Annotated in this window: 40 protein-coding genes (2 of these 40 only partly in view); 30 read left to right on the forward strand and 10 right to left on the reverse strand. The window is 58.8% G+C overall.

Annotated elements, in window-relative coordinates; translation table 11 throughout:
- The 7 genes from MUN82_RS11750 to MUN82_RS11780 all read left to right on the forward strand — a co-directional run.
- Positions 1-1,689 carry the 3' portion of a T9SS type A sorting domain-containing protein gene (locus tag MUN82_RS11750; protein WP_245090469.1) on the forward strand. 522 nt of this gene lie to the left of the window's left edge, so the window shows 1,689 of its 2,211 coding nt (coding positions 523-2,211); the start codon falls outside the window, past its left edge; the stop codon is at positions 1,687-1,689.
- Positions 1,690-1,967: 278 nt separating this feature from the next.
- Positions 1,968-3,200 (forward strand): hypothetical protein, encoded by a 1,233-nt coding sequence (locus MUN82_RS11755; RefSeq protein ID WP_245090475.1) that lies wholly within the window; start codon positions 1,968-1,970, stop codon positions 3,198-3,200.
- 135 nt (positions 3,201-3,335) lie between these two features.
- The gene (locus tag MUN82_RS11760; protein WP_245090478.1) at positions 3,336-4,388 is read left to right on the forward strand and encodes a vWA domain-containing protein; all 1,053 of its coding nucleotides are present in this window, start codon (positions 3,336-3,338) and stop codon (positions 4,386-4,388) included.
- Positions 4,389-4,460: 72 nt separating this feature from the next.
- Positions 4,461-5,606: a TlpA disulfide reductase family protein gene (locus tag MUN82_RS11765; protein WP_245090481.1), complete on the forward strand. Its 1,146-nt coding sequence runs from the start codon at positions 4,461-4,463 to the stop codon at positions 5,604-5,606.
- 71 nt (positions 5,607-5,677) lie between these two features.
- Complete coding sequence (locus tag MUN82_RS11770) at positions 5,678-6,346, forward strand: YggS family pyridoxal phosphate-dependent enzyme (protein WP_245090483.1); 669 nt, start codon at positions 5,678-5,680, stop codon at positions 6,344-6,346.
- Between the two features lie 144 nt (positions 6,347-6,490).
- Complete coding sequence (locus tag MUN82_RS11775) at positions 6,491-6,868, forward strand: DUF423 domain-containing protein (RefSeq protein ID WP_245090485.1); 378 nt, start codon at positions 6,491-6,493, stop codon at positions 6,866-6,868.
- Positions 6,869-7,631: 763 nt separating this feature from the next.
- On the forward strand, positions 7,632-9,332 hold the full coding sequence (locus tag MUN82_RS11780; RefSeq protein WP_245090498.1) for a T9SS type A sorting domain-containing protein: 1,701 nt from the start codon (positions 7,632-7,634) through the stop codon (positions 9,330-9,332).
- A 48-nt stretch (positions 9,333-9,380) separates the two neighbouring features.
- On the opposite strand, the gene MUN82_RS11785 is transcribed toward MUN82_RS11780, so the two are convergent.
- From MUN82_RS11785 to MUN82_RS11795, 3 genes are all read right to left on the reverse strand, one after another.
- Positions 9,381-9,863: a DinB family protein gene (locus MUN82_RS11785; RefSeq protein ID WP_245090501.1), complete on the reverse strand. Its 483-nt coding sequence runs from the start codon at positions 9,861-9,863 to the stop codon at positions 9,381-9,383.
- Positions 9,864-9,975: 112 nt separating this feature from the next.
- Positions 9,976-10,476: a DUF1573 domain-containing protein gene (locus MUN82_RS11790; RefSeq protein WP_245090503.1), complete on the reverse strand. Its 501-nt coding sequence runs from the start codon at positions 10,474-10,476 to the stop codon at positions 9,976-9,978.
- A gap of 138 nt (positions 10,477-10,614) precedes the next feature.
- Positions 10,615-12,039: an ATP-dependent DNA helicase gene (locus MUN82_RS11795; protein WP_245090506.1), complete on the reverse strand. Its 1,425-nt coding sequence runs from the start codon at positions 12,037-12,039 to the stop codon at positions 10,615-10,617.
- A 173-nt stretch (positions 12,040-12,212) separates the two neighbouring features.
- On the opposite strand from MUN82_RS11795, the gene MUN82_RS11800 reads away from it, so the two are divergent.
- From MUN82_RS11800 to MUN82_RS11870, 15 genes are all read left to right on the forward strand, one after another.
- Positions 12,213-13,718, forward strand: coding sequence for an alpha-L-arabinofuranosidase family protein (locus MUN82_RS11800; protein ID WP_245090510.1), 1,506 nt, complete (start codon positions 12,213-12,215; stop codon positions 13,716-13,718).
- 57 nt (positions 13,719-13,775) lie between these two features.
- On the forward strand, positions 13,776-14,753 hold the full coding sequence (locus tag MUN82_RS11805) for a hypothetical protein (RefSeq protein ID WP_245090513.1): 978 nt from the start codon (positions 13,776-13,778) through the stop codon (positions 14,751-14,753).
- Positions 14,754-14,924: 171 nt separating this feature from the next.
- On the forward strand, positions 14,925-15,602 hold the full coding sequence (locus MUN82_RS11810) for a response regulator (protein WP_245090516.1): 678 nt from the start codon (positions 14,925-14,927) through the stop codon (positions 15,600-15,602).
- Positions 15,603-15,664: 62 nt separating this feature from the next.
- The gene (locus MUN82_RS11815) at positions 15,665-17,020 is read left to right on the forward strand and encodes a HAMP domain-containing sensor histidine kinase (RefSeq protein ID WP_245090519.1); all 1,356 of its coding nucleotides are present in this window, start codon (positions 15,665-15,667) and stop codon (positions 17,018-17,020) included.
- A 275-nt stretch (positions 17,021-17,295) separates the two neighbouring features.
- Positions 17,296-18,561, forward strand: a complete 1,266-nt coding sequence (locus MUN82_RS11820) for a TolC family protein (protein WP_245090521.1) — start codon at positions 17,296-17,298, stop codon at positions 18,559-18,561.
- A 111-nt stretch (positions 18,562-18,672) separates the two neighbouring features.
- Positions 18,673-19,770, forward strand: coding sequence for an efflux RND transporter periplasmic adaptor subunit (locus MUN82_RS11825; protein WP_245090523.1), 1,098 nt, complete (start codon positions 18,673-18,675; stop codon positions 19,768-19,770).
- A gap of 201 nt (positions 19,771-19,971) precedes the next feature.
- Complete coding sequence (locus MUN82_RS11830) at positions 19,972-23,094, forward strand: efflux RND transporter permease subunit (protein ID WP_245090525.1); 3,123 nt, start codon at positions 19,972-19,974, stop codon at positions 23,092-23,094.
- 92 nt (positions 23,095-23,186) lie between these two features.
- Entirely contained in the window at positions 23,187-23,444 is a 258-nt protein-coding gene (locus MUN82_RS11835) for a hypothetical protein (RefSeq protein ID WP_245090527.1), read from the forward strand.
- A 448-nt stretch (positions 23,445-23,892) separates the two neighbouring features.
- Positions 23,893-24,999, forward strand: coding sequence for a sulfatase-like hydrolase/transferase (locus MUN82_RS11840; protein WP_245090529.1), 1,107 nt, complete (start codon positions 23,893-23,895; stop codon positions 24,997-24,999).
- Between the two features lie 217 nt (positions 25,000-25,216).
- Positions 25,217-26,482 carry an alkaline phosphatase family protein gene (locus MUN82_RS11845; protein ID WP_245090531.1) on the forward strand — a complete coding sequence of 422 codons (1,266 nt, stop codon included), beginning with the start codon at positions 25,217-25,219 and terminating at the stop codon, positions 26,480-26,482.
- A 486-nt stretch (positions 26,483-26,968) separates the two neighbouring features.
- The gene (locus MUN82_RS11850) at positions 26,969-28,699 is read left to right on the forward strand and encodes a bifunctional lysophospholipid acyltransferase family protein/GNAT family N-acetyltransferase (protein ID WP_245090533.1); all 1,731 of its coding nucleotides are present in this window, start codon (positions 26,969-26,971) and stop codon (positions 28,697-28,699) included.
- Between the two features lie 224 nt (positions 28,700-28,923).
- Positions 28,924-29,115, forward strand: a complete 192-nt coding sequence (locus MUN82_RS11855) for a hypothetical protein (RefSeq protein WP_245090536.1) — start codon at positions 28,924-28,926, stop codon at positions 29,113-29,115.
- Positions 29,112-29,969: a UDP-2,3-diacylglucosamine diphosphatase gene (locus MUN82_RS11860; RefSeq protein ID WP_245090538.1), complete on the forward strand. Its 858-nt coding sequence runs from the start codon at positions 29,112-29,114 to the stop codon at positions 29,967-29,969. Before MUN82_RS11855 ends, MUN82_RS11860 begins: the two co-directional genes overlap by 4 nt.
- A 47-nt stretch (positions 29,970-30,016) precedes the next feature.
- Positions 30,017-31,039 (forward strand): glycosyltransferase family protein, encoded by a 1,023-nt coding sequence (locus tag MUN82_RS11865; RefSeq protein ID WP_245090540.1) that lies wholly within the window; start codon positions 30,017-30,019, stop codon positions 31,037-31,039.
- A gap of 165 nt (positions 31,040-31,204) precedes the next feature.
- Positions 31,205-32,650: a GH1 family beta-glucosidase gene (locus tag MUN82_RS11870; RefSeq protein ID WP_245090542.1), complete on the forward strand. Its 1,446-nt coding sequence runs from the start codon at positions 31,205-31,207 to the stop codon at positions 32,648-32,650.
- A gap of 133 nt (positions 32,651-32,783) precedes the next feature.
- Here MUN82_RS11870 and MUN82_RS11875 read toward each other — a convergent pair whose 3' ends face one another.
- From MUN82_RS11875 to MUN82_RS11895, 5 genes are all read right to left on the reverse strand, one after another.
- The gene (locus MUN82_RS11875; protein ID WP_245090544.1) at positions 32,784-34,397 is read right to left on the reverse strand and encodes a RagB/SusD family nutrient uptake outer membrane protein; all 1,614 of its coding nucleotides are present in this window, start codon (positions 34,395-34,397) and stop codon (positions 32,784-32,786) included.
- 12 nt (positions 34,398-34,409) lie between these two features.
- Positions 34,410-37,703 carry a SusC/RagA family TonB-linked outer membrane protein gene (locus MUN82_RS11880; protein ID WP_245090546.1) on the reverse strand — a complete coding sequence of 1,098 codons (3,294 nt, stop codon included), beginning with the start codon at positions 37,701-37,703 and terminating at the stop codon, positions 34,410-34,412.
- 83 nt (positions 37,704-37,786) lie between these two features.
- Positions 37,787-38,746: a FecR family protein gene (locus tag MUN82_RS11885; RefSeq protein ID WP_245090548.1), complete on the reverse strand. Its 960-nt coding sequence runs from the start codon at positions 38,744-38,746 to the stop codon at positions 37,787-37,789.
- 108 nt (positions 38,747-38,854) lie between these two features.
- Entirely contained in the window at positions 38,855-40,510 is a 1,656-nt protein-coding gene (gene pafA, locus MUN82_RS11890) for an alkaline phosphatase PafA (RefSeq protein ID WP_245090551.1), read from the reverse strand.
- 257 nt (positions 40,511-40,767) lie between these two features.
- Positions 40,768-41,316 (reverse strand): RNA polymerase sigma factor, encoded by a 549-nt coding sequence (locus MUN82_RS11895; RefSeq protein ID WP_245090554.1) that lies wholly within the window; start codon positions 41,314-41,316, stop codon positions 40,768-40,770.
- Positions 41,317-41,722: 406 nt separating this feature from the next.
- Between MUN82_RS11895 and MUN82_RS11900 the strand changes: the two genes are divergently transcribed.
- The 6 genes from MUN82_RS11900 to MUN82_RS11925 all read left to right on the forward strand — a co-directional run bounded on the left by MUN82_RS11900 (position 41,723) and on the right by MUN82_RS11925 (position 50,368).
- Entirely contained in the window at positions 41,723-44,884 is a 3,162-nt protein-coding gene (locus tag MUN82_RS11900; protein ID WP_245090557.1) for a SusC/RagA family TonB-linked outer membrane protein, read from the forward strand.
- A 182-nt stretch (positions 44,885-45,066) separates the two neighbouring features.
- A complete protein-coding gene (locus MUN82_RS11905; protein ID WP_245090569.1) occupies positions 45,067-46,629 on the forward strand; it encodes a RagB/SusD family nutrient uptake outer membrane protein in 1,563 nt (520 codons plus the stop codon).
- Positions 46,630-46,759: 130 nt separating this feature from the next.
- A complete protein-coding gene (locus MUN82_RS11910) occupies positions 46,760-47,566 on the forward strand; it encodes a PI-PLC domain-containing protein (protein WP_245090571.1) in 807 nt (268 codons plus the stop codon).
- Between the two features lie 41 nt (positions 47,567-47,607).
- Positions 47,608-48,837: an alkaline phosphatase gene (locus tag MUN82_RS11915; RefSeq protein WP_245090573.1), complete on the forward strand. Its 1,230-nt coding sequence runs from the start codon at positions 47,608-47,610 to the stop codon at positions 48,835-48,837.
- Between the two features lie 196 nt (positions 48,838-49,033).
- A complete protein-coding gene (locus MUN82_RS11920; protein ID WP_245090577.1) occupies positions 49,034-49,999 on the forward strand; it encodes a phosphatidylinositol-specific phospholipase C in 966 nt (321 codons plus the stop codon).
- A 108-nt stretch (positions 50,000-50,107) separates the two neighbouring features.
- Positions 50,108-50,368 carry a hypothetical protein gene (locus MUN82_RS11925; protein WP_245090580.1) on the forward strand — a complete coding sequence of 87 codons (261 nt, stop codon included), beginning with the start codon at positions 50,108-50,110 and terminating at the stop codon, positions 50,366-50,368.
- On the opposite strand, the gene MUN82_RS11930 is transcribed toward MUN82_RS11925, so the two are convergent.
- Positions 50,365-51,882, reverse strand: a complete 1,518-nt coding sequence (locus MUN82_RS11930) for a trypsin-like peptidase domain-containing protein (protein ID WP_245090584.1) — start codon at positions 51,880-51,882, stop codon at positions 50,365-50,367. The genes MUN82_RS11925 and MUN82_RS11930 overlap by 4 nt on opposite strands.
- Before the next feature lie 686 nt (positions 51,883-52,568).
- Here MUN82_RS11930 and MUN82_RS11935 point away from each other — a divergent pair.
- Together MUN82_RS11935 and MUN82_RS11940 are read left to right on the forward strand one after the other, a co-directional pair.
- Positions 52,569-53,963, forward strand: a complete 1,395-nt coding sequence (locus MUN82_RS11935) for an undecaprenyl-phosphate glucose phosphotransferase (RefSeq protein ID WP_245090586.1) — start codon at positions 52,569-52,571, stop codon at positions 53,961-53,963.
- A gap of 24 nt (positions 53,964-53,987) precedes the next feature.
- Positions 53,988-54,734, forward strand: coding sequence for a WecB/TagA/CpsF family glycosyltransferase (locus tag MUN82_RS11940; protein WP_245090588.1), 747 nt, complete (start codon positions 53,988-53,990; stop codon positions 54,732-54,734).
- 80 nt (positions 54,735-54,814) lie between these two features.
- Here the strand turns inward: MUN82_RS11940 and MUN82_RS11945 are convergent, their stop codons facing one another.
- Positions 54,815-57,671 carry the 3' portion of an Ig-like domain-containing protein gene (locus tag MUN82_RS11945; RefSeq protein WP_245090591.1) on the reverse strand. It continues 446 nt past the right edge of the window, so the window shows 2,857 of its 3,303 coding nt (coding positions 447-3,303); its start codon lies beyond the right edge, outside the window; it ends in the stop codon at positions 54,815-54,817.

Consider the following 57,671-nt stretch of genomic DNA (forward strand, 5'->3'; position numbering starts at 1 on the left):
TTTGCTTCGCTGAAAGGCATCATCAACAAAAAACAGCCGCGCATCTTTTCCTACGAAGGCGACGCTTTTGCGGAAGGCCCTTATACCTGGCTGGAGTCGTTGGGGCTGAACTGGTTGGAACCCGCAGATAAGTGGGACCTGATTACGAAGTATCGGCGCGAGGTATCGGGCCTGATCGTGTACGACCCCGCGCAGATTCACACCGTGAACCTGGCAACCTTGTTGGCCAAAGACAAAAAGGCTCTTATCGCCTCACCAGAATTAGTGTCTCGGCTCACGGCTGCCCCCTACAACTTGCCCATCTTGCTTGATTTGCGCGGCCAGTTTAGCAGCAAACTACAAGTATATCAGACCATTTACAGTAAGTATTGGCCTAAACTTGACCATCGGTTGCTGATTGGGCTGAATCCGGATGCTCACAAATCTTCTCTACGGGAGTACGCAACGGCGCTTGGAGCCGCAGTTATCTGGCTAGACCCAAAAGTTACCGGTGAGAGTGAACTCCTGAATAACTTCCTGGCTTCCATGCCAGCAGGCGCGAACGTGATGGGATGGTGGCCGGAGGAACAACCCGGCGTAGAGCGCGCCTCCCGCTACGGCATTGCCACCATCGCCAGCGACTACGCCACCAATCTGACGATGCATAGCGGCATGCCCAGGAAAGTAACCCCAAAGCCTATACCACCAAAACCTGCTCTGCAAAATAAGATTTACGTTGCCTTTATCCTGAGCGATGGCGACAACCTGCAATACGTGGAGCACCTGATGCGCAAGCTCTGGAATAACCCCGACCGAGGATCGGTGCCGATGGGCTGGACGCTCTCCCCGGCCATGCTAGATGCCATGCCGGGCGCCCTAAACTACTACTGGAAAACTGCTACGGCTAACGACAACCTGATTTCGGGCCCTTCGGGCTATGGGTACGCCTACCCCAACAGCTTTCCAAATCAGAAGGCATTAGACCAGTTCGTGGCAAAAACCGAAGACTACAATCGGCGGGCGGGTTTCCGGGTTGTCACGGTTTGGAACACCATCAGTGGTGGCATCAACGAGAATGTCGGCCAGAGCTTCGCCGAGAAAGCCCCCTCGTTGCTGGGGCTGACCGGCCAAAACACGGGCGGCGGCCTGACCATCTACCAGCAGAAGCTACCTGGTATGGCCCTTTCCTGCAACTACTGTACGAACGAGCAAGCCATGAAAGACCATATTGCTACTGCCTCAGCCGATTGGGATGGCAACTCGCCTCGCTTTGTGATTATTCAGGCGCAGCCCTGGACGGATGTGAAACCCACCAATTTCAAAAACGTGGCAGCCTCTCTCAACACCGATTATGTGGTGGTGCGGCCAGACCATATTTTCCAACTTATTCGGGAGGCAAACGGCCTCGCAATTAACCCGGGTAAGAAACCCACTGTAACCGGTAAAAGTAGCAATGACGAGTCGAAGGTCTTGGTAGGCCAAGCAGGAATTGCGCTCTACCCGAATCCCACTACCGATGAGCTAACGATTACCGGACTAGCCGAAGCTACTGACGTGACCGTGTATGATCTTACTGGAAAAGTGATGGTAAGCAAGATGCGCGTAGCACCAAGCCAGCCTGTTTTAAGTGTGAAAAACCTGAAGTCTGGCGTCTATTTGCTTCGAGCGGAGGGTAAGGAGAGCAGTGTATTTAAGTTTGTAAAAGAGTAGTGCTCCTTGCGTAATCACTGCAAATACTCCTCTGAAACTATGCCGTACATCTCCGCACCTTCTGGCTCGGAGATGTACGTACGCGGTATAGATGACCAGTTTAGCTTATTGAGATAGTACGACCACGGCCTGGAATCTCAACTGACAACTACATACAAGCACAGCGCTTTACAAAAAATAAATGAAGATTACATGAAACACAGTTGCATATTACTTTCCAACTGAAGTAATATTGCATCAATGTTTCATGTATTCTTCATTTAGCGCAGCTTGCTTCTATGAAATTCAACCTTTCCACCTCTACCTTTCTATTAGGTGTACTCGCCACGGCAGCGCTGTCTTCGTGCGACAACGATTCGGAAACGACACCCGATGTGGCGGCCACCGAGCAGGAGCACCGTTATGTGCGCGTATTGGTAAGCGATGAGCAAGCCACTAAGCTCACGCAGATTACCCCCTTCGATGCTTCGGTAGCGTCTTTCGACACAAAGTTTCCGCTAGCCAATCTGTACACCACAGCTTCGGGACGTTTTGCAGCAGTGTTGTATCAAAGCCAAAACCTGGTAGAGATGTTTGACACTGGGCTGGAGTCGCACGTAGATCACGTGGATGTGAAAGGCACGCCAAAATGGGCTGCCATTACGGCAACAGGGCCTAAGCCTACCCACTTCAAGAGCAAAAACACTGAGTCGCTGATTTTCAACGACGGTGATGGTACTCTCAGCGCCGGCAACGACGCCGATTTTCATACGCCAGGCGCCAAGTTTAAGACTATCAACGCCGGGCTGCTACCCCACCACGGCGCTATGGCCCAGTTCGATAACGGTAACTACGCCGTTACGGCCGCCGCTACCTCCGGTGCCAGCCCTACCAGTGTGCGCGTTGTCAGCAGTACGGGCAGCCTCGTGCACGCCTCCACACTCACCACTGGCAGCATCCACGGCAACGCCACTGATGGGCAGAATGCTGTATTCGGCTGCTTCACCACGTCGGCCAATACCTCGGGCAGCGTGCTGGTAGTGAAGCAGTCGGGTGAGCAGCGCCTGATTGCTAACCCGGCTGATTTTGGCGCTTTCCGCCTCGGCAGCATCTACTATGCTGAGGCTGCCAACAAGTTTATCGGCTACGTGGCCACCAAAGGCGCCTACCTCATCGACCTGAGCAGCGACAAAATCACGCCCATCTACACCGGCACCGACGCCATTCAGTGCAAGGTAGATCAGGCGGGCAGCAACCTGCTGATTCTAACTCTCGACGGCAAGCTGCGCGTGTACGATCTGGCCACCGGCACTCTGAAAAAAGAAGGCCAGGCCATTGCCGCTACCCCTGCTGCCGACACCTACAAGCCGGTGCTGGAAGCCACGGAGCGCTTTGCCTACATTGCGGTGCCTTCGCTGGGCGAGGTGCACCAAGTGAAGCTTACGGATTTTGGCAGCGTGACCAAGCACAAGGTATCGGCCCGGCCGGTGCGCCTCACGGTAGCTGGCTTCGAGAGCAGCGCCTCGCACTAACGGCCCACGGTCTGCCCAGGCAGCCACCGATAGAGTAGTATCTTTGGAAGACTTCCGTGGCGGAAGGAATACAGCCGTATTCTGCACGCCCGGAAGTCTTTTGCCGTTTACTACCCAGACTTCCCTTCTTATTTTATGCTCGAACAGCTTTGGCACCGCTTGCTGGCACCCTTCCTGGACGCCCTGCGCTACTCCACGCTGACGGGTTATACCTGGCAGGAGCCGCGCCTGCTGCTGTTGCTACCGCTGGTGCCGCTGCTGTTTGTGGTGCGTTGGGCGCTAGCCTACCGCCGCCGGGCCCGGCTGGGGGTAGCCTTTGTGGGGGGTAGGGTGCGGCAAGACTGGTCGGCGCTGCTACGCTTTGTGCCGGATATAGTCTTGGCGCTCAGCCTAATGTTTGGCCTAGTGGCCTTGGCTCGCCCCCAGCGCACCGACGAGCGCGTGGTGCAAACCGGCGAGGGCATCGACTTGCTGCTGGTGCTAGACGTGTCGGGCTCGATGGAGCTGGGCGACCTGCGCCCCAACCGCCTGGAAGCCGCCAAGCGCGTGGCCCGCGAGTTTGTGGATAGCCGCGCCGGCGACCGGGTAGGGCTGGTAGTGTTTGCCGGCGATGCCTACTCCCTGGCCCCCCTCACCACCGATTACGACCTACTGCGCGACGAGCTGCGCAACCTGCGCCTGGGCATGATTGCCAACGACGGCACGGCCATCGGCTCGGCGTTGGGCGTGGCCACCAACCGCCTGCGGGCTTCGCGCAGCCGCACCAAAGTGTGCATTCTGCTTTCCGACGGTGAGAATACCGCCGGTAGCCTCGACCCACTCACGGCCGCCCAGCTGGCCCACGCTTATGGCCTGAAAATATACACCATCGGCCTGGGCCGCGACGGCACCGTACCCTTCGGCACCGACCCGGCGGGCCGCACCCGCTACGTGGAAACCCGCCTCGACGAAACCACCATGCGCCAGATTGCCCAGGCTGGTGAAGGCCAGTTCTTCCGCGCCACCGACAACGCCGGTCTGCGCCAGGTATTTCGCCGCATCAACCAGTACGAGAAGTCCGAAATCAAGCAAACACGCTTCCGCAACACGAAAGACTACTATCGTATTTACTTGGGTTGGTCCGTGTTGCTGTGGCTGGTATGGCTGGGGCTGAAGAATACCTTCCTGACCAACGCGCTGGAAGATTAGGTAAGCATGCATTAGACGTCATTTATTATAACTATCTATCTTACAGAATTGTACATTTATTCTTATTATCCGATGAAAAAGTATCTACTACCCCTTCTCCTGTTAGCACCAGGCATAGTAGCCGCACAGAAACCCGAGAAGCCTCTTTCATTCATGTTGAAAGGCCAGTTGGACCAGCGCCTGAACGCTCCGGCAAAGGTCTATTTGCGCTATGGTGGAAAAACAGACTCGGCAGCGGTACGGAAAGGGAGTTTTCAATTGAAAGGCCAGACAGATGAGCCCAAAAGAGCTTGGCTGTACCTGAGTCGAAACAGCGAAAAGCCAACGGATTACAAAGGTGGTTTTTACCTCGAAAATGGTACGCTCACCTTCACCAGCCCCGATTCTCTTAAGAACGCTACCATCACTGGTGGTAAGCTCACTGCGCAGTGGCAGGCATTGTTTGCGGACAAGCAGAGACTTGTGTATAAGACACTTGACACACTGGAGAAAACCTTTTGGGCCGGCACGCCCGAGCAACGACAGTCGCTGGAGTTTAAGCAAGGGTTGCGGGCGCGTCGGGCAGTTGCCTTGAAAGAGGAAGCACGGCTGGATTCTACGTTTATCATAGCCCATCCCAGTTCGTTGGTTAGCCTTGATCAACTAGGTGTGGTGAGCGATGACAAGGGCCGCCATGCATTTGTCGAGGCCATGCTTGCTACCCTTTCCCCGGCATTACGCGACAGCCCGCAGGCTGCGGATATACGGAATAGGATGCGCAAGGCAGCCTTGGGACTAGATGCCGAACCAGCGTTGAAGGTAGGAATGCAGGCCCCCGACCTGCTGCTACCCACTCCTGATGGTAAGCAAGTGTCGCTGAACGATTATCGTGGTAAATACGTGCTAGTTGATTTCTGGGCTAGCTGGTGCGGCCCCTGCCGCGCCGAAAATCCGAGTGTGATACAGGCTTACAATGCCTACAAAAACAAGAATTTTGACATTCTGGGTGTATCTATTGACGATGCCAAAGACCGAGCAAAATGGCTGAAAGCCATTCAGGACGATCAACTTGTCTGGACGCAGGTTTCGGACCTGAAAGGTTGGCAGAGCCCAGTTGCTACATCTTACTTCGTGCGGGCCATTCCGCAGAATTTTCTGGTAGACCCTACTGGCAAAATCGTGGCTATGAATCTGCGGGGCGAAGCGCTGCAACAGAGACTTGCACAGTTGGTAAAGTAGGTAGGGGAGTACGCTTGGTCCCTTCCCTACCCCGCCACGCACCACACGGCGGCAGTGCCTACCTTTGCGGCATGAGCATTGCCGAAAACATTCAGCAGATTGAACATGAGCTGCACGGCACCACCGCCCGGCTGGTGGTCGTCACGAAAACCCACCCCGTAGCGAAGCTGCAAGAAGCCTACGACGCCGGTGCCCGGCTGTTTGGCGAAAACAAGGTGCAGGAAATGGTAGCCAAACAGCCCGACCTACCCACCGACGTAGAGTGGCACCTCATCGGGCACCTGCAAACCAACAAAGTGAAGTACCTGGCGCCCTTCGTGCATACCATCCAGAGCGTGGATAGCCTGAAGCTGCTGCTGGAAATAGAGAAACAAGCCGCCAAGCACGACCGGGTAGTGAATGGCTTATTACAATTCCACATTGCCGACGAGGAGAGCAAAACTGGACTCAGCTTCGCGGAAGCGGAAGAAATGCTGCAATCCGAGGTCTACCAGCAGCTCCGCCACGTGCGCCTGACGGGTGTAATGGGCGTAGCCACCTTCACCCACGACCAAGCCCAGCTACGCCGCGAGTTTCAGACGCTGCGCGGCTACTTCGAGCAGCTTCGGAGCCGTTTCTTCGCTGAGGCTGAGTATTTCCGGGAAATCTCTATGGGCATGAGTGCCGACTACCCGTTGGCCATTGAAGAGGGTAGCACACTGGTACGCGTAGGCAGCGCTATTTTCGGGGCGCGGGGCTGATTGGTTTTCTTGGTTCTTAGTTGTTTGTTTTTGGCTTAGTGATACCAATAGCCAGCTTCTGCAAGCAACAACCGCAACCCAATCAAAAACCAATAGCCAACGCAGCCGAGCCAACAACCAGAAACCAATAACCAAAAAACCAACATGACTGCCCGACTCATTTTACAACTTGCTGCCCTGCTCGGTGCCCTGGGCGTGGGCATTGGAGCCTTTGGCGCGCACGGCCTGCGCGCCATGCTGGAGGCCACCGGCCGCTTCGATACGTTTGAAACCGCTGTGCGCTACCAGTTCTACCACACGCTGGCCCTGCTAGCCGTGGGCGTACTGCTGCACGTGCGGCCCGACCTGCGCTTGCTGGGCACCACAGCCGGCTTGTGGGTAGGCGGCATCCTGATTTTCAGCGGGTCGTTGTACGTGCTGTGCTTCACGGGCATCAAATGGCTGGGCGCCGTGACGCCGCTAGGGGGCCTGCTGTTTATTGCCGGCTGGATTGCGCTTTTGCTTGCCGCCCGGCAATTGTAAGCATTTGCGCCTGCGGCACTTAGCTGTTCGAGGCCACAGATGTCCGACTGGCATCAGTTTATACCTAGGACTTGTTTTTAAATTATAATCCGCGCAAAAAAGCTTGGTTTGTCATTCTTCATCTGGCGTCCGCTTGTCGAAGCATGACAGGCTAGGCTTTTTTGATTCTTACTTATTCAGGAGCAAGTCTCTACACTACTCGCGAGGTAACCTGCATCTCTTAGAAGATGGTGCCAGTGGATAACGGCATCGAGTGCTTCCGGACAGACGGACAGCGCATATAAGTGGGATAAACGCAAAAGCGACGTCGGGGTGGCCGACGTCGCTTTCTTGGATGGGAGCGGATGGGATTTTTGTAGAAAAGGGCGTCTTGGGTGAGTTACCCGCGTGCTTGGGTGGAAAGCAGCGCTGGGTAATCCATTTTTGATAGGACAAACTAACGAAGAGAAGCATCACTTATGCAAACGATTTCTATAATAATATTTCAAATATTTAGGAAAAATCCATAAACAGTGAAGTGTAGCGCCTTTTCATCCTTACAATGCACTGCATATTATTATGTGCATGTTGACAACGTTCCCGGCAACGTTTGCGCAAAATAAACGTGGATAGTATGAATCATTGGCCGTTCCAAGTGGGTAATATTCATCGCGACACGGCAGATTTCCTGCGCGCGTGCACGTTGCCATGTCATTAGACCAACGTTTTTTTACCATTTCCTGGTCTGCTCCCTATGTTTCTATCTACACTTTTTCCTTTCCCTATGTTGTGGCAGAGACGGAGCGCGGCGTTTGCGTTGGGCCTACTGTTTGCCACCCAGGCCGCCCATGCACAGCAAGTGGCTTTTCCGGGGGCTGAGGGTGCCGGTCGGTTCACTACGGGTGGCCGGGGCACGGCCAGCGCGCCTACCACTGTCTTCGAAGTAACCAACCTAAACGACGACAATAACCCCGGTAGCTTGCGCTACGCTCTCTCGCAGCCTGCTGCGGCTCGCACCATTGTGTTTCGCGTGTCGGGCACCGTTCACCTTGCCTCACCTCTCAAAATCAATAAGGCCAATACTACGCTGGCAGGTCAGACAGCTCCTGGCAATGGCATTTGCATAGCTGATTTCCCGATGAGTCTTTCGGCTAATAACTTGATCGTTCGTTACATGCGTTTTCGGTTGGGCGACCGAAACCAGAACAAAGGCATGGTGGATGGCAGCGGCAACGACGATGCCTTTGGCGGCCTCAACGTCAGCAACATTATCGTGGACCATTGTAGCATCAGCTGGTCCAGCGACGAGGCCTTCACCATTTACGGCGGCGACAACATCACGGCGCAGTGGAATATCATCAGCGAGCCGCTGAACTATTCCTACCACTACGAAACCGGCGACACCGATTTTGAGCGGCACGGCTACGGCGGTATCTGGGGCGGGCAGCATGCCACCTTTCATCACAACCTGATTGCGCACTGCCTCAGCCGAACGCCCCGCTTCAACGGCAGCCGCTACGGTGTGGCCATGGGCTACGAGAACGTGGATTTCCGCAACAACGTGATTTATAACTGGGGCAACAACAACGTGTATGGCGGTGAAGCGGGCAACTATAACGTGGTGAACAACTACTACAAATACGGCCCATCAACCAGCAACAGCGTGCGCTACCGCGTGCTGAACCCGTATAAGCAAACGTCGCCAGCCCTACCCTACGGCCAGTTTTACATGACTGGCAACTACGTGGATGGCAGCCCCTTGCATACGGCCGATAACTGGAAAGGCGTGGTGATGCAGGGCGGCAGCTTGGCCGATACTACGAAGGCCAAAGCAGCAACGCCCTTTGACTTGGGACCGGTGACTACCCAAACCGCAACGGTGGCCTATGAAGCGGTGTTAGCAGGTGCGGGCGCCATGCTGCCCCGCCGCGACACGCTCGATCAGCGAATTGTGAACAACGTACGCACCCGTACCGGCCGCATCATCGACGTGCAAGGGGGGTATCCGCACGGTACGCCCTACAGCATTTCGCAGCATGCCTGGCCAGCGCTTAACTCCCTACCCGCCTCTATCGACTCCGACCACGATGGCATGCCCGATGCCTGGGAGCGGAGCCAGGGCTCGAACCCGAATGATGCCAGCGACCGGAACGAAGTGGCCAGCAACGGCTACACTCGCCTGGAAAACTACCTCAATAGCCTGGCTCTCACCGTCACGGGCACAAAATCGGCCAAAAGCAGTAGTATGCTGTTGCAAGCATATCCCAACCCGACGGAAGACCAACTGACTATTGAACATCCGGCTGCCGGACGCGGGGCATCTATCGCCATTTTCTCGGTGCTGGGCGGCAAGCTCAAAGGTTCTGTCAGCACGCTAGGCACCCGGCAAACCCAGCTTGATCTGCATAGTCTGACCAGTGGCAGCTACTTGGTGCAATACACAGACGAACATACCCACCTTACGACGCGGTTTGTGAAGCAATGATTCTGTTGGTTTTCAGAAACTCCGCATACCTGCCACCAAGCGGCGCAGCTACTTCCAATTCTTCAGGAGCCGCCGCATAAGCACAACTTCACCGGTGTGGTAGGCGGTATGGTCGGCTATAAGCAGGGCCTCGCGCAGCAGCGTTTGGCCGGTACCGTGCGGAATGGGGGCCAGCAAATCCTGCGCGGGGTCGCGCAGCAAGGCAATAAACCGGTCCCGGTCATGCCGAATTTGCTCCAGCGTTTGCTGCCATTTTTCCTCGGTAGCGTTGGCGTCGCGGGCGGGCCAATACTCCTCCGGCCACTTGGGCGACTGGTGCGCCGCCTGCGTAGAAAACTCCACAATATCCCACTGCGCAATGCGCATGTGCTCTACCAGTTGCCAAATAGTGTAGGGCACATCGGGCACGTGGTGATTGAAAATCAGCAGCGGCACATCGGCGCAGGCTTCTTCCAGGGTAGTGTGGGCGTTGGCTTCCGTCAGGAGGCTAACCAGATGGTCTACCAGGGCGTCGCGGGTATTTTGTTCCATAGCGTGAGGCAGTGAATAGAGTATGCCACAGTATACGCAAAACCGGCCGCGACAGAAACAAAAATGGCCCGACTCTTTGCAGAGCCGGGCCATCAAGAGCAGCCAGCGTGCCTTACGACTTCTTCTTGGCTTTGATTTTTGCGTCGCCAATTTTGGCTTTCTCCTTGCCATCGGTAGACATTGCGGAGGTAGTCATGGCGGCGGCATCTTTTACCTCGCCTACCAATGCTACCATGGCGTTGCCAGCAGCTGAGTTCGACTCGATGGTCAGCACTTTGTTCTGCATGCCCATTTTGCCGGTGCTGTTGAATTTGGCCGTTACGGAGCCGGTTTTGCCGGGCATCACTGGGTCGCGGGTCCAGTCGGGAGTAGTGCAGCCGCAGCTCACGCCGATGTTGGAAATCACCAGCGGCGCGGTGCCAGTGTTCTTAAACCTGAAGGTGTGCTCTACCACATCGCCCTGCTTCACCGAGCCAAAGTCGTACTTCGACTCTTCAAACTGAATGTTGGGGCCGGCAACTTTGGTTTGCGCAGTGGCAGGCGCAGCCGTTTGGGCTTGGGCCGCAAAACCAGCCATCGAGAGCGACAGGGCAAGTAGGAGTATCTTTTTCATGATGCTAGAACGTTTGGTAGTTAGCGTAGAACAAAGTTAAGATTTCCGGGCAGGGAGCCAATAACTTTGCCAGTTTGGCCTTTAAACTGGCGTAAGGCTAGTGAAGTTCAGAAGAACAGATTAGAATTTCATTAGTATTTACTCTGCCGGCGCATCCGCAATTAGCTTTTGGTTGAAATTCAGCAGAAACAGCCGCTCCGAGGCCCGCGTGATGGCCGTGTAGAGCCAGCGCGCGAATTCAGAGTTCACCATATCCTCTTTCAGGAAACCATGATCGACAAACACGGCTTGCCACTGGCCACCCTGGGCCTTGTGGCAGGTGAGCGCATAAGCAAACTTTACCTGCAAAGCATTTAAGAACGGGTCTTTGCGCAGGGCAGCCGACTTGTCGCGCTTGGTGGTGAGGTGGGCATAATCCAGGCTCACGGCGTCGTAGAGGGCTTTGTTACGGTCGTTGGGTAGGGCGGGACTTTCGGTGTGCAGGGTGTCAAGTAACAGCTTCACCTCCTGCTCGGGCTCGTCGGGGTAGTCCACGAAGCGCACGCGGGCATCGGCAAAGTGAAAGCCGAACTCTTCGGTGCGGCGCACGATTTTGGTGACCTGCACAAAGTCGCCATTGGCCAGAAAGCCCATTTCGGAGTCGTTGGGCAGCCAGAAGTAGTTGTTGCGCACCACCATCAGGTAGTCGCCCGATTCAATCTCATCTTCGGCCTCAAACAGAATGCGCCGGATGTACTGGTTATACTGGTTGGCGTTTTTGTTGGAGCGGCAAATAATGGTGGTGTTTTCGTGGCCGAAGTTCTTGTATGCCCAACGCAGACCGTCTTCCAGCTTGTCGCCACCCATCTTGAAAATGTCGCGGTAGCCGCTGGTAAAGAACTGAATATGCGGCTGTTCCTCGCGCAGCTCTTCGCGCAGGATGGTGGCATTCACCAGAATACCCGACTCCTCGGCCTGCCGCATCACCTGGCGCAGTTCCACCGAGTCGACGGCGGCGCGGAAGCGGTGGCGCAGCAACTCGGGGTCAAGGGCAGGGCTCAGGAGCTGGCCCACCGGCGGCAGCTGGGCCGTATCGCCGATGAGCAGCAGGCGGTTGGTAGGCTTCTCGAACACGTAGCCCAGCAAATCATCGAGCAGGCCGTTTTCGCCGAACGCCTTTTCGTCGGAAATCATGGAGGCCTCGTCCACGATGTAGAGCATGTCGGCGGTGCGGTTGGGCTGGCGCTGGAAGTTGAGGCGCTCGGAAGAAGCACCACCAGTCTGGCGGTAGATTTTTTTGTGGATGGTGCTGGCCCCTACCCCCGAGTACACGCTCATCACCTTCGCCGCCCGGCCAGTAGGCGCCATCAGAGTGTATTTGCGGCCGCGCTGATGCAGCCACTGCACCAGGGCACTTACCACGGTGGTTTTGCCCGTACCGGCGTAGCCGCGCAACACAAACGCTTTGCGGCCAGGCAGCTCGTCGCGCAGAAACGCATCGAGCTTTTGAAAAAGCAGGGCTTGATCCTGGGTAGGCTCGTAGGGAAAATAGTCGCGGACGGAAGGAATTCTGACGGATAGCATAGAGTACAAAGATACAACGCTGTTGCTGGCGAAAGGAAGACAACGCCATTGAACCAAACCTTCTGTACTGCCCCATACCCTTGCCTAGCGGCTTGTCCTCCATACTAGTCGGCGTAACTTGGCAAGCTCAACCACCACCCTACTCACCTGGGCCACGCTACCCTCCGAACCGCATGCAGCAGCCATCGAGAAGAAAGTTTTTGAAGAACAGCACGGGTATTTTGCTCAGCGCCATGGTGCCGGGGCCTCTCAGGCACTGGAGGCAGGCGCCGGCTGCTACCCTCACGGTACACCTGAATCAGCCGCTGGGCGAAATATCGCCTCTTATTTATGGTCAGTTTATCGAGCACCTGGGTAGGGCCATCTACGGCGGCATCTACGACGACCGGAAGCACCGTTTCCGACCTGATGTGCTGGAAAAAGTACGGGAGCTGAAGCCCCCGCTGCTGCGCTACCCCGGCGGCACCGTCACCAAAATCTACCACTGGAAAGACGGCGTGGGCAAGCACCGACCAGTGCGCAAAAACCTGATCTGGGGCGGCCTCGACAACAACCACGTGGGCACGGACGAGTTTATGCAGTACTGCCAGAAGCTGGGAGCAGCCCCGTTTCTGACTGTGAACATGTCGACGGGCACGGCGGAGGAAGCTGCCGAGTGGGTGGAATACTGCAACGGCACGGGCACCTACTACGCTACCCAGCGCCAGAAAAATGGTCACGCCGTGCCCTACCGGGTGCAGTATTGGGGCTTGGGCAACGAGGAAGCCGCCCGCGAAGACGCCGGCACCCTGCAGAACCCGCAGGACTACATCAAAAAGGCGTGGTACTACGCCAAGCTGATGAAGCTGCAAGACTCTTCCATCAAGCTAATTCTGGTGGGCGACAAGCCCGACTGGAACCAGCAGATCCTGCAAGAGTTGCACCCGATTTGCGACTACCTGTCCTTGCACCTCTACGCCAGTTCCAAGCCCGGCGACCCAGCCTCGCTGTTCGTCTCCATTGCAGCCATGGAAGCCAGCATCAAAGCCACGGCTGCTCAGATTAAGGCCTACGCGCCGCCTGCTGTGGAGGCGTTTAACAAGTGGTACCGCTTTCCGCCACGGCAGCAGCCGGTGAAGATTGCCATTGATGAATGGGGTATCTGGGAGTCGGGGGGCCGTGGAGCGTACAACTTGGAAATGGACTACACCTGGAATCACGCGCTGGGTGTAGCCGCGTTTCTGAACGTGTTTCAGCGCAATGCAGCCGCTATCGGCCTAGCCACCTGGGCGCAGACCGTGAACGTGCTGGCCCCCATCATGACCAACGAAACCACCAGCATTTGCCAGACCATCTACTACCCCCTGGCTTTGTACCGCAAGCTGTGCGGCCCTACCAGCGTGGCTGCCACCGTGGCGGGTGCCGAGCACCTGGACGTGGCTGCCTCGACCGATGGCAACACACTGACGCTGGCTATTGTGCAGCCCAACGGCCAAGCCACCGACATTCGGCTTGACGCACCTACCACCGGCACCTGGACAGCCCACGAGCTAACGGCTCCTTCCCTGGACTCGATGAATACGCTGCAAGCGCCCGCCACCAACGTGGTGCGCTACCAGCAACGGACGCTTCCCGCTGGCACCACTACGTACACCATAGCCGGACACAGTATTGTTCTGCTACAAGCGTCGCTTCGGTAGCTAATACCGTATGCTGTGTATCAGGCATCATGTACTACTCCCATTCCTGGTAAGCGTATGTCTTTTTCTACTTTTGCCTACCCCTGGTCACGCTGCATAGTGCTGGCAATGATGCTGCTCTCTTCCTGCGCCGGTGTGCGGCAGCAGAGCCAGTCGCTACGCGTGGAAGCGGGGTATTGCGACCCACCAAATCTCGTTGCCGACGACCCGGCTTTCCTCCCCCTACCCGACATACGGCCCCAACTGCGCGACAGCCTGCTCCCAAAACGGTTTTCGCGGCGCAGCCTGCTGCTGGCCAACGCGGCCGGCGTGTTGCCGCAGCTGCACGAGTTGGTGCGCCTGGAGCGCGCCACCCCCACCGGCAATGCCCGTAGCGAGCAGTACCAGGCGCAGCAGCAACGCATTCTAACCCGCTTGCTGCTGCTCTCTACCACCATTGCCAGCGTGGCCGCCGAGCTGGACTGTGAAGGCGAGCGGGCCGACCAAGTGGCCAGCTACCTCACCGAGCACGCCGATAAGCGCGAGCAGCGCCTCACAGTGCTTTCCATTGCTATTGGAGCAGCGTCGGGTATTGCTACTACCGTACTGGAGGGGCGCACCGGGCAGTATACTTTCGGGATTGGAGGCGGCATCGCTACGGCCGCGTTGGGTGTACTCACGCTCACCTCCAACCCCAGTGTGGTATTCACGCATCCGCGCAACATGCTCACCGATATCTGGCAGGAAACCAAACAATCCGACACCTACCCGCCGGCCGTGTGGTACGTACTCATGGAGCCCGCTTTCAGCAACCAGGGGCAGTCGTCGCTGGCGCACAACGCCCGCCGCCGCTGGCAACACTACGGCCAGTTGGAGCGCCCCGACTCCCGCAAAGGCCGCGCGCAGCAGCAGCTGCTCTTTGGCGGCGGCGGGCGCTACGATGCCGATGCCCTGCGCCTGCGCGCCGATATGCTCAACGAGCTGCAGGCCTCCGTGCGCCTGATCAATCAGGAGTTGCGCGTTCTGTTGCAGGAGCTGACCCCGCCCGGGCAGTGAGTGGCCACTCGGGAGATGGTAGCAGCGTGCCTACCCCCGGCGCAACTCTAATAGCCTTCTAATGTACGCCTACCCCGTGCTGCGTACCTTTGCCTAAACTTCATGTGGCGGTGATAGTCAGCGCGTTGCTGACTATCACCGTTCCTTTGTTTGTATCGTTGTAGTTAGCTTATGAAGATTTTATTGGTAGAAGATGAGTTGAAGGTAGTCACGGTTCTGAAAAAGGGCTTTGAAGAGGAAGAGTACGAGGTTGATGTGGCTTTCGACGGCAAAACGGGCCACCTAATGTCGATGAGCAAGCAGTACGACATCATTGTGCTCGATATCAGCCTACCCATCTTCAATGGCTACGAGCTGTGCGAGCTGATTCGCCGGCGCGATGTGCACGTGCCCATCCTCATGCTCACGGCCCTGGGCACTACCGACAACAAAGTGGAAGCCCTGAACCTGGGCGCCGACGACTACGTGGTGAAGCCCTTCGAGTTCAAAGAACTGCTGGCCCGCGTGCGGGCCCTCACCCGCCGGGCCAACCCCAACTACGGCCCTACCGTGCTGCAAGCCGGCGACCTGGAGCTGAACACCCTCACCAAGGTAGTGCGGAGCGGCAACACCCAAATCAGCCTCACGGCCCGGGAGTTTTCGTTGCTGGAATTGCTGCTACAGCACAAAAACGAAGTGCTTTCCCGCACCTACATTGCCGAGCAGGTATGGGCCCTGAATTTTGACACGGGCACCAACGTGGTGGATGTCTACATCAACTACCTGCGCAATAAAATCGATAAGCCCTTCAACCGCCGCCTCATTCACACAGTGGTAGGCATGGGCTACAGCCTGCGCGATACTGAATAGTGAAATGGTGAAGTGGTGAGTTTATTCACAAACTCACCGCTTCACAACCTCCCTACCTTCCCATGACCATCCGAAATCGACTGGCGCTGCAATTTACCCTACTGGTAGGGCTGCTGTTGGGGGGTGGCCTGGGCATGGTTTACTACCTTTCTTGGCAAAACACGCGCAAGCTCTACGAGCAGCGCCTGCAAGAGCGCGCCTACACCGCAGCTACCCTCTACCTGGAGGCCGACGAGCAAAGCCCGGCCAGTATAGAGCGGGTGCGTAAGCGTTTTCAGCGCAACCTGAACGAGGAAGTTGTTAGCATCTACGACGATGAGAACCGCGTGCGCTTTGGCACCCAACCCAATGAGGCGTTTACGCCGGCCTTGCTGGCCCAGGTGCGGCGCACCCGCTACGTGCGCCAGCACCACGGCCAGGAGCAATTGGTTGGGGTGTACTACCACGACAACCAGGGCAATTTCTGCATTATGGTGACGGCCGTAGACCGCTCCGGACAGCAACGGCTGGCGCACCTGCGCCTGGTATCGGTGGGGGTGCTGCTACTGGGGATGCTGCTGAGCTTTGTGCTGGGGCGGTGGTTTGCGCGCACGGCCCTGGCGCCCATCAGTCAGCTGGTACACCGGGCGCAGCGCGTGGGTGCGTCTGACTTGCAGCTGAACCTGCCCACGCCGCCGCCCGACGAGCTGGGCGAGCTGTCGGCTACCCTCGACCTGATGCTGCAACGCCTGAAGCACTCTTTCGAGCAGCAGCAGAGCTTCATCAACAACGCTTCGCACGAGTTGCGCACGCCGCTCACGGCCATGATTGGCGAGCTGGAAATCACTCTGGCCCGCCCACGCTCGGCCGACGCGTACGCCGACGCGCTTCGCTCGGCCCTCGCCGATGCGCATAAGCTCAAGGAGATTATCAGCCGTCTGCTTCAGTTGGCACAGCTTGGGTCAGGCGAGGCCCAGCTACCGGAGGGCGGCACCATCCGCCTCGATGAGGTGCTGTTTGAAGCCTGCGAGGAAGCAACGCTGTTGCAGGAAGATGACCGGGTGCGCATCACCCTGGGCGACTTGCCCGAAGACGCGGCCCTGCTGACTGTGCCCGGCGACCGGCACCTGTTCCGACTGGCGCTCAGCAACTTAATCGACAACGCGTGTAAGTTCTCAGAAGGCCCCGTGCTGTGCTCCCTGGCCTACACGCCGGGGCAGGTGACCTTCGCCATTGCGGACAACGGCATTGGCATTGCGCCGGCCGATTTGCAGCACGTGCGGCAAACGTTTTTCCGGGCGGCCAATGCCCACGGGTTTCGTGGATATGGGGTAGGGCTGGCCCTGGCCGCCAACATTTTCAGTCTGCACGGCGCCTCGCTGGAAATAGAATCGGAGCTGCACAAAGGCACTACCATGCGCGTGGTGCTGGCGGTGTAGAAGGTGGATGGGTAGGACGTAGAGACGCCTATTTGCATCTCAGTGTTGAACCATCGCTGGTTGAACGCCGCAGGCGTCGGACCGGTGCCCGGCAGCGTAACCGATTTTACTTGCTGGCAGCTCCCACTCTAATCTTATTCTAATACGCTTCTAATAAGCCTGTAATCTTTGCCCTATATATAACAAGTAATTTTGCATTGTCCTTTGGATACCCTCCCAAGATTATGCGAATACACCTGTTTATAAGCTTTTTAGCAGTTAGCCTACTTGGTATTTTGCCGAGCCACGCACAGGCACCGGCGCTGCCTGGCGCAGTAGTGGCCCCAGGTGCTACCGACACCCTCGCGCTTACCCTACCCCAGGCCGAAGCGGCTTTTCTGAATACCAACTTTGCGTTGCTGGCAGAGCGGTTCAATATTCCGGCGGCCCAGGCCGAAGTGGTGCAGGCTCGCCTGTTCGACAACCCGGAAATCTCGCTGGAGCGCAACGTGTTCAACCCCTACAATGGCCGCTTCTTTGAAGGCAACGAAGATCGGTTTCAGCTGGTAGGCGGCATTGAGCAGTTGATTCAGCTGGGCGGCAAGCGCCGCAAGGCCGTTGACCACGCCCGCACGGGGGTAGCCATTGCCGAACTGGAGTTTACCGACCTGGTGCGCACCCTGCGTTACGAGCTGCGCGAAAACTTCGTGACGCTGTACTACCGCCAGCAGACGCAAGCCATGTATGCCCGGCAGATTGCGGCCCTGCAACAGACGCTCAACATCACCCAGCGCCAGTACCAGCGCGGCAACGTGGCTCTGAAGGAAGTGGTGCGCCTGAAAACGCAGCTCTTCGAGCTGGAAAGCGAGCTGAAAGACCTGCGCAACGACATCTCCGAAGACCAGGCCGAGCTGAACCTGCTGCTAGGCAGCCGCCAGCCGCGCTACCTGCGACCCGAGCTGCCCGCCGCAGCCCCCAACAGCCTGCGCTTGAGCACCCTTCCGCTCGACCAGGCCCTGGAAACGGCCCGCGCCAACCGTCCCGACCTGCAGGCTGCGGCCGCCACTGTGCGCCAGCAGGAGCAGAACGTGCGCCTGCAAAAAAGCCTGGCTGTGCCCGACCTGACCGTAGGCACGTTCTACGACCACAACGGCGCCGTGGGCAAGCACTACACCGGCCTTACGGTGGGCATGCCCCTACCCCTATTCAATCGCAACCAGGGCGGCATCAAGCTGGCCGAGGCTCAGCGTCAGGGAAGCGAGCAGCTGCTTAGTCAGCAGGAGGCCACAGTGGTAAACGAGGTGACGCAGGCCTACCGCAAAGCTCAGGAAGCTGAGCGCATTTCCGACGCCTTCCCGCCCGAGTACTTCGCCGATGCCGACGAGCTGCTCGACGGTGTGCTGCGCAGCTACCAGCGCAAGGCCATCGGCCTGCTGGAATTCCTCGATTTTCTGGATTCCTATAAGGACAGCGTCATTCAGCTCAACCAGAGCCGCGCCGAGCGCCTCAACGCCTTCGACAAGCTCAATGAGCAGCTGGGTCAGCAAGTGTTCAGCTACTAGCCCCAACGTGCGCCACCCACGCATAACGGGCTGACTAGCAAAGCCATTTTCTACCCTACCTGCCTTTTTATTGCTAACTCCCTTCCCATGCCACGTCTCACTACTTTTTCTATGCGCTATCTATTTCCGGGCCTGCTGCTGGCAGCCAGCCTCGCGGCCTGCTCGGAGCATACACCCGACGCGCCCACGGCTACCACCGAGCCAGCTACTTCCGTCGTTTCCGACTCGCTGCTGGCGCGCATCACGCTGGATACCGTGCAGCAGCGGCCCGTGATTAACGAGCTGAAGCTGACCGCCAAAATTGCTTACGACGAGTCGCGGGTGAACAAGGTGTTTCCGCTGGTGGGCGGCATCGTGACGAAGGTGAACGTGACGCTGGGGCAGTACGTGAAGGCCGGGCAGGTGCTGGCCGAAATCGAAAGCACCGACATTGCCAACTTCCGCTCCGAGTCGACCACGGCTACGGTGGAGCTGGCCAAGACCCGACAGGAGCTGGCTTCTACCAAGGAGCTGTATGAGGACGGCCTGGCCTCGGCCCGCGAGTACCAGCTGGCCCAGCAGGAAGTGCGCCGTGCACAGGCCGAGGTGCAGAAAAACCGGCAGATAGGGGCCATCTACGGCACCCAGCAGGGCGGCGCGGCCCGCTACCTGGTGAAGGCCCCGGCGGCGGGCTTCGTGGTGGAAAAAACCGTGAACCCGCGCACCCAGCTGCGCTCCGATAACGACCAGACCATGTTCGTTATATCGGACCTGAACACGGTGTGGGCGCTGGCCAGCGTGTACGAAGACGACATTGCCCGCGTGCGCCCCGGCACCCCCGCCGTGGTGAAAACCCTGGCCTACCCCGATGAACCTGCGGAGGGCAAAATCGACCCGGCCTTCAGCGCCCTCGACCCCGACAGCCGGGTGCTAACCGTGCGCGTGCCGCTGCAAAACCCCGGCAATAAGCTCAAGCCCGAGATGTTCGCTACCGTTACCGTGGCCTCGCCCACAGGGGCCAGCAAGCTGAGCGTGCCCACCTCGGCGCTGGTGTTTGAGCGCAGCCGCAGCTACGTGCTCGTGTTCAAGGACCGGAACAACATCGAAACCCGCAACGTGGAAACGGCCGGCACGGCCGGCGGCCACACCTACCTCAATGGCGGCGTAGAGCCCGGCGAACGAGTCGTGTCGCGCAACGCGCTGCTGCTCTATCATACCCTGAATCAATAGTGAAGCAACTGCTAGCAGAAGCTAGGAGCTAGTTCCCCGCCTCAGATGAGGAGGGGGTAGGGGTGGTTGAATTGACGTGAGGACGATGACTAGCTCTACTTCTACCCTTTCAACCACCCCTACCCCCTCCTCATCTGAGGCGGGGAACTAGCTCTAGCTGCACGCGACGCTAGTCACAGCCGCTCATAGCATCTAATTCCTATGCATAAATTCATCCAAGGCATCCTGGGGTTTTCGCTCCGGAACCGCTACTTTATTTTCTTCTGCACGGCCTTAGTGGTGGTGGCGGGGCTGTATAGCTACCGCCGCACGCCTATTGATGCCTTCCCCGACGTCACCAACACCCAGGTCACCATCATCACGCAGTGGCCCGGGCGCTCGGCCGAGGAAATCGAGAAGTTCATTACGCTACCTATTGAGGTGGCCCTGAACCCGGCCCAGAAGAAAACCAATATCCGTTCGACTACGCTCTTCGGTTTGTCGGTGGTGAAGGTGGTGTTCGACGACGACGTGGACGACGCCTTTGCCCGCGTGCAAGTCAACAACCTGCTACCCTCCGCCGAGCTGCCCGAAGGGGTAGACCCCGAGGTGGAGCCGCCCTACGGCCCCACCGGCGAGATTTTCCGCTACACGCTGGAAAGCGAGAAGTACGACGTGCGCGAGCTGAAAACCATTCAGGACTGGGTGATTGACCGCCGCATCAAGGCCGTGCCCGGCGTGGCCGACGTGAACAGCTTCGGCGGCGAGGTGAAGAGCTACGAAATCAGCATCAATCCGCGCCGTTTGGCCGAGTACGACATTACGCCGCTCGACGTGTACGAGTCGGTGGCGCGCTCCAACATCAACGTAGGCGGCGACATCATCGAGAAAAACGACGAGGCCTACGTAGTGCGCGGCATCGGCCTGCTGAGCACGATGGAGGACATCCGCACCATCATCATCAAGAACGTAAATGGCACGCCCATTCTGGTGCGCAACGTGGCCGACGTGCGCGAGTCGGCCCTACCCCGCCTGGGCCAGGTAGGCCTGGATATGAACCCCGACGTGGTAGAGGGCATTGTGGTGATGCGCAAGGGCGAAAATCCCTCCGAGGTCATCACGCGCCTGAACGCCAAGGTGGCCGAGCTGAACGAGAAAGTGCTGCCGGCCGGTGTCAAAATCAAGACGTTCTACAACCGCGAAACGCTCATCGGCTTCGCTACCAGCACCGTGATGCACAACCTCGTGGAGGGCATCGTGCTCGTAACAATGGTCGTATTCCTGTTTATGGCCGACTGGCGCACCACGGTTATCGTGTCGGTGGTGATTCCGCTGGCCTTGCTGTTTGCCTTTATCTGCTTGCGGCTCAAGGGCATGTCGGCTAACCTGCTGAGTATGGGCGCCATCGACTTCGGTATCATCGTGGATGGGGCCGTGGTGATGGTGGAGGGCATTTTCGTGGCCCTCGACCACCTAGCGCACAAGGTAGGGATGGACAAATTCAACCGCCTGGCCAAGTTGCGCCTCATCCGGAAGACAGGCGCCGAGATGGGCAAAACCATCTTTACGGCCAAGCTCATCATCATCACCGCCCTCCTACCCATCTTCTCCTTTGAGAAGGTAGAGGGCAAGATGTTCTCGCCCCTGGCCTGGACGCTCGGCTTCGCCCTGCTCGGCGCCCTGATTACCACGCTCACGCTGGTGCCGGTGCTGGCCAGCATGCTGCTCAAGAAGAACGTGCGGGAAAAGAACAACCCGTTCATCAACTTCGTGACGCGCAACAGCCTGCGCATTTTCCGGCGCGTGTACGCGAATAAGTTTATTAGCCTGAGCTTTGCGGCCATCTGGCTAGTGGTGGGCATTGGGGCGTTCCGGCTGCTGGGCACCGAGTTCCTACCCCAGCTCGACGAAGGCTCGTTGTACGTGCGCGCTTCGCTGCCGATGAGCATTTCGCTGGAGAAATCGGTGGAGCTGACGCAGGATATGCGCAAAACGCTGGGCTCGTTCCGGCAGGTAGAGAAAGTGCTCAGCCAAACCGGCCGCCCCAACGACGGCACCGACCCTACGGGCTTCTACAACGTGGAATTCCATGTGGTAACCCGGCAGATTCCGGAGCTGAAAAAACCCGCCTACCGCGAGGCGCTCATTGATAGTATGCAGCACAAGCTGCACGCCATTCTGCCCACGGTGGTGTTCAACTTCTCGCAACCCATTCAAGACAATGTGGAGGAGGCTGTGTCGGGCGTGAAGGGCTCGATTGCCGTGAAAATTTACGGCGACGACCTGCCCTTCCTCGACCAGAAAGCCGATAGCGTGTACGCCATTCTGAAAGGCGTGCGCGGCATCGAAGACCTGGGCGTGGTGCGCAACCTGGGCCAGCCCGAGCTGCACGTAGAGCTGGATGAGCAGCGCATGGCCCGCTACGGCGTGAGCAAGGCCGACGCTAACGCGGTAGTGGAAATGGCCATTGGCGGTAAGGAGGCTTCGCAGCTCTACGAGGGCGAACGGCGCTTCAGCATCCGGGTGCGCTACCAGCCTGAGTTCCGGAAAACCGAGGAGGAAATTGGCCGCCTGATGGTGCCTACCCTCAACGGCTCCCAGATTCCGCTGCGCGAAATTGCCACCATCAACCTGCTTACCGGCCCCTCGCTCATCTTCCGCGACGACACCGAGCGGTTTATTGCCATCAAATTCTCGGTGCGTGGCCGCGACATGGGTTCCACCATCGAAGAGGCGCAGCAGAAAGTAAATGCGCGGGTGCCCCTACCCAAAGGCTTCATGTATGCCTGGGCCGGCGACTTCGAAAACCAGCAGCGGGCCACCGAGCGCCTGGCCGTGGTGGTGCCCATCTCGCTGCTGCTGATCTTCTTTATCCTGTTCGTGCTTTTCGGCAATATGAAAGATGCCGGGCTAGTGCTGTTGAACGTGCCCTTCGCCATTACGGGCGGTATTGCGGCGCTGCTGCTCACGGGCACCAACTTCAGCATCTCGGCTGGTATCGGCTTCATTGCCCTGTTTGGTATCTGTATTCAGGACGGCGTGATTCTCATTACGGTGTTCAAGCAGAACATCCAGAAGAAGATGCAGCTCGACGAGGCCATTTATGACGGCGTGACTTCACGCATCCGGCCCGTGCTGATGACGGCCATGATGGCGGCCATCGGCTTGTTTCCGGCGGCCATTAGCACGGGCATCGGCTCGCAAACGCAGAAGCCGCTGGCCATCGTGGTTATCGGTGGGCTGGTGACGTCTACCATCCTCACGCTGTTCATCTTCCCGCTGATTTTTGAGCGCACGCACCAGGGTTACCGCCGTCGGCAGGAAAAACTGGCCGCGGCGAACTAACTGCATGCGTATACTTCCTGCGTGCGGTAAACGTAGTACTTACTACCCCACAGCACTATTCCTGATCGACTCCTCCTAATCACCCAAAAACTATGATTCTTGCTCCGTTTGCTTTCCTACCGCCCTCCTTGCAGCAGCAAGTGGCCGGCTCGCTGCGTGCCGAAGTAGATGCCCATACAAGCGCCACCGATGCAGCCATTGACTGGATAGAGCTGCTGAAAACTGTGAATCCGGTGTTGCGCTGGAGCCCTGCCAGCAATAGCCTAGAGCTATCCGACGACAGCCGGCAGCAGTTGCTGCACGTTGCCGTGCCTAGCTTGCCTATTTCCCGGGTTGCTTCGGAGAAATGAGTTGGTAGCGAACCGGGCAAGCTCTGCTTTTGCCTTCTTTTGTACAGGCCTTGTGTGTTTGCTATAGGCAAACACACAAGGCCTGATTTGTTAACAAAGACACAACCACACCACAACGCTTTCGCGCAGAAGAAAGGACAAATTTGCGGGCTGAATCAGTTGGCTGTTGCAGCACACCGGCTTGCAGGCCTACTACAATTACCACCGCATTAGCCTTGGTTACCGGCGGCACGGGCACTGACAGTAGCGGCTGCATGCCCTGCTATTTCGCTACCCTACCTCCGAGTGCAGCGCCAACACAATCAACTACGAAGCTGCTTTAGAGCAACAGTTCGGTGGGAACGACGATATTAACGGCGTGATGTACTTGCTGAAGTAGTTGTATGGGAGCTATTAGTCCTTGTTCAACGAAAAGCCAGCAGCTAACAGCCAAGTTCGGCAGCCTCTCATGCACCTAACCCGCTCCTTTCTTCCCCTACTCCTCAGCCTGGGCCTGACTGTTGCTGTCCACGCCCAAACACCCCAGCATCGCACCGAAAATGTGGTGCTGGTAACCCTGGACGGTATGCGCTGGCAGGAGGTATTTGGCGGGGCCGATACCAGCCTGTTTCGCCAAAGCAAGCACTACTACGCCAACCGCGCCGACCTGCAACAGCAGTTCGGGCAGGGCACGGCCGCCCAGCGCCGGCAGGTTCTCATGCCCTTTTTGTGGGGCACCGTGGCCAAGCAGGGCCAGCTTTACGGCAACCGCGAGGCCGGCAGCCAGGTGAACGTGACCAACAATCAGTGGTTTTCCTACCCCGGCTACAACGAAATCCTGACCGGCGCCGCCGACAACGCCCGCATTCACAGCAACAACCCACTACCCAACCCCAACGTGTCGGTGCTGGAGTGGCTTAGTCAGCAGTCGGCGTTTCGCGGCAAGGTAGCGGCGTTTGGCTCTTGGGACGTGTTTCCGGCCATTCTCAACGCCAAACGCAGCGGCCTGCCCGTGAATGCCGGCATGGACCCCGTGCCCGGTCCCGGCCTCTCGCCCCAAGAAGCGCTGCTGAATGAGATGCTGCCCGTCACACCTAGTCCCTTCGGCACCGAGCGCCTCGACTCGTTCACTGACCAGTACGCCCTGGCCTACCTCAAGCGTAAGAAGCCGCGGGTGCTCTACATCGGCTTCGGCGACACTGATGAGTTTGCGCACGCCGGCGAGTACGGCGCCTACCTGCACGCCGCCCACTACACCGATGCGTTCTTGCGCCAGCTTTGGGCCTACCTGCAAACCGACCCGCAGTACCGCGGCAAAACCACCCTGCTCATCACCACCGACCACGGCCGCGGGGCCGCTGCCAACAGCAAATGGCGCGACCACGGCGCCGATGTGCCTGGCGCCGACCAGATCTGGCTGGCCGCCCTCGGCCCCGACACGCCCGCTACCGGCGAGGCTCGCACCGGCCAGCTCTACCAGAACCAGGTAGCCGCCACCCTGGCCCGCTTGCTGGGCCTCACCTACGCCCCTACCCCCGCCACCGGCAAGCCCGTAGGGGCCGTGACGGGGAAGTAGAAACACAATATGTTGTGTTTCGTCGTTGCTGACGTTTGCCTTTGCATAATTAACTAGCATCACTGCAAGTCGTTCAACGACAAGACACAACATATTGTGTCTCTACTGCCACTACCACTCCCCACAGCAGACCATCATTGTCTGGCTCCCCCTCTCCTGTTGAGGAGAGGGGCCGGGGGTGAGGCGCCCCGCCAGCATGACTTTCACCAGCACCCGCATGAAATCCTACCCTTTTCTCTTCCTCGCCCTCCTGCTGACCTACGTGGCGCCCGCGCAGCAGCGCGCCCGCAAGGTGGTGTTCATCATTGCCGACGGCATTCCGGCCGATGTTCTTGAAAAAGCGCCCACGCCCAACATTCGCAAGCTGATAGCGGCCGGCACCTACCTGCGTGCCCACGTGGGCGGCGACCAGGGCACCTACACCGAAACGCCAACCATCTCGGCGCCTGGCTACAACGACCTGCTCACCGGCACCTGGGGCTACAAGCACAACGTGTGGGACAACGACATTAAAGCGCCCAACTATCAGTATAAAACCATTTTCCGCCTGCTGAAAGACCAGCGCCCTACCAGTAAAACCGCCGTCTTCTCTACCTGGCTCGACAACCGCACCAAGCTGCTCGGCGACGGCCTGGCCGCCACCGGCAACCTGCACCTCGACTACCACGCCGACGGCTACGAGCTGGACACCGTCGCCTACCCTCACGACAAGCAGAGCCAGTACATTCACGCCATTGATGAGCGGGTGGTGCAGGAAGCCACGAAAACGCTGGCCATCAACGCACCCGACCTCTCCTGGGTGTACCTGGAGTATACCGACGACATGGGCCACCGCCACGGCGACAGTCCTGAGCAGCAACAGGCTATTGCCTACCTCGACGCGCAAGTGGGCCGCCTCTGGGAAGCCGTGCAGACCCGCCAGCAACAGCACAAGGAAGACTGGCTGCTGGTGCTCACCACCGACCACGGCCGCGACCCGAACACTGGCCGCCACCACGGCGGCCAATCGGCGCGGGAGCGGGCTACTTGGATGGTACTCAGCACGAAGGATGTGAATACTTACGCCCGCCAGCAGCAGCCGGTAGGTATTGTGGATATTCTGCCAACTGTCGCCCGCTACCTGCGGCTTTCCCTACCCCAAGCCGCGCAGCGAGAGCTAGACGGTGTGCCGCTCCTCGGCTCCGTGTCGCTGGCCCAGCCGCAGGTGCAGGCCGCTGGCGACAGTCTGCGCATCACGTGGAAAGCCCTAGGGGCAAAAGCGGAAAAAGTGAAGGTATGGCTTACCCCCACCAACAACTTCCAGACCGGCGGGCAAGATGCCTACACCCTGCTGGGCACCGCGCCGCTAGGGCAGCAGTCCTTGCTTGTCAGCCGGAAGCAATACCCCAGCGAGTTCTACAAGATAGTGCTTGAAGGCAAGCACAACACCGTGAACCGCTGGCTAACCAACGAGAAGCCCGGCCCAAAGGCGCAGAAGAAGTAGACGTTTGCTGCTTGCGCCGCTTAGTTCATAAGGCAGCTACTGTAGTGGCTCGGCAATACCCCTCTCAACCTCACCCAGGTGTCCATGCCATTCATTACTCCTAAGCTACCAGCGCATCCTGGCCCTACTCAACTGGCGCACGCAGCGTATCTGAAATAGCTACTTATATACAAAGTCAGCAGAAATAGTCCAGCGCGCCCCCGATCTGCGCATTCACCTAATCACAAACATTGGAGACAAGGCCATGCCTATGGCCTGGATTTTTTGCCGGTACCACGCAGCACAGCTGTGGCAAGTGTAGTTGAACGAAATCAAGCGTGCGACCAGAAAATATAACAATTCCGTAAAGGCTGGCACATACCTAAGTAATCCTGAAAGAAGAAGTTTGAGGTAGCTCCAAGCAGCTGCTCGCCAATGGGATACCCAGCGTCGCTGAGCGTCCTGCCGGGCGAGCAGCTGCTTCATTTTTTTCACGGATTTGTGTTGATGGAATTATCTTCTGGCTTACCGCTGCCCCTACCCTCCGCCCGCCTGCTACGCCTGCGCCGGGTAGCGTTTCCGTTGCTGCGCCAGCTAGCCCAGCTGCGCCAGTTGCAGCGTCTGTACAAGGAGGTAGAAAACTGCTCGGGCCTGGAGTTTGTGGCGGCGGTGCTCACGCAGCTGCGCATTGAAGTGCGCGTGGAAGCCGCGGAGCTACGTCGCGTGCCCACCACGGGTGCCTTTGTGGCCGTAGCCAACCACCCCAGCGGCCTGCTCGATGGCCTGGTGCTGCTGCATGTACTGGGCAAGGTGCGCCCCGAGCTGCGGGCCGTGGCCAACGAAGCCCTGGCCCCCCTACTAGCCCAACTCCACGACCAGCTCGTGCTGGTGAAGCCCGACGCGGGCGAGTTTCAGCGCAACGTGCCCAGTGTGCGGAAGCTGCTGCGGTTTCTGCAAAATGATGTGCCCCTGCTGTTGTTTCCAGCGGGCGCGGTGGCTCACCGTACTACACCCTTCGGGACGGTAGCAGAGCCGGAATGGAACCCAACGGCCGAGCGCCTGCTACTAGCAGCCCACGTGCCCGTGCTGCCTATTTGGGTGAGTGGTCAGAATAGCCTGTCGTTTAGCTGGCTGGGCCTGCTGCACCCCTTGCTGCGCACGTTGCGCCTACCCGCCGAGCTGCTCAACAAGCAGGGCACCACGGTACACGTGCGTCTGGGCCGCCCATTGCTCCCTACGGAGCAGCAGCGTTTTGCGCCGACTGAACTACTACCTTTCCTGAAAGCGCAGGTACACGCTCTGGGTTCGGCCGCGGTGTCAGCCAGTGTGGCCCTACCCTGCGCCCAGCCCGTGGTAGCCGAAACCTGCGCCATCTTGATTGCCCAGGAGCTAGCTGCCCTGCGCCCCAAACGACGTGTGCTGGTAAGCGGCTCATGGGAAGTGTACGTGGCCAAAAGTCGCGAAATCCCCAACGTACTCCGCGAGATTGGCCGGCTGCGCGAGCTGACGTTTCGGGAAATTGGGGAAGGCACCCAACAGCCCACCGACCTCGACTCCTACGACACTTACTACCGCCACCTGTTTCTCTACGACCGGCGGGCGGGCCGCTTGGTAGGAGCCTACCGCGTGGGGCCAGGCCGCAACATTCTGCACCAGCACGGCCGGCGCGGGTTCTACCTGCACTCATTGTTTCGGCTGAAGAAAGGGTTGAAGCCCCTGCTGAGCGAGTCGCTGGAATTGGGCCGCTCCTTTGTGCGGCCCGAGTACCAGCAGCAACCCTTACCCTTACTGCTGCTCTGGAAAGGCATTGCTGCCTACCTCACGGCTCACCCCGAGTACCGCTACCTAATTGGCCCCGTGAGTATTAGTAACCGTTTCTCACCGGTATCGAAAGCGGTGATGGTGGATTTCATCCGGCGGCATTGTTTCGATGAGGAACTGGCTGCCCACGTGCGACCCCGCAAGCAGTTCCGCTACCGCCCCCTCGCCGGCGACACTGACACAACGGCTACCCTGCAACAGGGCCTCGACAGCGTGGAAGCGCTGAACCACCTGATTGGGGCACTGGAACCCAGCGGCCTGGGCGTGCCGGTGCTACTACGGCACTACATCCGTCAGAACGCCCGCTTCGTGGGCTTCAACCTCGACCCCGCGTTCAGCAATGTCCTCGATGGCTTCGTAGTCCTCGACGCCTACGACCTGCCCGACCGTACTCAGCGGCTACTGGAGCGGGGGTAGCGCGTGCGGGCACCTCACCCCCGGCCCCCTCTCCTCGGGGAGAGGGGGAGCCGAACGATTTTCTATCATCCATCAATGACCTCCCCCCCCAGCCCCCTCTCCTCAGGGAGAGGGGGCTGGGGGGGGAGGTGCTCCCTACCAGAACTTGACACAACCGTAACGCCCTCATAACACCTAAGTCATAGTAGAACAGGACCTTTGAGTTGAATCAACGGACTGACGCTATGCATGCTCCCACCACGATTCCGCTCCTGCGCCGGCTACTGAGCTGGCTGGGCTATGTGCTGTTCCAGCTGGTGCTGGTGGTACTCTACGGCCTGCACCTCATTCGGGCCTTCCGCTCGCCGTTTCGGGCCAACGAGCTGCCGCCCCGCCAACTGCGCCCCCGTTTCTGGTCCCGACCTGCCATCGGATGAGCAAGGCCACGCCCCGCCGCCGACTCGATGTAGTCGTTATTTCTGATGTGCACCTGGGCACCTACGGCTGCCACGCCACCGAGCTGCTGCGCTATCTGCGCAGCGTGCGGCCCAAGGTGCTGGTACTCAATGGCGACATTGTCGACATCTGGCAATTCAGCAAAAACTACTGGCCTCCGGCGCACATGCGCGTGGTGCGCCACCTGACGGGCTTGCTGGCCAAGGGCACCCGCATTCACTACCTCACCGGCAACCACGACGAGCTGCTGCGCCGCTTTGCCGGCACTCGCCTCGGGGCGCTTTCCATTGCGAATAAGGTGGTGCTGGATCTGCCCCACGGAAAAACCTGGCTGTTTCACGGCGACGTGTTCGACGTGACCATGCGCCACGCCCGCTGGCTGGCGCGGCTGGGCGCCCACGGCTACGACACGCTGATTTTGCTGAATCGTCTGGTCAATTTTCTGCTGGCGAAGGTAGGGCGGCCGCGGGTGGCCTTGTCGAAGGCGGTGAAAAACCGGGTGAAGGGCGCTGTGAGCCTAATGGGCGACTTTGAGCAAACCGCCGCCACCATTGCCGCCGATGCGGGTTACCGTTACGTGGCCTGCGGGCATATTCATCAGCCTACTATCAAGCCCATACCGACGGAGGGCGGCGAGGTAGTGTATCTCAACTCCGGCGACTGGGTGGAGAATTTGACGGCGCTGGAATACACCACCGACACCGGTTGGCAGCTCTACCACTACGCCACCGACCCCCTTATGCAACTCCCGGCCCTCCCCGACCCCGATGACCTCGACACAGACGACACTCGGCTTACGAGCCTACTGGCTGAATTCAATATTCCTCAGGGGTAGGAAGTTGCTTCGTCAGCTTCTTACCTCTTGAAAATCAACACGCTTCTATGCCCCGCATTCTTTACGCTATCCAGGGAACCGGCAATGGTCATTTGAGTCGTTCCCTGGATATCGTGCCCCTGTTGCAAGAACGCGCCAGCCACCTCGATGTGCTGGTAAGCGGACCTGCCACCGATATTTCCCTACCCTTCCCGGTGCAGTACCGCTGCCACGGCATGGGCTTCATCTTCGGCAAAAAAGGCGGTATCAACTTCGCCAAAACATTCTGGCAGCTGAACTCAGCGGCCTTCGTGCGCGAAATACGCTCGCTGCCGCTGGATAAGTACGATTTGATTATCAGCGACTTCGAGCCGGTCTCGGCGTGGGCGTGCCGGCTGCACCACCGGCCATGCGTGGCCCTGAGTCACCAGAGTGCCGTGTTGCACCCCGCCGCGCCCCGCCCCAAGCGCCCCGATCCGGTGGGTAGGGCGGTGCTGCGGCACTACGCGCCCGCTACGGCGCACTATGGCTTTCATTTTGCGGCGTATGCACCCGGCATTCACACGCCCGTTATCCGGCGGCAGGTGCGGGAGCTGGTGCCCGAGCAACGCGAGCACTACACAGTGTACCTGCCTGCTTTCGAGGAAGAATTGTTGGTAACCAGGTTGCGCTACCTGAGCCGGACGGTACGTTGGGAGGTGTTTTCGAAACACAGCACCCGCGAGGCCGAGTACGGCAACGTACGCGTGCGCCCCGTGAGCGGCGCGGCTTTCACCAACAGCATGGCGCAAAGCGCAGGTGTGCTCTGCGGCGCCGGCTTCGAAACGCCTGCCGAGGCCTTGTACCTGGGGAAGAAGCTGCTGGTGGTGCCCATGAAAAACCAGTACGAGCAAGCCTGCAACGCCGCCGCGCTGGCGAAGATGGGCGTACCCGTCGTCAAAAACCTGAAGGACAAGCACCTCGACGCGCTCGACCACTGGCTGCTCCAGGGCCGCGCCATACCCGTGCACTACCCAGACGAAACTGGCCACATTCTGGATACCTTGCTCCAGGAGCACGCGCCCGTGTCTACGCCCACTATCTTTATTTAACAGCCAGAATGTCGCCTGCCGGTCCGACGCCTACGGCGTCGGACCAGTTACCGCCTGCCTTCGTTGATAGCCATCAGCACGCAGCTCGTTCAACGGCAACCAGTCAGGTGCCTGCGGAGTCGGACTGATAGGCGGCATTCTGGCTGTCTTCTTATTGTTCTTTCCATGAGTACCCTACCTGCCGCCTTCTTTCCGCCTACTGCCCCGCCACTCTACTCTCGCCCCGACTTTGGACCGGATTTTCAGTGGGGTGTGTCGACGGCGGCCTACCAGATAGAAGGCAGCTGGAATGCCGAGGACAAGGGTTGGAGCATTTGGGACGCGTTTGTGCGTGGCCGCCGCGCCATCAAAGGCCGCGAAACCGCTGATGTAGCCTGTGATTTCTACCAGCGCTGGCCCACGGACCTGGACATCATGCAGCAGTTGGGTATTCCCAATTTTCGCTTCTCAGCGGCGTGGTCGCGGGTGCTGCCAGCAGGTACTGGTCCCGTAAACCCGAAAGGCCTAGACTTCTACGACCGGCTGGTGGATGGCTGCTTGGCCCGCGGCATCGTGCCCTGGCTCACGGTGTATCACTGGGATTTGCCGCTGGCCTTGCAGCAGCAGGGCGGCTGGACCAACCGCGCCGTAGTCGGCTGGCTAGCCGACTACGCGCAAGTGCTAGCCCGCCGCCTCGGCGACCGGGTGCAGCATTGGATGGTGCTCAACGAGCCCATGGTATTTACCGGGGCGGGGCATTTGTTGGGCATTCATGCACCGGGCCGTCGCAGCTTGGGCGCGTTTTTGGCCGCTACCCATCACGCCACGTTGGCGCAGGCCGAAGGGGGCCGGGCACTGCGAGCGGCCCTACCCGCTTCCGCCCACATTGGCACTACCTTCTCGTGCTCCTATCTCACGCCCTGGCGGCCAGGCCTACCCCGCGACGAGCGCGCTACCCGCCGCGCCGACGCCATCCTGAACCGCCTGTTCGTGGAGCCTACCCTGGGCCTGGGCTACCCCACCGCCGAGGCGCCCTTGCTCAACCGCTTGGAACGTTACATGCAGCCCGGCGACGAGAACCGCCTACCCTTTGCGTTCGACTTCTGGGGAGTGCAGAATTACACGCGGGAGGTAGTCCGCCATTCGCCCTACGTGCCGCTGCTGTGGGCCAACCTGGTAGGCGCCGCCCGGCGCGGGGTGCCCTACACCCAAATGGGCTGGGAGGTATTCCCCGAGAGCCTCTACCACATGCTCCGGCAGTTTAGCGCATATCCGCAGGCCCCGCGTCTCCTGGTCACCGAAAACGGCGCGGCCTTCCCCGATATAGTCACTTCTGATAAGCAAGTGCACGACGTAGCTCGCCAGGCCTACCTGCAAGCCTGCATTGGACAGATGTTGCGGGCACGGCGCGAAGGCGTGCCCGTGGAGGGCTACTTCGCGTGGTCTTTCACCGACAACTTTGAGTGGGCCGAAGGCTACGAGCCGCGCTTCGGGTTGGTGCACATCGACTATGCCACCCAGCAGCGCACTATAAAAGACTCAGGCTGGTGGTACCAGCAACTGCTAGCGGGCGAAACGATCAGCACTATGCCCCTCTTCAGTAGCGCCGCGGAGCAGCCATCTGTTTGCTGAGCGTTCTGCGTGAAAGGAGTTGCTGGTAACTCTTCCAAACAAAAAGCCCCGACGTTGCAGTGTCGGGGCCTTTTTGTTTAGAAGCTGTTCAGGTAGCTACGCACTGATACTGTGTCTATACTACGAAACCTGGTTAGTAGCCAGGATTTTGCTTCAACTGACCATTCAGCGTCAACTCAGTGGTAGGAATGGGGTAGATGCGGCGGTACGTGTCGGCGTTGGTTTTCATGCCCTGGCCCCACACCGATTCCCACTTACCAAAGCGAATTAGGTCGTTGCGGCGCCAGCCTTCCCAGGCCATTTCGCGGCTGCGTTCCTCAAAAAGGCTCGACAGATCAACCGTGGTGAGGGCAGGCACTTGAGCACGGGTGCGGATTTGGTTTACCAAGTCCTTGGCCGTGGCGCCGTCGGGGTCCTGGCCGCCGCGCAGGATGGCTTCAGCTTTCATCAAGAGCACGTCGGCGTAACGGAACAGCACGAGGTCGTTGCCCTGGTCCCGGGAGGTAGAGGACTTGTCGGGGTAGTACTTGATGTTGCGCGTACCCTGGGCTTTGCCTAGCTCGTCGTTGCCGACGTCGAACTTGGCCCCATCACGGAACGTGAGGCGGTCCGACAGCTCCAAGTGGTAGCTGATAGCGGCGTTGCCATCGGCGCCGGTGTAGCGCGAGTCGAGGCCTTTCTTGGTGGTGGCAATCAGCACGGGTGTGCGGCCGTCGCTGAGGTACTGCTTGCCGGCCAACCACTGCTGGTTGCGGGTGTCGGTGGGCTCTTTGTAGAGGGCGTAAAACTCGGGCCAGGTCAGGCTGGCGTTGCTGGGCGTGAAGAGCAAACCGAACTTGTCGCGCATCTGCTGATGTAAGGCAAAACGCGACATCATGTTACCCTGGGCCAAGTTGGCATCGAAGGGCACAGCAAAGATGATTTCCGCTACTTGCGGACCATTTTCCACCGCAAACACATCCATGTAGTTGGCAGCCAAGCTATGCTTCCTACCCTTGATGATGGCGTTGCACGCCGTAATGGCCTCGGTGTAGCGCGGCTGCCCAATATACACCTCGGCATTGAGGTAGAGCTTAGCCAGCAGAGCCTGGGCCGTGCTCTGGGTAGGGCGCCCATAGGTCTGGGCCGACACGGTGGCCGACAGGTTGGGTAGGGCCGCCTTCAGCTCGCTTTCGATGTAGGCAAATACCTGCTGACGGGTGGCATTCGTCGGTTGCTCGGTGCTGCCAAACTCCGGCACCAGCGGAATGTTGCCGTACAAGTCCATCATCTGGTAGTAGTACAGGGCGCGCATGGTGCGCAGCTCGGCCGTAAACTGTGTTTTGAAATCCCCATCGGCCGTATTTTGGAACAAGGCCAGCGTGCGGTTGCAGGTGCTGATGCCACTGAACCCCCAGTCCCAGGCGGCGCGAACGAACTCGTTTTGCGGGTTCCAGGTGTGCAGGCTGAGCTGCTGGTAGCGGGCGCCGTCGTAGTAGTTGCCGTTGCGGGCCACAATCACGGCCTCGTCGGTGCTGAGTTCCTGCAGGTTCCAGTAGGCCTTGGCCACTTCGCCGCGCATCTGGCTGTATACCGGCCCCGAGGCGGCAATAAACTGCTCGGGCGTGGTGAGGAAGTTGTCGGGCGTGTACTCCGACTCAATGGGCGCATTGAGGTCGGTGCAGCCGGCCGAGAGCAGCAAGGCCGCGAGGGCGCCAGCGAGGGGTAGGAAACGGGTAGGGCGTGGTGTATAAGTAGAGAAAGACATGGCGGTAGCGGCTTAGAATTCCAGGTTCACGCCCAGCACGTAGGAGCGGGTTTTGGGGTAGAAGTTGTTGTTGTCGAGGCCGGGCGTGAGGCCGCCCAGGTTCATCTCCGGGTCGATGCCGCGGTACTTGGTGATGGTGAACAGGTTCTGGCTGGTCAGGTACACGCGGGCGCGCTTCACGTACTCGTTTTTGATGGGCAGATTGTAGCCCATCGTCACGTTGTCGAGGCGTAGGTAGGCGCCGCTTTCCAGGTAGCGGTCGGAGTAGTAGTTGGCGCGGTTGTCGTTGTAGGGCTCATTCAGGGAGAAGACGGGCAGGTTGTTGGCCGTCGATTGAGCCGGGATGTTCTGGTTGGCCAGCGTCGCGTTCAGAATTTTATTACCCGTCACGCCCCGCAGGAAGAAGTTGAGGTCCAGCCCTTTCCAGCTCACCGTGTTGCTCACCCCGTAAAGCAGGGTAGGTTGGGCATTGCCCTGGTAGCGGTAGTCGGCGAGGGTAGGCGAACCGGTGGTAGTGCCGTCGGCTTTATAGAACAGCGACAGACCTGCTTCGTCGCGCCCTGCGTACTCCGGCAGAAAGAACTGCCCAATGGGGTAGCCCGTTTTCACTACCTGCGTAGAAATGCCGCTCTGCCCCGAGCCGCCGGGGTAGGCGGTATACACTTGGTCAAGGCGGAACTGGTCGTTGGCGAGCTTCTCTACCTTGTTCACGTTGTGGGCCAAGTTGCCACTCACGTTCCACTGAAAATCAGCAGTTTGTACCGGCGTTGCGTTCAAGGTTAGCTCCAGGCCGCGGTTGCTGATTTCGCCCACGTTGGCGTAGAGCGTGTTCACAAAGTACTGCGTCGTCGATACCGGGTAATTCCAGATCAGGTCGGAGGTGCGCTTGTCGTAGTATTCCACCGTGCCGCTGAGCCGGTTGTTCAACACCCCGAAATCCAGGCCCACGTTCAGCATGGCCGTCGATTCCCACTTCAAATCCGGGTTGGGGTTTTGCGTCGGGCCGATGGCTTTGATGAAGCTGCCATTATAGTAGAACGTCCCCACGCTGCTGTAGCGCTGTGTGGCAATCAGCGGGTCGAAGCCCAGGGAGTTGCCCGTGATGCCGTAGCCCACGCGCAGCTTCAGCTCATTGAGCTTGCTTTGACCCGCCATGAAGTCTTCGCGGGCGATGTTCCAGGCCAGCGAGGCCGCCGGAAACGTGCCCCAGCGGTTGTTCACCCCAAATGCCGACGACCCATCGCGCCGCACCGACACTTGCAAAAAGTAACGGTCCTTGAGGCCATAATTCACGCGGGAGTACAACGAAATCAAGCGCAGGGTAGAGATGCCCAAACTGTAGCCGGCAATGGCCGCGTCGTAGTTGGGCGTCACGCCGTTGGGGTTGCCCAGGCCCAAGTTATTGTAGCCCAACTGGTCCGATACAAAGCCGCGGGTATCCGTCTGGAAACCGTCGCCGTTTTTGTCTTCCTGCCACGAGTAGCCCACCAGCAGTTTCAGGTCGTGCGTGGCGTTGTTGAGCGGGTTATAAGTCAGGTAGTTTTCTAGAATCTTACGCGTGTTTTCCAGGCTGTAGCGCCGGGCGAGGCCCTTGGCGGCCAGGCCGGTCACGTTGTTGGCGTTCGGCACCGGCGACTCCCGGCTTTGGTAGGCCCCACCCTTCACCGACTCATTTTGCATGCTTAGGCTGAGCGTGTTGGTGAGCTTGGGTAGGATGGTGAGCTGGGCGCTGGCGTTGCCAAGCAGGGTATTGATTTTGCGCTCCTCACTGTTCTGGTTCAGCAGCGCTACTGGGTTGTAGTACTGCGTGCGGGTCAGGTTCTCCTTGTAGGTGCCGTCGGGGTTTTGGATATTGGTGGTAGGCAAATGGTTGAACATGTTGCGGTACACCAAGTCCGAAATCAGGTTCTGCTTGAGCAAGGAGTTGGTCAGCGTGAAGCGCAGTTGCAGCTTGTCCTTCAGCGTCTTCTGATCGAGGTTGATCTTGCCGATGATCCGCTCGCTGTCCGACGTCTTCATCACGCCCTGGCGCTTGAAGTAATTGACGCTGGCGTTGAACGCCGACTTCTCGGAGCCACCTCCGTAGCTAATGGTGTGGTTGTGGCTGATGCCGGTGCGCATCACTTCCTTCTGCCAGTTGGTGTTGGTGCCCTCGTCGTTGTCGGCGGGGCTGAGGCTCTTGCCGTTGGCCTCCAGGTAGCCGCGCAGCTGGTCGCCCGAGAGCATGTCAATAGTGTTCGACACCTGCTCCACACCCACGTAGCCGCTATACGACACGGCCGCGCTGGGCTTCTGCCGCCGCGTAGTGATGATGATAACGCCGTTGGCCGCCCGCGCCCCATAAATAGCCGTGGCCGAGGCATCTTTCAAGACATCAATACTCACAATATCGTCGGGCGCTACCAGGTTAATAGAGGCCGCCGGCACGCCGTCAATCACGTAAAACGGCTCTTGCGCCTGCCCCGTGCGCAACGACGACGCCCCGCGCAGCACCACCGAGGGCGTCGCGTTGGGGTCGCCGCTACGGGTGATGTTCAGGCCGGCCACTTTGCCTTGCAGCACTTGGTCGGGAGTAGCCACCACGCCGCGGTTGAACTCGCGCGGGTCGACGTTGGTGATGGAGCTGGTCACCTCGCCCTTTTTGGCCGAACCGTAGCCAATCACCACCACATCGTTGAGCACCTTGTTGTCCTCAGCCAGCGTTACATCGATGCTGGTTTGGTCACCTACTGTCACCTCTTTGGCCACGTAGCCCATAAAGGAGAACACCAGCGTCGTGGCTTCCTCGGGCACTACTAAGGCGTAGCGGCCTTCAGCATCCGTCACGGTGCCAGTGGTGGTGCCCTTGGCCAGCACCGTTACGCCGGGTAGGGCCGCGCCCGAACGGGCATCCGTGATTTTGCCTTTCACCTCGCGCGCCGTTTTGCTTGGGGTGGCCGGTGCTTTTGGGGTAGTGTCGGGTTTCAGGATGATGACGCCCTGCGTTTCCTCCAGGTGCAGGGGCGTGCGGCGCGTCATCTGGCGGATGATGTCGCCTACCTTAGCCGCCCGAAACTCGGCCGCTTCCACGCGGGCCTGCTGCACGTCGCGGGTTTCATATACAATGTTGACGCCGGTTTCGCGCTGGAGGCGCTGCAACGCCGTGGCCAACGACCCCGCCGGCACGGCGAAATAGGCCACTTCGGCGTTGGCTTTCTGGGCAAACCCCAAGTGGGGAAGCGTGGTAGTAGCCCCCAACAGGGCGCCCGTGAGCAGTAGCCGGCGGCCGCGCTGTCGGCAGTACGTCAAGAAGTCGAGATGTAGCATAGAGGGTCGGTTTTGGGCAAGGCGTGGCCCAGCAGGCGGTGTGCCTGGGGTGAAAGCAGGAAAAGGGATGCGGACGGGCGGCCTTACTCTACCCGGTAGGTAGTGGCCGAAAGCTTGGTGATGCGCAAGTGGTAGCGTTGCAAAAGCACGTTGAGCACGTCGGTAATCTGGTCGGCAGAAAGCTTGGAATCAAGTGTACCCGAGAGGGCAACAGCCGGCACCTCGGGCTGCACCTGAAACTGAACGGGGTAGTAGTTTTCCAGCAGCAGCAGGATTTCGGGCAAGGAGGCTTGCGCAAACGTCAGCAGCTGGCTGGTAGGCAGGGCGTCGGTGTACTCGTTGTGGGTGACTGTGCGTTGCTGATTAGTTGAGTTATATACAAGCTGATCGTGCGGATGCAACACGCCCAGCACGGTATTCTGGCGGGCTACCTGCACCCGGCCGGTGCGCACCAGCACGGTGGTAGCCGGAAGCTGGGGATAGGCCTTCACCAGGAAGGACGTGCCCAGCACCTTCACCGCCACTTTCCCCGTGCGCACCACAAAGGGCTGCTCAGGTCTTTTCGTGACGGCAAAAAACGCTTCGCCCCGCAGTTGCACGTCGCGCACAGCCCCAAAGCGGGTCGCACACGTCAGCTCCGAGCGTGGCCGCAGCCACACGTGGCTGCTGTCGGGCAGCACCACTTCGCGCTGCTCCCCTACCCCCGTGGCGTAGCGCAGCTCGTCCGGTGCCGAGCGACACAGCCACCAGCCAGCGCCCAACAGTAGCAACGGCACCAGCACCGCCGCCACCCGCAGGGCCGGCCACAGCGGAAAGACCCGAGCCGCCGGCTGAGTGCGGGCCTGGATTCCCGCCAGAATCCGTGCCCGCCGTGCCGCCTCTGCCTCCGGGTTGATGAGCGCGTCATCGTCGGGGGTAGCAGCTACCAGCGCATCCAGCCACTGCTCTCGTTGCTGCTCGGCTTGTTGCGAAGTGAGGCGGCTTCGTAGGTAGCGTTGCAGGCGAGAAGGCAGACGACGGAAGCGGGAATCTGAGGGCTTCATAGGAGAGTTGCACAAGCCCGCAGCAGTAACCATCCGCCAAGCTCGATGTAACGAAAACGTAATACTGTGCTGGTGGTGGACCTCACCAGAACGATAGGACAGAACTTACTACCGGCGTTTTTTAGTGGATTTAGAACTCAGTACCTCCACGATAGGCTCGCCGGTGCAGGCGCTGGGCAGCTTGCTTTCCACCAGCATAGCAGCTGTGGGGGCAATATCCGTGATGGTGTGCGGCTCGTAGCTGACACCGGGCGTGATGCCGGCTCCGAACCACAGCAGGGGCACGTGGCTGTCGTAGAGGTAGCCCGAGCCGTGGGTGGCTCCTACCCCTAGCTCCCAGGTCCAGCCCGGTTCCAGCTCAAAGCGCACGTCACCGAAACGCTTGTAGTAGAGACCATTCTGGAGTTTTTCTTCGAGGAAGGCGCCGGTGCTGCTGGTAAGGAGCTGCGTGGTCGTGTTTACCTGGGCAATACCGTCTTGGTCGCGGAGGTAGTCGGCCAAGAGGTCCTGCACGCGGGCCAATTCCAACTTGCGGCTGGCAATGAGCGGCCGGTTGAGGTAGTACATGTTGTTGCGCTCCGTCTCAATCCACTGGCCCGGCCCTAACTGCTGGGTGAGATAGGCGGCCGCGCCCTGGTTGAGGGTGGCGTGGTGCTGTGCACCGCTGGGTGCGTGGTGCTGAGCCAGGTATTTGGGTACTTCGCTGGCGCCGTGGTCGGCGGTCAGGAAGATGGTGTAGTTGCCCTTGCCCACGGTTTTGTCGAGGGCTTGCAGCAGGCGCGCAATTTCCAGGTCGAGGCGCAGGTACAGGTCGTTTTCTTCCTTGGATAGCGGCCCGAAAGTATGACCCACGGCATCGGGGCTGGAATAGCTGATGGCTAGCAGATCGGACACGTCGTCACGGCCCAAATCAGTGTTGGCGAGAGCAGCCAACGCCAGGTCAGTGAGCAGGTTGTCGCCGAAGGGCGAGACGTTGACCGTCTCATAGGCCGGCGGGTTCTGGGGCGCCAACTTGCCTAGCTCATAGGGAAAAGTAGCGGCCGTTTTGCCTTTGAATATCTTTTCGTAGGCGTTGGAATCGGCCACGCTGTTGAGGTAGGCTTCGGGGCCGCGCAAGGGCGTCCAGGTTTGCTGGCGGTAGTAGTCGGCCTTTTTCTGGGCGTTGAAATCGACTACCCACTTCGGTAGCGCCTGCATGTAGTAGGTGCTGGAAATGAAGTTGCCAGTATTGATGTCGAACCAGAAAGCGCCATCGGCCATGTGCCCGGCTGGCAGCGCCGACGCCCGGTCTTTCAACGACAGCGCAATGACCTTGCTGCGGCCATTGGATACCATTTTCATCTCGTCACCGAGGGTAGTACTCAACTGGTTGCGCGCCGATACGCCCATGCTCTTGGTGGTAGTACCCACTAGCTGCACGGTGGTATCGTCGGTGCAGTACACATCGTGGCGCAGGCGTCGGTCGTACCAGGAGTTGCCCACAATGCCGTGGTAGCGGGGCGTGGTGCCCGTGTACACCGAGGAGTGGCCGGGTCCCGTCACCGTGGGAATGTAGTTGTAGTGAGTGTTGCGGCACTCAAACCCCTCGCGCAGGAGGCGTTTGAAGCCGTCGTTGCCCATCTGGTCGAGGTAGCGGGGTAGGTAGTCGGCCCGCATCTGGTCGACCATAATGCCCACCATCAGCTTAGGCTTTTTGGTGCCCTGGGCGAGCAAAGCGGGGGCGCTACCCAGCAGGAGCGCAGAAAGCAGTAATTTTCGTAACATACACAGGATAAGGCACTACTGCGCACTCAATGGCCACGCAGGCACCAAAGCAGGAAAGGAAGAAAAACGCGCAGCACCAATACTGTCGCCGGCTATCTGCCATCGAAAGCAGACAACCCTATGCGCCGCCTAGGCAGATGGTAGGTGGCGGGCTGATTGCTTTCCCGGCCGGGGCTGCCACCTACACCTACCTAGTTGCAGACCTCGGACTTTTCAACTATCCCCTACCCTCGATTTAACGAAGAGGTAACATAGGGTTAGCTCAACAGCTTCACCAGGTAGGGAGAAAGCTTATGCAAAGCGCTGTTCATCTGGTTGCGCACGGTTTGCTCGGAAGTGGCAAAGCGCTCCGCAATTTCCTTCACCGAAAAATCGTGGAGCATGCTTAGCAGAAACACTTCTTTCTCTTTGGGCGGTAGCGCCTGAGCCCGCGCCTGCACGGCGGCCAGCGTATCGTGGCTCACGAGATGCTTCAGGGTAAGCTCGGTGCTGGCTTCCTGTGCGGCACCGAAGTGCTGCAAGTGTCGGCTGCGGATGTCGGCGTCGCGGAAACGGGTGAGGATTTTCTTGCGCAACGCTCCTAGCAGGTAGCTTTGAGCATTGGTTTGCACGTGCAGTTGCGCGCGGTTGGCCCACAGGTCGCAGAACAGCTCCTGGGTGATATCCTCAGCATCGGGGGCGTGGCGCAACACCTTATAGGCGTACCGATACAACTCCCGCCAGTGCGCCTCAAACAGCTGCTCGAAGGCCTGGTAGTCGTTGGCGCGGATTCGCTCCAGTAGCTCAAGTAGGGTATCAGTAGCCACAGCGCATTCTTTGCGCCAAAGGTAGAAGCCCAAGCGTGCGATGAGAGGGGCGACAAGCAGATATCACACAGCCTTTACGGTTCGGTAACACGCCCGTAACACAGCCAAAACGGAGCGCTAGGGCCGATAACCGTTGGTAACAATTACTTGATAATGGCGAAATCTACACGACACAACGCGGGCCTTCCTTTGTGCCGTCCAAAGACTTGCCGGAGCTTATCGGCAGCGAACAGCCACTGCATAACTGCTCCTGCCTCACATAGCGCTTGATTGATAAAGCACTACTACACAGCTTTATGCAATTAATGTAAACACGAATTCTACTGGAGGTTTTCGCTGGTTCACCTGCTATGCGCGCTGCTACGTTTCGGGAGTCTTTTTGTTTCCGCCACTTCTCTTTGCCTCTATGCCAAAACACGTACAGCTACGACCAACCCAAACCGCAGGCAAGCGGACGGTTGTAACGCTTGTTGCCCTGAGTTTAACGGGTTCGGCCGTGGCCGCCCGGTCCCTACCCTACTCGCCTGATCAGCCCGTAACGGAGGCGCTTCCTTTGCTGGCTGCTACCCCAGTTACCGGTCGCATCACCGACAAAGCCGGTCAGCCCCTACCCGGCGTCACGGTGCTGGTGAAGGGTACCAACACCGGCACCACCACCGACCCCGACGGCCGCTTTCAACTAACCGTGGAAGACCCCACGCAAGCTGTATTGGTGGTGTCGTTTATCGGCTACGAAAAGCAAGAGCTGCGCGTGGCCGAGCAAACCGACTTCAACATTACGCTCTCGGACGCGGCTACCGGTTTGGATGAGGTGGTCGTAATTGGCTACGGCACAGCCAAGCGCGAGAACGTGACTACTGCCATTGCTACCCTGCCCAATCCCGAGAAACAGGCCCAGCGCCCTATTTCCACAGTGCAGGACATGCTGCAAGGCAACGTGGCCGGCGTGACGGTGCTGCAAAACGGCGGTGACCCGTCGGCCACGGCGCGGGTAGTGATTCGTGGGGCAGGCTCCATTAATGCCGAGAATCCGCTGTACGTGGTGGACGGCATGCCCTATTACGGTGGCCCGATTAACCCCAATGATATTGCCAGCCTTACGGTGCTGAAGGATGCCGCGGCGGCGGCCATCTACGGAGCGCAGGCTGCGTCGGGTGTCATCGTCATCACCACCAAAAGCGGTAAGGCCGGCGTGCCCCGTGTGACCATCGACACGTATCAGGGCTGGCAATCGGCGTACAAGCTGCCTCGCGCGCTGAACGCGGCTGAGCAAGCCGCCGCCTACAACCAGGCGGCCGACAATGCCGGGGTAGGCCGCCCCGCGGCCCACGACGCCACCAAGAACCCCTGGGGCCAGATTACGCGCACCGATTGGGTGGACGAAATCTTCCGCACAGGCAGCATCTACAACCTGAACGCTACCGTGAGTGGGGGCAACGAGCGGGGCCGCTTCCTGACATCCTTCGGCTACCACAACCGCGAGGGGTTGCTGCTGAACACCAACCTAAAGCGCTACACCCTGCGCCTGAAATCGGACTACGACATCAGCCCCAAGATTACAGTAGGCCAGAACGTGTACGTGAACCAGCGCACCGCCCGGGGCACCAACACCAGCAACAGCTACTCAGGCAGCATCATCAACGCCATCTACATGCCCGCGGCGGCGCCCGTGCGCAACGAGGACGGCACGTTTGGGGGCGTCACGCCGATGGCTCCGGCCCCAGAGTTTGCCTTTGCTGGTGCTTATGGCGACGTGTACAACCCCGTGGCGCTGCTAGAGCGCCCTACCGTGGATAATCCGTTCCTGAACCTGAATGGCATTGGCTACGTGGAGTACAACCCGCTGGCCAACCTGAAGCTGCGCAGCAGCTTCAGCCTCGATTTGCAGCGCGAGTCTTACAAGCGCTTCGACCCGCGCATTCCGGAGCCGGGCCGCGCTAACACCATGAACTACCTGAACCAGAACCAGACCGACCGTAACCGCTGGATTTGGGACAACCAGGTAAGCTATCAGAAAAGCTTCGGCAAGCACTTCTTCGACCTCACGGCCGTGTACTCGGCCCAGCGCACCAACTACGAGTATTACTCGGTGCAGGCCCAGAACTTCGACCGCGAGGACGACTGGTACCAGTACATTGGCAACGCCAAGGAGTTTGTGCAGCGCCCCGGCAGCGACGTGTGGCAAGATGCCCTTACCTCGGCCATTGGCCGCCTCACCTACAGCTACGCCGACCGCTACTTCCTGACCGGCAGCGTGCGCCGCGACCAAACCTCGCGCCTCTCGCGCTACAACTCCGACTACTTCCCAGCCGTGTCGGGCGCCTGGAAAATCTCTTCGGAGTCGTTTTTCAACGTGAAGCCTATTCAGACCCTGAAGCTGCGCGGCTCGTGGGGGCAGATCGGCAACATTCAGTCGGTGGCCTACTACGCCTACAACGTGCCGCTTGTGACGGGGCAGTCCTACTTGGGCAGCACGCCGGCTTACTACGCGGGCTACTATATTAATAAGCAGTCGAACCCCAATTTGAAATGGGAACGGTCGGAGACGTTTGACGTAGGCTTAGACGTGGGCATGCTGGATAATCGTCTGACCATCACCGCCGATTACTTTCAGAAATATACCCGCGGCCTCATCCTGGCCGTGGCACCTAACACCAGCGCCGGGGTAGGCGAAGGCGCTACCTCCAACGTGGGCACGGTGCTGAACAAAGGCATAGAGTTGGGTCTGGGCTACAACGACCAGGTAGGCGACTTCCGCTACCAGCTGAACGGCAACATCGCTACTCTGAAAAACCGCGTGCAGGACCTCGACGGCTACGGTGCCGACTTCATCCAGCACACCGACAACGTGCGCACGCAGCTTTATCCCTACCGCTCGGCACCGGGGCAGCCGCTGTATGCTTACTACTTGATTCCCAATGAAGGTCTGTTCCAGACGGAGCAGGAGGTAGCGGCCTACACCAATGGCGAGGGCAAGCTGATTCAACCTAATGCCAAGCCCGGCGACCTGAAGTTTCGCGACGTGAACGGCGACGGTAAAATTGACGACAACGACCGAGTGTATAAGGGCAATGCCATGCCCAAGCTCACCTACGGCCTCACGCTGGGTGGGCAATGGAAAGGCTTCGACCTGAGCATGTTTTGGCAGGGTGTGAGCGGCGTGGAGTTGTTCAACGCCTATAAGTTCTCGACCTATAACGCCGGCTTGCAAGGCTACAACCTCGACCGCCGCGTGCTGAACGCCTGGACGCCAGAAAATACCAACACCGACATCCCGCGCCTCTCCACCAACGACGCCAACCAGAACTTCAGCCGCGTATCGGACTGGTACCTGGAAAACGGTTCCTACCTGCGCCTGAAAAACCTATCCATCGGCTACACCCTGCCTGCCGCCCTCACCGACCGCGTGCGCACCGGCGCCAGCCTGCGTTTCTACGCCACCGTCGAGAACCTGGTGACCTTCACCAAGTACTCCGGCCTCGACCCTGAAGTAGGCGGCATCGGCCTCGACCAAGGCACCTACCCCCTGCCCCGCACCTTCACCATTGGGTTGAATTTGGGCATTTAAGTCGGTTATCAGTTGCTAGCTCGTTCTGGTGGGACGCCTCCCCCCCCGGCCCCCTCTCCAAAAAGGAGAGGGGGAGCCGAACGATTTTCTATCATCATTTACCAATGACCGCGCCGCCGTGGCTCCCCCTCTCCTTTTTGGAGAGGGGGCCGGGGGGTGAGGCGCACCTTAGCACAACTTACATGAAACGCACATACGCTACCCTCCTCTTCACCTCGCTCCTCCTCAGCGCTGCCACCAGCTGCCAGGACGAGTTTACCGACCTCACGCCCCAGGGCACCATCACGGACGCCAACTTCTGGCAAACTGACGCCGACGCCGTGGCTGCTTCCAACGCCCTGTACACCTACATGAGCAATGACGACATGTTCGGGCGCGGGTTTTTCTGGCTGATTAATGCCTCCGATGACATGGTGACCGGCCGCGTGCGGGCAACTGCCGCCAACGTGCGCAACTTCACGGCCACTGGCAACGAGGGCGACACCAACAAGATGTACGGCTACTCGTACCGTGTCATTCGCCGCTGCAACGAGATTCTGAAGAACGTGCCCGGCATGAGCATCAGCGAGAGCCTGAAAAACCGGGTGCTGGGCGAGGCGTACTTCATGCGAGCCTTCACCTACTTCCACATTGCTACCCGCTACGGCGACCAGCGCGCCGGCGTGCCCATCGTGACAGTAGACAACATGGACCAGAACGAGTTTCCGCGCCCTGCCAGTGTAGTAGAAAACTACCAGTTGATGGAGCAGGACTTCAAGAAGGCCGCCGAGTTGCTGCCCCTCGTTACGGCCTACTCTGGTGCCGATTTGGGTAGGGCGCACAAAGACGCTGCCCTGGCCTACCTCACCAAAACCTACGCCTTCTGGGCGCAGTACGACAAGAGCAAGTGGGCCGAGGCCGAGAAGGCTGCCGATGCCGTAGCCAGCTCTGGCTCGGGTAGGGCGCTGCTCAGCACCGGCCAACCGCAGCAGGACTTCCACAGCGTGTTCACCATCCCGAATAACTGGTCCTCGGAGTACATCTGGTCAGTAGTTTCGGGCAAGCAGGACGGCAGCATTCTGCCGGGTGTGCTGCTCGAAAACAAGGGTTGGGGCCAATACAATGGTTGGGGCTACTTCCAGCCTACCCTGGAGCTGTACCAAGAGTTTGAGGCCGGCGACCCACGTCTGAAAGCAACTATTCTCACTTTCGGCGACGAGTTTACCTACCTGGGTGCTACCAAGCGCTACTCGTCCACTAACTCGCTCACGGGCTTCCAGTTCAGCAAGTACATGCAGCCCTACGAAACGCCTGTGACTACCCATCTGAACGCCAACGGTGACAAGCCCACCACCGACCTGAACGTGCCGCTGATGCGCTACGCCGAAGTGCTGCTGCTGAAAGCCGAAGCCCAAATCATGCAGGGCAAGAGCGGCGACGTGGCCCTGAACGCCGTGCGCCGCCGTGCTGGCCTAACGCCCAAAACCGGCGCTACCCTCGCCGACCTCAAGCACGAGCGGCGCGTGGAGCTGGCTGGCGAGTTTGCCGACCGCCACGCCGACCTCGTGCGTTGGGGCGACGCCCAGACTGCCTACGCCAAGCCCCAGCATGGCCGCCAGTACGCCGACCAGTCCAACCCCAACTCTACCTATAAAGTGGTGGAAGTGTGGCCCGCTCGCACCTTCAACCCCGCCGTGCACCACGTGTGGCCTATCCCCCCCACCGACCTCGCCAACTCGAAAATCGCGCAGAATCAGGGGTGGTAGACTCAACCCTTAAACCGCTGCCGTCTGGCTCCCCCTCTCCTTCTCGGAGAGGGGGTAGGGAGGTGAGGCGCACCGTTAGCACACCTGAACCGCTGACCATCAAGCCAGCGGTTTGCCTATTTTCCCACCTATGATCAAAACCATTGCTTCTGCCGTCCTCACGGCCTTGTTGCTCACCACAGCTGCTCACACCCAAACGCCACACTTCCAACCTGCGCCGCCGCTGGAGCAAGGTCACTCCCACAATGATTACTGGCGCCCGCACCCGCTGTTCGATGCCTTGCAGCTTGGCTTCAAAAGCGTAGAGGCCGACGTATTTCTGGTTGATAGCACCATGCAAGTAGGCCACGAGCGTGCTGCCCTGCACCCCACCAAAACCCTGCAAAGCCTCTACCTCGACCCACTACGCCAGCTCAACGGCCAACTCTACACCAAGCCCGCCGAGCTGTGGCTGTACGTCGATTTCAAAAACGACGGTGAGGCTACCTACGCGCAGTTGCATAAAGTACTCAGCCGCTACCGCAACATGCTTTCTACCCCGCAGCAGCCCCGTGCGGGCGGTGTGCGCGTCATTCTCACCGGTGGCTACCCCCGTCAGCGAATACTCGCCGACCCCAACCGGCTTGTGTTCCTCGACGGTCAGCTCACCGACTTGCAAGCTGGTTTGGCCGCCAATATTCCAACCGTCAACGGCAACTGGAAGAAGACGTTTCGCTGGGACGGGGTAGGCAAGATGCCCGCTGCCGAAGCCACTCGCCTACGTCAGCTCAACGACCAGGCCGTGCGCACCGGCCAAAAAGTACGGTTCTGGGACTTGCCCGCCTCCACAGTGGCCCAGCGCCAAGCCGTGTGGCAGGAACTGCTTCGTTACCCTGCCTTGCTAGTCGGCGCCGATGAGCTAGTAGAGCTGAAGCAAGTAATTGACAAACAGCGCTAGTCTACGCCGCGTAGCTAAGCGCTTTATCTACACCCTTCTGTATGCAATCTTTTCGTTCGGCACTGTTGCTGAGTAGCAGCGTGTGCTTCCTGGCCTGTACTACTACCCACACCACCCCCACAGACCGTAGTGCGGCTATTGAAGCTATCAAGCATACCCCTGATGCTCAACCGGCCGAGATACCGCTGTACAAGCGCGAGTTTCAGCTAGATCAGCCCTACCCCGTACCGGCCCTTACCCCCTACGCTGGTCCGCGCAAACCCATCAAAAACGTCATTCTGATGATTGGTGATGGCATGGGGCCGGCGCAGGTAACGGGTGGCCTACTCGCCAACCGCGGCCGCTTGTTTATGCAACAGGCGCAGGCTACGGGCTTTAGCATCACCCAAAACCAGTACGGCAAGATTACTGACTCGGCCGCCAGCGCTACGGCTATGGCCACGGGCCACAAAACCTACAACAGCGCCATCGGCATGGACTCGCTGGGGCACCAGTTTCGCTCTATTATGTGGGATGCGCGGGAACACGGCAAATCTACCGGCCTGGTAGTCGCCTGCGAGCTGACCGATGCCACGCCCGCCTGCTTCGCCGTGACGCACCCTACCCGCAACGACCAGGAAGCCATTGCCCTAAAGTACCTCGCGGCCCCCATCGACTTTATGTATGCTGGCGGCCTGCGCTACTTCACCCAGCGCCAAGACCACGCCGATTTGCTGCTGCAATGGCGCCAAAAGGGTTATCAGGTGGTTACCAAAGCCAGCGAGGTAGCCAGCATCACCGGTCCCAAAGCCGTGGCCCTGCTCGCCGAAAGCGGTCCGCCCGCTGTGGCCGAACGCACGTCTGCCTACATCAACCAGGGCGTGGACAAGGCGCTGGAAGTGCTCAGCAAAAACAAAAATGGCTTTTTTCTGATGATTGAAGGCTCGCAGATCGACGATGCCGGCCACTTCAACAATACCACCCAAAACGTGCAGGAAGTGCTGGACTTCGATCAGCAGATAGGCAAGGCCTTCCGGTTTGCGGCCGCCAACGGCGAAACCCTGGTTATCGTCACGGCCGACCACGAAACTGGCGGCTACAGCATCTTGGGTGGTAGCGCCCCTACCGGTAAGGTAGCAGCCAACTTCGCCACCAATAAGCATTCCGCCGTGATGGTGCCTGTGTTTGCCTATGGGGTAGGGAGCGAGTTATTTACGGGTATGTACGAGAATACAGATATTTATTATCGGATTAAGAAAGCGCTGAACTGGAATACTACTGAGAATAATTAAGTAAAAACAGAACGTCATGCTTCGGCAAGCTCAACATGGTATTTCATCCACTTTTTAAATATAAAATATATTTAACAAATTATTATGTTTCTCCAAAATGTTTATTATTTAAATAATATAAAATACAATAGGTTGAGGAATGCAAAATAGATATTTGCTCAAGTTATATTCTATATCACCTCCTACGCGCTTGAGCATGAAACCTTCTATTACCTTTCTTTCCGCGGTGGCCTGCGCCACTCTTCTCACCTCCTGTGACAAGCAAGAGAGCATACAGCCCACCTCTGCTGGTTTGGGCATGGCCACCACTACGCAGTCGGCCGTGTCCTACTCCCTGAATAATTGGATGGGGGCCGTTAACGCCAACCTGTCGTTGTCGCAGCTGAGTATTCCGGGCACCCACGACTCGGGGGCGCGGTTTGAGCCGATTTCCGGCACCGCCAAGTGCCAAACGCTCACCATTGGGGAGCAGCTCACGGCCGGGGTGCGCTTCCTCGACATCCGCTGCCGCCACATCGACAACAGCTTTGCCATCCACCACGGCGCAGTATACCAGAACCTGAACTTCGACGATGTGCGCACTGCTTGCTTGGCCTTTTTGCAGGCCAACCCTACAGAGTGCATCATCATGTCTATCAAAGAGGAACACACACCCAGCAATAACACCCGCACCTTCGAGCAAACGCTGGACACCTACCTGCAAAAGAACCTCGACAAGTGGTACTTGAGCGCCACCGTTCCTACCCTGGGGCAGGCGCGTGGCAAGATTGTGCTGCTCCGCCGCTTCTCCGCTACTGCTACCCCCAAAGGACTCGACGCCACTGCCTGGGCCGACAATACCACATTCAGCATCAGCAATGGGCAGGCCCAGCTGAAGGTGCAAGACCAGTACAAAGTGCCCGACAACGCCACCAAATGGACCGCTATGACACAGCTGTTTGGCGAGGCGAAGGCCGCGGCGCCCGGCCGCCTCTACCTCAACTTCGCCAGCGGCTACAAGCCCGGTTTGTTTGGCATCCCCAACATTACTACGGTATCCAACAACATCAACCCGCGCCTCACCACTTTCTTCGGCGCTCAAACTACTGGCCATTTCGGCATTATTCCGATGGATTTCGCGGAGGCCAATCGAAATAATTTAATTGTTAAGACTAATTTCTAGTGTCACTTAACAATCACGTCCTACGTATAAAATATACGCAGGACGTGATTGTTAATTTTTATCTGCCAAATAATAAATCATTTGTTCACGTCATATTAAAAATAAGCCATGCATAATATTTTGTTTTCGTCTTGTCCGCTTACGTCGACAGACAAGCCTGCGCCCGTTACAGCACCATCGCAACCGACTACTAGTCGCCGGTTGCTGAGCATTTCCATGGCGCTACAGCTCAGCGGGGCACCCGCTCCTACCGCTGCCACCCGGATTCTGCTAGCGCGCTACGTGGCTGGCCAACTTTCGCTGACCGATATCCTACCCGAGCTGTGGCAGGATAGGCTAGACACCATTACCACGCCCGCTTCGGCCTAGGTGCCGAGCGAAAAGTCAAAGACTACGCGGGAGCCATCGGGTGCAATGGCCAGCACCTGAATGATGCCGTTCTGAGCCGAGAGCAAGGCTTTGTCTATATCCTGCGGACTGTCGATGGCCTGGCCGTTGATGAAGGCGATGATGGTACCGCTGGGAATACCTACCTGATCGAAGAAGCCGCCCCGCCGCACCTCCCGCACCAGCACGCCGGCCTGTAGGTTCAGCTGTTGCTTGATGGCATCGGGAACGGGGGCAAAGCTGGCCCCGAGCTTGTTGTAGATCTTTTCCAGGCTGGCATTGCCGCGGGCCGCAGCGGTGGCCTCCTCGCCCTTGAGCGTGGCCGAGGTAGAGCGGCGCTGATTGTTGCGCAGGTAGGTGAGTTTGACCACGTCGCCGGGCCGGTGTCGGGCCACCCTTTCCGAAAACTCAGCCGATGAATTCAGCTGCACGCCATCGATGCTCTGGATAATGTCGCCCTCTTGCAAGCCAGCCGCAGCAGCCGCGCTGTTCTCCAGCACTCCTGTTATATATACGCCTTTCACCACGCCCGGCTGCAAGCCTTGCTGAAGCAGATACTGAGCTTCTACAGCCGGCGAGGGATACGAAACACCCAGTAACCCACGTTTCACGGTGCCATACTTGCGCAAATCGCCCAGGATCTTCCGGGCTAGGTTGACGGGAATGGCAAATGCGTAGCCGGCGTAGCTACCAGTTTGCGAGGCAATGGCTGAGTTGATGCCAATCAGCTCGCCATCGGTGTTTACCAGCGCGCCGCCGCTGTTACCGGGGTTGATGGCCGCATCGGTCTGGATAAAGGATTCGATGCCGGTATTACCTGCCGGCGCCGCATAGCCGTTCTGACTGGGCCGGTTGATGATGCCGATGCTACGGGCTTTGGCACTCACAATGCCAGCCGTCACGGTAGTATTCAGCGAAAACGGGTAGCCCACGGCCACCACCCACTCCCCTACCTGCACATTGTCGGAGTTGCCTAGCCGGATACTCGGCAGGCTGTCGGCTTCTATTTTCAGTAGCGCCAGATCGGTATTTGGGTCGCGACCAATCAGCTTGGCCTGAAACTGCCGGTTGTCGGGTAGAACGACTTCAATCTGCGAGGCATTTTCAACGACGTGGTTGTTGGTGGCAATGTAGCCGTTGTTGGTAATCAGTACCCCGGAGCCAGAACCTGCGGCCGGCCCACGCCCGCCAGGTGTCCCATACCCCTGCCCAAACCCGGCGGCGTAGCCACCAGATGTCCCGTAGATGGTCTTGATGTGCACCACCGCGGGCGTGGCGGCCTTGGAGGCTTTCACAAAGTTGCCGATGCTGCCCGAAACGGTAGTTGTGTCGCTTAGGGTAGCAGCCCTCGCTGTATCGTCCGCAAAAAAGGCTGTGGCGGCGCGCTCATCGGCGTCCCTACCCTTTTCCGGTTCCTGCCTGCTGGTGCAGCTCACGCTTATTAGTTGCAGCAGGCAAAAGCCTCCAAAAAGTAAACGTATCGTCGGTATGCTCATGGGTTTAAAGCTGTGTACAGCGCCAGTTACTGTGGTGTGGCTTAAGCGTCAGAAAAAGACAGGATACTCTAACGCAATTGCGACGTCCAAGATGCGTAGCTGGGCAAAGCATCTCCGGAAGATCCAACTGACGACAGTCGATAGAGCCAGGCACTACGCCTCTCCTAATAATCCAGTATTCATTGAATCTACCACTTCCTATTTTTCACACTTATCGTTTTTGATATAAATCTCTGAAAACATGATACTTATATACATCAACAAGTTCTCTCTACTCAGATCATACTGCTTTCTCTCCGACCATTATACCCTACCCTGTCAAAGACATTATTCCAAGTTTCTTCCGGCAAAAGCGATAAAATAGATGTATTCACACTCATTAATATAATACAATTAATACTTGATTTATAGATACTTAGAGGTTGAGGGAGGTTAATTTTATATGAAATACCCAATTTATTCCTTTGTCACTGCAACCTATTAGAGCGAATCAAGTATATGGACACAGACATGTCACTAATATGATTTATCGCAGATACTATTCTAAAATGACCTATGATAGTCATATTTTTTAAAGAATAAACTATATTTGCTGCACTATTTAGTGAATCATCTACGCCGCTCTTCAGTCCTTTCCATCCATACCACCCAGGATTGCTTCAGTTGCCAACCTTTCATTTTACTGTATGGAACGTTACACTTACTACAATAACTCTCAGAGGCTTATTTTACCCATCGTTGATAGCCTGATTATTTTCGGCGTTTTTCGTCTCACTGCGCACCATTTGTTGGGCACCTGGCAGTTTGATGGGTACTACTCCTTGTTCTTCGCAGTATTTGCGCTGCTCTGGTGGATCATTTCGGGTCAGTACGCAAACATCTACCGCGTCGACCGACTGATTTCCTACCCTGAGAAGCTGCGCAACCTGCTGCTGGCCTTTATGATCCATGCAGCCGTGCTAATGTCGGGCGCGCTGGTGTTGAAGGTATACTGGCTGCCTATGCCCTACCTGCTGGCCATGTATGGCGCTATGATGGCGGGCATCGTGGCAGGCCGCTTCCTGCTGGCGTTCCTACGGCGCACCTACCAGCAGCACTTCGCTCGCCCGCACAGCCGCTTCGTGATGGCGGGCACCAGCAGCAGCGCTCGGCAGCTTCAGGAGTTCTTGTCGCTGCACGACCCAGTGGGCAACCAGTTCATGGGCTTCTTCACAGATGATAAGGTACCCCAAGGCATGGAGCACATGATGCGTGGTGGTATCGATCAGCTGAAAGACTTCTGCAAGCAGAACCAGATCGACGAAATCTACTTTGCTATGCCGCTGGACCAGCACGAACTGGTGCAGGACCTGTCGGGCTTTGCCGACGACCACTTCATCTCGTTCCGCATCATTCCGGATTTCCAGGGCACAATGCGGCAGGATATCAACGTATACTACTATAACCACCTGCCTATCCTCACCGTGCGGCAGCATCCGCTGGGTTTCCGGCCCAACCAACTGATGAAGCGGGCGTTTGATATTGCCTTCTCGGGTATGGTGATTCTGTTCATCTTCCCTATCATCATGCCGATTCTGGCGCTCATCATCAAGCTAGACTCGAAAGGCCCCGTATTCTTCAAGCAGATGCGTCCTGGCAAGCGGAACCAGTTGTTCCCCTGCTACAAGCTGCGCACCATGCGTACTGATATGGTAGTGGAGCTACAAGCCACAAAGGGCGACGCCCGCATCACCCGGGTGGGTCGGTTCCTGCGCAAAAGCAGCCTCGACGAGATACCGCAGTTCTTCAACGTGCTGCTGGGCCACATGTCGGTGGTAGGGCCACGTCCCAACATGGTGTCGCAGTTGGAAGAATACTCCAAGCAGATCCGTACGTATCCAATGCGCCACACCGTGACGCCGGGTATCACGGGCTACGCTCAGGTGAATGGCTACCGCGGCGAAACTCGCGCCGATGGTGCTATGGAGAAGCGCGTAGAGTATGACCTGAAATACGTAGAAAACTGGTCGTTCCTGCTCGACCTGAAAATCATTGGTAAGACGGTTTGGAACATGGTACACGGCGAAGAAAACGCCTACTAACCTTCCTGCGCTTCCCGCTTTCGTATGTTACCCAAACGTCTTGTTTTAAATTCCGGCATCTCCACGGGTACCTTTCCGGAGTTTGTTGATACCATTCTGCAACTGGGCGCGGCCCGCACCTCAGCCTACGTGTGCTGCGCCAACGTGCACATGCTGGTAGAAGCCCACCGCGACGCCGAGTTTCGTCAGGTGCTGGCCGACGCCGATGTAGTAACACCCGACGGTAGCCCGGTGGCCGGGGCCGTGGGCTGGTTCCACGGTAAGCGCCAGGAGCGCGTGGCTGGCATGGACCTCACCCCTGCCCTGCTAGCCGAAGCCGAGCGCCGGGGGCAGTCGGTCTACTTCTATGGCACCACGGATGCTGTGCTCAGCAAAATCCGGGAACGGATTGAGCGGGAGCTGCCCAATTTGCGCATTGCCGGCATGGTTTCTCCCCCCTTCCGAAAGCTCACCCCCGAAGAAGAAGAAACGCACGTAGCAGCCATCAACGACGCCGACCCCGACTTGCTTTTCGTAGCATTGGGCTGCCCTCGTCAGGAAAAATGGATGGCCGCGCATAGGGGCCGCATCAAAGCCTGTATGCTGGGGGTAGGGCAAGCCTTTCTTACCTACGCCGGGCTGGAGCAGCGCCTACCCGCTTGGGCCCGTCGCTTGTGGCTGGAGTGGGCTTACCGCCTGTGGCTGGAGCCGCGCCGCTTGTGGCGCCGCTACCTGGTTACCAACTCTCACTTCATCTACCTGATAGCCCGCAAGGCGCTGGCACGTGGCTAAGTAAGGAGTACTTTACCATCTGATTAGCCATAAAAAAAGGTCGTCCATTGGGACGACCTTTTTTTATGGCTAGCAGTTGCTTAACGAGCAACTACTAAGCGTTTGGTGTAATTGTGTCCTGGGCCTACTACACGCAGCACATAATTGCCAATGGGTAGGTTGGCGGTAGATAACGGCAGATAGTTGCTGCCACTCACCACCGATTGCACGTAGTGCGCCATTTCCTGCCCTTGCAGGTTGAAGATGCTGATGGTGACGCTACCCGCCTGCTCAAAGGGAGCGGCAATAGTCGTCTGCACGTTGGCCGGGTTCGGGAATACGCTGAACTCGGTGACGCTGGCAGCATTAGTCTCAGCCGTAGTGGCCGATAGCCTTTCGGCGGCGGTGCTGTTGCTGCTGCTCACCGCGCTGAAGGTATTCTGCTGCACACGCACCAGCTCTACGTCATCAAAGTACAGCCACTGGCCGGCGCCAGCTTTCGAGTATACTCCTACCTCGCATTGGCCATTCGTCACCTGAATACCGCTGATTTCTATCTGCGTCCAGGTGTTGCTAGCGCCGATGTTGGCCGTGCGCTGGCTACCGCCATAGTTGCGGGCTTGTAGCTGCACTGCACTCTGTCCGCCGCTGGATTTGGCCCACACCCGCAGGGTATAGGTGCCATTGGCCAGCCCGCTTACCATCTGGTACGTATATACTTCGTAGGGCTCGGGACGGTAATGCGTAGCATGGTAGAGGCCCGAGCGTGCACCCGGATAGATTTCCGTGTAGTCGGCGTTGTCGCTGCTGCCGCTGCCGGGAGTCGTGCTCCAACGGCTGGGCGTTTGCGTGGGGAACAGGTCGTTGTCGAAACTAGCGTTCTGCACCATGTTGCTGCCCTCGCTAACGGAATTGGTTTGCGCGATAAACTCGACATCATCGAAGTAGATCCACTGCCCACCACCGCCGGCCTTGGAGTAGAAGCCTACCTCACACTCACCCCCGCTCACGCTGATGTCCTTTATCTCCACCTGCGTCCAGTTGCCGTTCACGCCCCCCTCGGTGGCCCCGATGCTGGCCGTGCGCTGGCTGCCGCCGTAGTTCTTGACCAGCAGTTGCGCCGCGCTCTGCCCGCCGCCGCCTTTCACCCACGCCCGCAGCGTGTACTGCCCCGCCGGCAGGTTGCGCACAGTTTGGAACGTATACACCTCGTAGCTGCCCGGCCGGTAGTGCGTGCCGTGGTAGGTGCCCGTGCGGGCCGTGGGGTAGGTCTCGGTGTAAGAGGCGTTCGTGCCCGTGCCGTTGCCAGTCCACGTCAGCCAGCCCGCCGGCGACTCCGTCCCTTTGCCGTCCGCCTCGAAGCTCGGGTTTACAATATAATTGTTGCCTGCTACCGGGCTTCCGCTCGAAACTGGTGCGCTTGGAGAGGGCAACACAACTGTGCCTACTACCGTGATGTTTACAACATTAGAAGTGGTAGTAGCCCCATCGTTGTCGGTCGCTACGGCCGTCAACGACAGCGTGCCGATGCCCACGGGTTTCCAGCTGAATTGGTAAGGAGCCGATGCGGTTTCACCCAGCTTGGTGGTGCCGCTAAAGAACTCTACCTTTTTGATAGAACCGTCTGAGTCAGCAGCATTGGCCGTCATCGTCAGGGAGTTGCCCAATGTCAAGTTATTCACTGCGGCGGTTAGGCTCACGGTTGGTGCCACGTTGGGTGCAGAAGGGGTACCGGATTGCGCGACGAGCTCCACATCATCGAAGTAGATCCACTGCCCACCACCGCCGGCCTTGGAGTAGAAGCCTACCTCACACTCACCCCCGCTCACGCTGATGTCCTTTATCTCCACCTGCGTCCAGTTGCCGTTCACGCCCCCCTCGGTGGCCCCGATGCTGGCCGTGCGCTGGCTGCCGCCGTAGTTCTTGACCAGCAGTTGCGCCGCGCTCTGCCCGCCGCCGCCTTTCACCCACGCCCGCAGCGTGTACTGCCCCGCCGGCAGGTTGCGCACAGTTTGGAACGTATACACCTCGTAGCTGCCCGGCCGGTAGTGCGTGCCGTGGTAGGTGCCCGTGCGGGCCGTGGGGTAGGTCTCGGTGTAAGAGGCGTTCGTGCCCGTGCCATTGCCCGTTGACGTCAGCCAGCCCGCCGGCGACTCCGTCCCTCTGCCGTCCGCCTCGAAGCTCGGGTTTACTACATAGTTACCGTTACCGCTTGTGGGCGGCGTGGGTACGGTTGGGGTAGTATTGCCATTCTCCGGTCCGAGGGTGATGCCATTTTGTTGCAGCTTCTGCTGCCAGCGCACGTCCTCGGCCCGCTCCGTGTCCACCGTCACCGGGTTGGGCAAGGCCTGCACCGAGCAGCTCGCGCACGCCCCCGGGCTCATGTCCAGCCGCCCGTTCTGCCCCCCCTTGCTCATGTAGCCCACCACCGTGCGCTCCACCCGGTTGTTGAAGAACACGTTGCCCGGCAGTTTGTAGTAGTTGAAGATAGAAGTCGCCGCCCACGTGCTCGGCAAACGCGTGCCGTCGGCGAGCTGCCCGCTGGTGACCAGCCGGTTGTCGTGGTAGTAGATGTCGTGCCCGGCGGCAATGTTCATGGCCGCGTTGCAGGTGCTAATGAACTGGTTCTCGTAGGCCTCCACGTACGCCGTCACCTCCGAGGCGTTGCCGTTGCCGTCCGTGGTCATGCCCGTGCCCGTGTAGCCCGTGGCCGTGGCCGGGAAGGGGTAGGCCCCGAACACGAAGTTGTTGTGCACCCGGATCGGGCTGCCGCTCGTGCCCGAGCTGGCGTACAGGTTGATGTTGTCCTCCACCAGGCTCTGGTTGGCCGTGTTGCGCACCTCGTTGTAGCTGATCTCTACCCCCGAGAGGCTGCGCACCGTGTTCAGGATCACGAAGCTGGCGCGCGTGCTGCCCTGGTTGCCGCGCCAGCGCCCGTCGATGTTGCGCGCCTGGTTG

The sequence above is a fragment of the Hymenobacter aerilatus genome (assembly GCF_022921095.1).
In the GTDB taxonomy this organism is placed as follows: domain Bacteria; phylum Bacteroidota; class Bacteroidia; order Cytophagales; family Hymenobacteraceae; genus Hymenobacter; species Hymenobacter aerilatus.

What these genes read in the sequence shown, in the direction of transcription:
- MUN82_RS11755 (WP_245090475.1), top strand. Translation starts at nt 1,968, where the DNA reads ATGAAATTCAACCTTTCCACCTCTACCTTTCTATTAGGTGTACTCGCC.
- MUN82_RS11760 (WP_245090478.1), top strand. Translation starts at nt 3,336, where the DNA reads ATGCTCGAACAGCTTTGGCACCGCTTGCTGGCACCCTTCCTGGACGCC.
- MUN82_RS11765 (WP_245090481.1), top strand. Translation starts at nt 4,461, where the DNA reads ATGAAAAAGTATCTACTACCCCTTCTCCTGTTAGCACCAGGCATAGTA.
- MUN82_RS11770 (WP_245090483.1), top strand. Translation starts at nt 5,678, where the DNA reads ATGAGCATTGCCGAAAACATTCAGCAGATTGAACATGAGCTGCACGGC.
- MUN82_RS11775 (WP_245090485.1), top strand. Translation starts at nt 6,491, where the DNA reads ATGACTGCCCGACTCATTTTACAACTTGCTGCCCTGCTCGGTGCCCTG.
- MUN82_RS11780 (WP_245090498.1), top strand. Translation starts at nt 7,632, where the DNA reads ATGTTGTGGCAGAGACGGAGCGCGGCGTTTGCGTTGGGCCTACTGTTT.
- MUN82_RS11785 (WP_245090501.1), bottom strand. Translation starts at nt 9,863, where the DNA reads ATGGAACAAAATACCCGCGACGCCCTGGTAGACCATCTGGTTAGCCTC.
- MUN82_RS11790 (WP_245090503.1), bottom strand. Translation starts at nt 10,476, where the DNA reads ATGAAAAAGATACTCCTACTTGCCCTGTCGCTCTCGATGGCTGGTTTT.
- MUN82_RS11795 (WP_245090506.1), bottom strand. Translation starts at nt 12,039, where the DNA reads ATGCTATCCGTCAGAATTCCTTCCGTCCGCGACTATTTTCCCTACGAG.
- MUN82_RS11800 (WP_245090510.1), top strand. Translation starts at nt 12,213, where the DNA reads ATGCAGCAGCCATCGAGAAGAAAGTTTTTGAAGAACAGCACGGGTATT.
- MUN82_RS11805 (WP_245090513.1), top strand. Translation starts at nt 13,776, where the DNA reads ATGTCTTTTTCTACTTTTGCCTACCCCTGGTCACGCTGCATAGTGCTG.
- MUN82_RS11810 (WP_245090516.1), top strand. Translation starts at nt 14,925, where the DNA reads ATGAAGATTTTATTGGTAGAAGATGAGTTGAAGGTAGTCACGGTTCTG.
- MUN82_RS11815 (WP_245090519.1), top strand. Translation starts at nt 15,665, where the DNA reads ATGACCATCCGAAATCGACTGGCGCTGCAATTTACCCTACTGGTAGGG.
- MUN82_RS11825 (WP_245090523.1), top strand. Translation starts at nt 18,673, where the DNA reads ATGCGCTATCTATTTCCGGGCCTGCTGCTGGCAGCCAGCCTCGCGGCC.
- MUN82_RS11830 (WP_245090525.1), top strand. Translation starts at nt 19,972, where the DNA reads ATGCATAAATTCATCCAAGGCATCCTGGGGTTTTCGCTCCGGAACCGC.
- MUN82_RS11835 (WP_245090527.1), top strand. Translation starts at nt 23,187, where the DNA reads ATGATTCTTGCTCCGTTTGCTTTCCTACCGCCCTCCTTGCAGCAGCAA.
- MUN82_RS11840 (WP_245090529.1), top strand. Translation starts at nt 23,893, where the DNA reads ATGCACCTAACCCGCTCCTTTCTTCCCCTACTCCTCAGCCTGGGCCTG.
- MUN82_RS11845 (WP_245090531.1), top strand. Translation starts at nt 25,217, where the DNA reads ATGAAATCCTACCCTTTTCTCTTCCTCGCCCTCCTGCTGACCTACGTG.
- MUN82_RS11850 (WP_245090533.1), top strand. Translation starts at nt 26,969, where the DNA reads ATGGAATTATCTTCTGGCTTACCGCTGCCCCTACCCTCCGCCCGCCTG.
- MUN82_RS11855 (WP_245090536.1), top strand. Translation starts at nt 28,924, where the DNA reads ATGCATGCTCCCACCACGATTCCGCTCCTGCGCCGGCTACTGAGCTGG.
- MUN82_RS11860 (WP_245090538.1), top strand. Translation starts at nt 29,112, where the DNA reads ATGAGCAAGGCCACGCCCCGCCGCCGACTCGATGTAGTCGTTATTTCT.
- MUN82_RS11865 (WP_245090540.1), top strand. Translation starts at nt 30,017, where the DNA reads ATGCCCCGCATTCTTTACGCTATCCAGGGAACCGGCAATGGTCATTTG.
- MUN82_RS11870 (WP_245090542.1), top strand. Translation starts at nt 31,205, where the DNA reads ATGAGTACCCTACCTGCCGCCTTCTTTCCGCCTACTGCCCCGCCACTC.
- MUN82_RS11875 (WP_245090544.1), bottom strand. Translation starts at nt 34,397, where the DNA reads ATGTCTTTCTCTACTTATACACCACGCCCTACCCGTTTCCTACCCCTC.
- MUN82_RS11880 (WP_245090546.1), bottom strand. Translation starts at nt 37,703, where the DNA reads ATGCTACATCTCGACTTCTTGACGTACTGCCGACAGCGCGGCCGCCGG.
- MUN82_RS11885 (WP_245090548.1), bottom strand. Translation starts at nt 38,746, where the DNA reads ATGAAGCCCTCAGATTCCCGCTTCCGTCGTCTGCCTTCTCGCCTGCAA.
- pafA (WP_245090551.1), bottom strand. Translation starts at nt 40,510, where the DNA reads ATGTTACGAAAATTACTGCTTTCTGCGCTCCTGCTGGGTAGCGCCCCC.
- MUN82_RS11900 (WP_245090557.1), top strand. Translation starts at nt 41,723, where the DNA reads ATGCCAAAACACGTACAGCTACGACCAACCCAAACCGCAGGCAAGCGG.
- MUN82_RS11905 (WP_245090569.1), top strand. Translation starts at nt 45,067, where the DNA reads ATGAAACGCACATACGCTACCCTCCTCTTCACCTCGCTCCTCCTCAGC.
- MUN82_RS11910 (WP_245090571.1), top strand. Translation starts at nt 46,760, where the DNA reads ATGATCAAAACCATTGCTTCTGCCGTCCTCACGGCCTTGTTGCTCACC.
- MUN82_RS11915 (WP_245090573.1), top strand. Translation starts at nt 47,608, where the DNA reads ATGCAATCTTTTCGTTCGGCACTGTTGCTGAGTAGCAGCGTGTGCTTC.
- MUN82_RS11920 (WP_245090577.1), top strand. Translation starts at nt 49,034, where the DNA reads ATGAAACCTTCTATTACCTTTCTTTCCGCGGTGGCCTGCGCCACTCTT.
- MUN82_RS11925 (WP_245090580.1), top strand. Translation starts at nt 50,108, where the DNA reads ATGCATAATATTTTGTTTTCGTCTTGTCCGCTTACGTCGACAGACAAG.
- MUN82_RS11930 (WP_245090584.1), bottom strand. Translation starts at nt 51,882, where the DNA reads ATGAGCATACCGACGATACGTTTACTTTTTGGAGGCTTTTGCCTGCTG.
- MUN82_RS11935 (WP_245090586.1), top strand. Translation starts at nt 52,569, where the DNA reads ATGGAACGTTACACTTACTACAATAACTCTCAGAGGCTTATTTTACCC.
- MUN82_RS11940 (WP_245090588.1), top strand. Translation starts at nt 53,988, where the DNA reads ATGTTACCCAAACGTCTTGTTTTAAATTCCGGCATCTCCACGGGTACC.